This window comes from Paracholeplasma manati (genome assembly GCF_025742995.1).
In the GTDB taxonomy this organism is placed as follows: Bacteria; Bacillota_I; Bacilli_A; order Acholeplasmatales; family UBA5453; genus Paracholeplasma; species Paracholeplasma manati.
Genome location: NZ_JAOVQM010000001.1, coordinates 346,030 through 403,700, shown reverse-complemented (window position 1 = coordinate 403,700; position 57,671 = coordinate 346,030). Strand labels below are relative to the sequence as shown.

The following is a 57,671-nucleotide window of genomic DNA, read 5'->3' as shown; positions in this document are numbered from 1 at the left end:
GTTCTTCGTATTCTAATACGATAGGATGATCTGCATTGACTGGTTTATTCAACCAAGCTGTCAATGAGCCAACCAACACAAACCCTAGTAATAACATGGCTATAATTTTCTTTTTCACGTGTCTTTCTCCCTCGACACGTGAATCATATCGTTTACCTCAGGGGGTGCGTGAGTGCACATGTGACACTTTCGGAGGTGTTACCCATGATTTCAAGAGAAATGTGCGTTTTACTCGACGACTTTAGAGCGAAAAAAAACCTCTCGATGTTAAACTTCATCGATGGGGTTGTTTCTTTGCGTCAATATAAAAGATATTTGTATGGCACCTCAGAGATGCCATTTAAGATGTTTGTTGAACTGTGTGACCGTGTCAGTGTTGAACCACTTTATATGGTTTATGAACTCGAACATAAAAGAATCGATCAAGCGAACCGTTTGGATGTATTCAGTAACGCAATCATTGCGAGAGACTTTGATCAAGCAGAAACCTTGATGCGAGACTTGAGTAAAGAAGTCATGATCGATCAAAATAACGAAATCTATTTCAAATTAAACATACTACAACTGGATTATTACTTAAAGAAATATCCCAATGCGCATTTGGCCAAAGTTTGTGCAGAGCTCATTCACTACCCAGATATCTTAAAACACGATGTGATGAATGGGGTTGAATTGGTCGGTTTATCCTTATTGTTAAACTTCATCCCTAATGAGGAACGATTCCCGATCATGGATAAGTTATATCAAATCATCAAAACGGGTGCTTATACCTTCATCAGTAAAGACTTCTTTCAAATGAACAGTGTCAGCTTAGGGGTTGCGAAAATGTATGGGATGAATAAGGATGATGTCAAGGTGATTGAACTTTGTAATGAAGTATTAAAAGCCTGTGACTTCAATGAATCTTACTTCAATTTGGACTTAACCTACTACTTCTTAAGTCTAGCGCACCGAAATCTTGGTAAAACAGAGGAAGCACACCAATATATTGAAAAGCTATATCACGCGACCAAAGTCAAAATTGAAAATGGCTCTTATGACCGTTTTAATGCTTTAATTAAAAAAGATTTTAGATTTGATTTTGAAACCTTATTAGCCAATAAGTTAAAGAAATATTAAATCTATAAAGACTTCTGCGGAAGTCTTTTTTTGTACATAAAGGGGTTCTTATTTCAAAAAATCAGTACTTGTTGAAATTAGAACTGCTGAATCGTACTCTAATTTCAACATCTAGAAAAAACCACCTATATTTTGTAGGTGGTTGAGGTTAAAAACTATTCTAATTCTTCAAATTTTTTCTTCATCGTAAAGTTGTTCTTGGTGAGTTTTTTCACTGTTAAACTATCCGCTTTGTCATTCGCAAGTCTCAAGTTATTTTCACTAGATAATAGATATTCTTTAGTTTTTTGAAGTGATTTGATGGTTTTATCAATCTCATCAATGGCGTCTCCAAACTTACGGCTTGCGAGTTCATAGTTCTTAGAGAAGGCTTGTTTAAAGGCGTTTAAATCGTCTTCGAATGTGGTGATATCAATATTCTGTCTACGCATCAAAGCGGCTTCTTGTTTGAACTTAAGGGCGTTTAGTGACGCATTTCTTAATAGGGTAATCATTGGGATAAAGAATTGTGGTCTAATGACATACATCTTCGGATAGATGTGTGAGACGTCAACGATACCGTTATTATAAAGTTCATTGTCACTTTCTAATAACGAGACGAGGATGGCGTATTCACACTTCTTCTCATTTCTGTCTTTGTCTAATTCTTTTAAGAAGTGTTCATTTTTCTTTTTAGTCGCGGTTTCATCTTGTTCGTTTTTCATTTCAAACATGATGGACAATATTTCAACGCCATTTTCATCGACTTCTCTAAAGATATAATCCCCTTTAGATCCGCTTTGTGCGTCGTTGTCTTTACCAAAGCTCGCTCTTGGGAAAGCGAGTGCACGAAGGTTGTTGAACTCATATTCACAGTGTTGTTCTAGGGTTTCACCAACCATTTTGGTCGATAATTTGGTTTTAAGGTCTTTATAATAAGCAATCGCTTCGTCTTTTTGTTTGAGTTGTTCATCGTAGCGTTGTTTGATCGATGATTTTTCGAGTTCTGCTTGTTTCTTTTCTAATTCAATGCGAGCGGTGAGTTCTTGAAGTTGTTGTTCCTTCTTAGATAACGCTGCTTGGGTTTCGAGTTGTTTATCTTTTAATGCGGAATCGATGTTGGATTTGAGTTGTTGGATGATGAGTTCTTGTTGTTTGAGTTGTTCTTTTAGTTTGCCTTCCGCACTTAGAACAGCCAAGGATTTCGCTTGTTCACTGTTGTTGATTTTATCTTTAAGTGACTGAAGTTCTTGTTCCTTTTGGGAGAGTTTTTGTAAGAAACTCGACTCGACTCTGGTTTTCTCAATCTCAATATCCTTTTGATTTTGAATCTTGAGTTGTTCCAAACGTTGATGGATTTCTTGGTTGAATTCTTGAGTTTTCACTTGATTGATGATGTTTAAGTAACCTTCATCGTTGAGTGTGAATTCTTGACCACAGTGTGGGCATTTGATTTGATTCATAAGATAGACCTCCCTTAATATTTATACTAACTTTATTATACACCATTTTTACGTCATCATCTCATCTAGTTATGTATAAAACATAAGGGGTTACGCTTTCGCATAACCCCTTAACAGTGAGTAAGCAGTTTCCCCGATACTGCTCAACCTTTTACATTATACTACACTTTGAAGCGAGTTCAAGCAGTCAAATTGGTGACTTTTTTCCATTATAAGAAAAAAATCACAATTCTAAGTTAGCTTAAGCTATTTAACGGGTACTTTGTCCAAATAAATGGCTTTGAGTGGTTCAACTTGGTGATAAATCATCCCCAATAACATCGCACGGTCTGCGATGGCACCACCAATTGATATGTTGGCTTGAATGGCCTCATCGAAGTTTTCATAGTGAGACAACAAATGAATGACTACTGGAATACTCATTCGGATGGCACAAGCTCTACCTGCATAGGTTTCAATAAAACGTTCCGTATCCGTCATCAAGAAGGCTTGTTCTAAGGCTTCTTGATACAAAGCAGGTGACAATGTTAGCGATGATTCTACGGCTTGTTTTAGCCCTAAATGACGGTTATCTAGTATGTGGTCAAAGAGTTTAAAGAAATCATAGTAAGCACGGTCATTTGAATAAAGCTGCGTCAGTTCAAACGCCTTTTCATTGGATAATCCCAGTTCTTTACAAACGATATAAGGTACAAAACCAACCAAATGATCATCATTGAGTGAGTAGGGTTGTACTGTCAAGTTAAGTTCTTTCGATAACATCGAAACCACGTGTTTTTTCGCATAGGATTCCACATAGCCACGATAGTCGCCACCTGGTTTAAAGTGATTAAAAACCAATTGACTATAATCATTCACCGTAAATGATGGGTTTTGTTTCATGGCTTGATATAACCATAAAATCATTTCACCTTGAACGGTAACATCACCTAAATGACTATTAGGGTAGGCAAAATAGGATGGGTTTGCTTGTTCGTAATCGGATTTGGATTGTACTTTAAATAATAAAGATTGGGTTTTGGCTTGTTCTTTTAACCACTGATGGTCATAAATCCAGTGCACACCTAAGGTCGCAGCGTTAGCGGCGAGTGCTGGTTGAATGTACTTTTTCATAGACAACAACTCCTTTGTATCTAAAGTATACCATTGAAAATCAATTGTAAAAACGAATGCGCTTATGTGCATTATAATTAGGATTATAAACAATGTGTGATAAAATGAGTAAAAACAAGAGAGGACTATATTCACATGAAAAAATTGAGCTTGTTCGTATTTTTATTAACTTCATTATTTATTTTGAGTGCCTGCGGTTTATCATCCGATCGACCACTACGCGTCGGCATGGACTTAAGATATCCACCCTTTGAAACTGTAACAACAATGAATGACCCTGAGGGGATCAGCGTCGATGTTGCGAAAGCATTTGGTGATTTCATTGGTCGTGACGTTGAAATCGTCAACACCAACTTCGCTTCTTTAATCCCTGCACTTAATGCGGGTGATATCGACATCATCATCGCTTCGATGAGCATCACTGAAGAACGTAAACAATCGGTCGATTTCACGAACCCTTACTTCTACTTTAAAATCATATCTCTATTGAATAAATCTTTCGCAACCACCAATGGTTTAACGGAAGATTCCACCGTGGAACAATTGCTTGCAGTTACAGGGGCGAAATACATTGGTATTGCTTCTCAAGTATCCGCGACCATCCCTGCTTCTTATGGTAAAGACGTCATTGAAGCCACCGATTTGAGTACTGCTGTTGCGTCAGTTGCACAAGGCACTGCTGACATCTTATTGATGAGTGCGAACCCTGTCTTGGATGGTTATAAAGCCAACCAATCGACCACCATAGTCGTTTGGGATGCATTTGTATCCTCACCGATTGGTATGGCCGTTAAAAAAGGTAATACTGAATTGTTAGCAGATGCGAACCGTTTCATCGAAACCTTCAATGATGAAGGTGGTTTATATGCGATATTGAGCGAAAAATGGGATGCAATATTGTTAGAAAAGCTAGGACGTTACGGCCTTGAATTCTACATCAATGAATAAGTTTAAATCCTTCATTGCTTATGGATTCGCCATCTTAACCATTCTCGCCTTTGTCTTATTTGTTATATTCCGTCAAACCAGTCAGTTTGCTTTTGACGCGTTTGTGCCTTATCGATCTTTGATTATTGAAGGGATATTCAATACCATCTGGGTATCGATCATCGCCTTGATTGGTTCAATGATTTTAGGGTTTGTTTTGTACATCTTACAGGTGTCTAAGATTAAGTATTTCAATGCTTTGGTGGATGTATTCACTGAAATCATCTATGGAACACCTTTATTGGTATTGATCATCATTATGGCGTTCTTAATTGGTCCAGCATTCAACTCTTATCGAAGAGATTTGTTTGGGATCATCGCGTTGGTGGTATACATGTCACCCTACATGAAGAATGTCTATAAGTCCGCTTTCGCATCCATATCGAAAGAACAATTTTTAGCGATGGATCTATTTTTATTCACACCCTATCAACGGTATCGTTATATCATCATCCCACAAGTGACTAGACTATTAATGCCGACATTGATGAACAACTTCTCGATGATCATCAAAGGGAGCGCACTGCTCAACTTACTCAGCTTCGCAGAGCTTTATTATGTCATTAATGTGGCTCAATCTCGAACGTTCGCGTTCGTAGAGGGGTATTTGTTGATGTGGGGGTTGTACCTATTATTAACCATCCCGCTATCACAGTTGACCAAATATGTGGAAAGGCGGTTCACACTATGAAAATAGCACTCGAACACATCACCCATGCGTATGATATCGATATCTTACATGACATCGATTTTCAACTCGATGGGTACCATTCAGTCGCCATCATCGGGGTATCTGGTTCAGGAAAATCTACCCTCATACGACTGATGTCTGGTTTGGAAAAGCCCACCACAGGTCGAATCCGTATTGACGATTTATCTGTCGATAGTGAAGACTATAAACGACATGTGGGATTTGTCTTTCAAAACCACAACCTATTCCCACATTTAACACTGAAAAGAAACATCACGTTGATTCTCGAAAAAACCAGAGGTAAATCACCCGAGGAGGCGGAAAAGATTGCGAGAGGGTATTTAACCTTACTCCACTTAGAAACCCAAATGGATAAACTCCCAAAGAACGTATCGGGTGGTCAAGCCCAGCGCGCATCGATTGCGAGAGCGTTGTCGATTGACCCAAATATCATCTTCTTAGATGAGCCTACAGCGTCTTTAGACCCGATTTTAACCTATGAAGTCTTAGAGGCCATTAAGAACCTGAAGTCTTTGGGTAAATCCTTCGTGTTTGTTACCCATGTCTTGAGTTTTGTACGCGAATTCGCAGATTATGTCATCTTTATGCACGATGGTCAGATTCATGAACATGGACTGCCTTCGATATTGGATGAACCAAAAACCATTGAACTCAAAACCTTTATGGACAAAGTCAAATAACAATAATCCCGTGAAGTCAGCCTTCACGGGATTTTTTAATATCGATTGAGGGCTCGAGCTTTTCGAATCTTTCGATCATTCTTATTAATGAATGACTTCGCTTTCGCCTTTAGCAGATGCTTTCTACCTTCCACACTTCTGGTGTATATCAGTACATACTTATCTAAGACTTTCGATAAATGATTTTCCAAAATTCTCGCAACCTCCGTATTCGATATCGACGCTGGTGCGTTAAAGCTCACCCGGTGGTTTAATCCAAATAATCCTTTTTGAACGATGATGTACCTTGGGTTATCCATTGGTGATAAGACTTCTTTCATCGCGTTCGTGAATACATGTTGATCATGCACATTCGCGTTGGATAACTCAATGAGAGTATTGATTTTAAAATCATCGTATTGTACCCGTACTTTGGATAAACGGGACTCAATCATTTGATGGTCTTTAAAGGTATTTAGAATCGCAACCCCAATCCACTTGATGTAGTTCATCGGAGAGATGTATTTTAGTAGAATAATAGTACTATAAGATAATCCAGATAACACGATTAGATAGATCGAGATGATGATTGCAGCCCTTAAGTCGGGTGCTTGAACATTCACTCTAAACAAGACATTCGCGAATATGAATAATATACCTAACAAGACTTCTCTTGCATAATGGTAAAAGGATGCACTGCGTGGTAGGGTTGTTTTTTCAACTTCAACCCGTTCGAAAATGCCATAATCATCGTATTGCTCAATCGTACTTTGCCACGCAGTTCTCACCGATGCACGGTCTTTAGATAACTGAATCATCTCTTGATTGATGTGGTCAAACTTCTTAGGGTGAAATGGGGGTTTGATGATGTCGATACGTTCTATACCACTTTCAATGGTTGCGTTATGATAGGCTGGACCCATGAAACAATCAAACCGTTTTTTGAGTGTTTCATAGTCAGCTGAATGGATGATGTCTTTGTGTATACCAATATCATAAGATGCAAGATATTCTTGTTCGATGTCGCTTTCTTTGGCACTGGGTTCAATCGAGACCAAATGCCAAATATTCGATACTTTATTGGGTTGTTTTGGGTCAATACGGATGGCTCTACCCCTCATTTGATTGGATAGCATGAACGAGCCTACATAAGAAGCGAGAATGAGGCTATTGACGGCGGGTGAATCCCAGCCTTCACCGAGTAAGGAAGCCGTACCGATGATGATTTCAATTTCACCTAATTCAAACAAAGCAGTGATGAGTTTGACTTTGTGTTTATTAGACCCTGTGAATGTTACTGTCATAAATTCCGTTGAAATCGGTGATGTTGAATATGTCGAGGAATCCCAATCAAGATGATTGGCAATCACCGATAAAATAGACATTGGTAAGATGACCAGACTACCTGATAATAAAGCGATTTTAGGGTGCTTTGGTAGAACCCTTCTTACCGCTTCAAATAAGGTGGTAGTACCAATCGTTGATAAGGGTTCATCTGTATGGATTAAATTGAGTTGATCCTTCTTGATGAAGTCAGTGAGAATGACCATGCGTAAGGCGTTGCCTAACGATTGGTATTCTTCTTTAACAATCGTTTGAATCGAGTTTAACTTCGCTGATGATCCAATAATGGTCTTAATGATTTTCGCATTATAATATAAACTCAATTGATTTCTTTCAATCAGATTATGTTTCGAAAAGTATTGTTTAATATATTGAACACTTGGCATAGTATCTTGGTGTGTTAAAACAAATGATAACCCTTGTTCCAATCGTTCGACGGTCATTTTAGGTAAGTGTTTTTGATTGGTGATGTCTTTGATCAATTTGATGGGCACTTGAAATGAAATATCTTCTAATAACAATAAGAATGAGATAAATGTATCTGGGTTTTCTAAGATGCGTTCTATATCACTTGAATAGGTTTGATAGATTTCTTTGAGCGCTTCGATATATTGAGGGTCTTGTTTTAATGCTTGATAGACAACCATCGCCTGTCTTCTATAGTCTAAGATCAGTTCTGTTTCAGTTTCGCTCGGATAGTTGAAATAAATATAGTCTTGATGTGGAGCGAGGGTATTTTGATGAACGAGTTCAGGGATGAAGATTTCTTCATCGATGTCTCCACAGAGTTCGATGTATTTATCCCATTCATTTGGACTAGAATCATAGGGTGGTGTCGCCGTCAAGGCGATGATTTTAATATCGCTTCCTAAGGCTTTGATGAACTGGGTGAGGGATTTGTGCCACTCACTTCTTAAGTGGTGTGCTTCATCCAAACAAATCGTTTGGATGCCATAGGCTTGGCACTGTTTGATTAAGTCAAACTGCGAAAAGTCGATTTGTTCGGTTTCAGATTCAACTTCATCGCTTTCTTCAAGGACCATCCGATGCATCGCTGCGTGTAATGCCTGATATGTAATCGATGTGATGGGTTTTAAATCAAACACATTCGCGGATACATAAGCAGATTCTAGCGATGAATCGTTTAAGAAGTTCTTAACAAAACGTTCCATCCACTGATGTTTGATGGTAATCGATGGTGAAAGAATCAACGTGGGTTGATTGAGTCTGGTGATCAGTTCTAATCCTAAAATGGTTTTACCTGACCCCGGTGCTGCAACAATATGGATTTTACCATCATCTAAATAGTTGGATGCTTGGTCTAATACCCGTTGTTGATAGGTTCTAAATGTCCCTTGAAATGGAAAATGGTTTAAGTTCATACAAAAACTCCAATCGATTTGTTTACTTCAATTATAACGTATTATCACTAGATTGGATGATTTATATTTTTGATAAGAAAACAGCATTTATCTCATTTTATAGTTGGTATTTTGACCTTTTTTATCAAATCTGGTTTTTAATCATTAAATATCCACGTTTTAAAGATTTATTTTCCAAGTTTTCGTGCCATTTATCCATTTAAAACTGTGTTTTACGTTTTTTTTATAAAATAACATTTAAATGAAAAAACTCATCCGTTGTGGATGAGTTTGGTGCTGGCTTATGCTTCTATAGGATATGTAAGATTTACACTTGAATATAGAAGGAGTCGTTATTTCAACCCTTTTTTGATTTGGTTTTGTTGTTCATCGTAGTGATAGTGGTGTTTAAGGAGGATGGCTTCAAGATCATTCAAGTGCACATCTAAATCTTCACATAAATCATAGAGTGTTGCGTAATCATTACGAAGTTTGGTATTGAGGATACTGATTAATAGTTCTGGTGCCATGGATAAATTCATAGGTCCCCTCCTGATGCATCAATTCAATGATATTATACCTAAAGCATCCTGGCTTCTCATGATTTATACATCAAATTTAAATAAAACTATGCGCGGCCTTTGGGCTAGTGTATTTGTAACATTTGCAATAACTAAATAGTAATTTCTCCAATACGTTTGGATTGTAATTATCGATGATTTTTTAAGTCATATTAGCTGTCAAGAAAGAAAACATCACCATATGATTTTGTATTTAATTCTGGCATGTCTAAATCTTCAGTGTTATTAAACTAGATGACATAACTCATGTTATGTTTAAAATTGTTTTTACCTTAAAAGGATTTTACGCTTGTTAATCTTACATCCTTAAAAGATTGTTTATTCATTAGATACTCTTATATATAATTAGACATTTCGGTTTGAATAATTCCTGAAAAGAAATACAAAAACGAGATGGCTTGATTTCCATCTCGTTTTATTCACCTATATGTCACCTTTTAAGAAACAAATAGGGAGGAAGCTATTCTTGTATATTTGGATAATTCTTATAGAGTTCAACTTTTGTAGTCACCATTTCATTGGCTTTGTTTTGCCAAACAGCCGCTACATCCGCAAACTGAATTAACCCATTCGCCACATCGGTTCTTCGGGATTCGGTTTGAACATAGGTATACCAGTTTTTAAATTCACTAAACCCAGCTAACCATTTTCCATAGTCCATCACAGCTTCACGATTTTCCAACAATGGATACATAATCATGTCAAAACCTTCCACATAAAATGTACTACTGGAATCGATGTACATCATTTCGATTTCATTCCAGACGGAATCAAAATCAGACACAGGGAATTTTCCGATGTGTTCATTTAATTCTTGATGAATTTTAATTCTTGCAAGATTACCTTCTTCTCCCCATGACATGAACTTCGCAAGCTCATAGGCTTCTTGTGGGTATTTGGTATCAGATGCAATCCCTAAAATACCAATCGCTGATGGTAGACGTTGTTCAGCACCTTCAGTGACGCCTTTCGGGAATGGTAGAAACATCAAATTTTGGTTGACTTGATTGATCATGTCGAAATTCCAAGAATAACTGGAGTATAACAATACCCTACCCTCTGAGAAGAACAAATCAGGTGAAGTTGAACCAAATTCCAATTGTGCACCACTTGGATTTTTCTTGATGTCGACTTTGATGCCTTCTTGGAATAATGAAATCTCTCTTTGGTAGTGATCAATGTAAATTTGATCTGTAAAGTGGAATCGTGTACCATCGAATGAGTTTAACCCCCAAGCCATGTTGTCCATGGCTGGCAATGTCCAAGAAAAGTTAAGGTTGTTCCAGTCACCGTCAATACCCCAATAGTAATTGTTGTTATAACGGGTTCTCGCTCTCGCGGTGAAATCTCTAGCCAATTGAATCATTTGTTCATAGTTCCAAATCTCGCCATTAGCGAAATCAAATCCATAGTCTTCCAGATCAAAGTTATTATCATCTAGTAAGTCTTTATTCACGAAAATACCTTGCATGACTTGTCCATTGCTCATGCCCAAACGAACATCGCCATACACACCAGCGCTCGCCGCGCCAGGGAGTACGCGTGCTGTGTCGGGGTCTGCATTCCATAGGTCTGCGAAATCATACATGAGTAGATTTTGGATGAGTGGATCAATTTTGATGACTTGAAAAACATCCGGTGTATCGCCGATCGCGGCTAACGAGACGAGTGATGCTGTAAAATTATCAGCAACACCGCTCATCTCTAAGACGTCTGATCTCAAGCGGACTTTAATGTTTGGGTTTAATTTTTCGAATTCGGCAATCAATAGGGCTTCTACTTCTTGATTTTCAAAGCTCGCATAATCAATCATGATGGTGTCTTTTGGCAAGTCATCATCTTCCTCTGTTGGTGTGTTATTACACGCTACCAAAAGGATGGAAAAACTGAATATTAAAATCCATAGTCCTAACTTTTTTATCATATGTTTTCTCACTATCTTACAACAACTCTTCTGGTTACTTGAACCGTATATCCATTGGAACCTGTCACACTATAAACCACAGAATACCAACCTTGCGCATAGTTGTCGCGACCAATTTGTGTATTGATAACTCGGCTTGGTTGTGGGGTAATGACGCCATTGGCTGTGTTGACGCTGTTGAATACCACTGTAACGGTTAATGGGGTGTTATCATTATCAAAACCAGTAACACCAGAAAGTGGATCAAAGGTGTCTCCAACCATGATTTCAATGTCGTTCGCACCAACGATTCTCGCATCGGTATCATTGAGTGATGCATCAAAATTAGGAACAACTAAGTTGTATAATTCAACGACTGCTCCAAATTTTCTAGCATTGTTTAAGCCCAGTGGACGAGAGGTTGTACCATTTTGGAAGTAAATCGCGAATCCGCCTGTAGGGATGCCGCCTGGTGTACCTTGAGGACCTAATAAACCTTCAAATGTATCAGCACCACCCTTAGTCCAGGTTGTCCATAAACCACCTGTATAAAGATCATAAGTTTTAAAGTTTGGCAATCCGGATAGATTGGTTGGGAATGCAGGATTACCTTGTTTGAGTGGGTTATTCACGTCAACTTGTTCACCAAATGCATCTCTAGTCAATACCACACGACCGTGTGCATCGACAATCACAAGTACACCAAATTCACCCATACCAAACAATTCAGTATAGATGGTTATAGAGTTACTTGGTTTACCATCAATGGCCGGACGATTGACATCAGCTTGGGTAATTGGGATAGCTACACCATCGATGGTGAAACCTGCGGATGCGACGGTAAGCACAACGGTTTTTTCAACCAACACGCCGTTGACACCTGTGGTTTGATAAACAAAGGTGTATGCGCCATCAGTGGTTGGTGCAAAGATACCATTCGAGATAACTGCGTCATACGATGAATCGTATTGCATTTCAATCGCCGTAATCGGTTGTCCGTTATAATCGACTGCCGTTGCGTTGGCATTCAAGTCAAATGTTTGTGATACGAATAAGTTTCTAGCTGCCCCTGACGTCAATGTTAGGGTTGCGTTTGGTACTTCTTTTACTTCAAAGGTCAATTCTAATGTGACTGTGTTGCCACTTTCACCAACAACTGTATAAACCAATGTATAGATACCGACCACAGAGGTATCGATCACATTATCGTGATAGATTTCGCTGGTAAGTACAATCAGATTGGTTAAATTGGTATTATCGTGATCGATGGCTTGAATGTGTTGCCAAGGATCAAATGCTTCGCCTTTGTACACAAATGCAACACGTGCATTGTCCACTTCAAAACGGGCATCGGCAGCCACTGTAATGGTTCTTGTGATCACCACTTCAGTGTTGTTACCACCGGTGACTGTATAAGTCAATTCATATTCGCCAGCCACTGCGGTATCCACAGTGCCAGTCAATGTGATTTGTGCGGTTAAATCGGTACCATCATAATCTGTTGCGGTAACGCCAGCCATTGGATCAAAGGTTTGTCCAACTGCTAAACTGACCGGCCCAATACCTTCAATCACTGCATCAACCATCGCTGGTAATACGGTGACACGACGGGTCACGCGAACGGTATAACCGTTTGCACCAGTCACTTCATAAACAACTGCATAATAGCCGTCAGCAAACCCTTCTGCTGTTTGGCTAAGTATGCCTTTGGCTGGTTTGGATAAATCGACGTTGTTGAATGCAACCGTCACAGTTAATGCAGCATCATTCGCATCTTTACCGGTAACACCAGCGAGCGGGTCAAAGGTTTCGTTGCTATAAATGGTGATATCATCTGCGCCTAAAATTTGCGCATCATTGGTTGGTGGATTAAAATTGGGAATGTCTAAGTTGATGACCTTGACCAATGCCCCATATTCTCTGGCATGTAACAAGCCTAACAATCGAATTGGGTGTGTGGTGCCTGTAAGGTTATCTCTTGAGAAGAATATTGCAAAACCACCGGTTGGAATACCCCCTGGTGTCCCTTGTGGACCCAAAAGTCCTTGGAAATTATCCGCAGCGACCCAACCATCGTTATTCGGTATACCTCTAATTTGGTCTGGTGTGCCTTGTTTAATTGGATTATTGAGATCATACTGTGTGCCATAGGCATCGCGAACTAAAATGATACGACCGTGATCATCGACGATAGCAATCACACCATATTCGCCTTTACCTTTGAGTTCAGTATAGATGAGGGTTGAATTCCAAGGTTTGCCATCGTTGTTGATGTTGGTTAATAATACAGGAATAAATTCGCCATCGATTTCAATCCCTTGTTTACGGACGATGATGGTTAGAATGGCTTCACTTTGGGCTTCATTTTTACCTGTTGCTTTAAAGGTAATTTGGTATGTACCCGCTTCAGTCGGTTTGAAGACGTTGTTCGTCACCATACCGGTTAAAGCTTCAGGAATAACGATTTCATCGATGGTTAAGGTTTCATTATCGTAGTCTTTCGCTGTCGCAACGATCGATAAATCCAATTCAAAACCAGCCGATAAATAGAACACTGTCGGTTCATCTTTGGCTGTTCCTGTGAATGTGATCACCGCATCCGTTAATCCATAAACGATTAACTGAATCACTACGGTAATCGTTTTACCAGATTGCCCGGTAACGCTATAGGTGATGTCGTATACGCCTTCAACTGTGGTATCTGCTTCCCCATCGGTGATGATGCTTGAAGAGACCACTAAAGCGGCTGTTAAGTCTGTGCCATCCACATCACTGGCCGAAACGCCTTCGAGCGGATCGAATGGTGTCCCCACCATGATGGATGTTGGTAATAGTTCAGGTCCGCTGATTGAAGCATTACCCACAACGGTAATGATTCGAGAAGCAGACACTTCTATCCCACTTTCACCTGTAACTTTATATGTGATATTGTAGGTGCCAGCGCGATTCACGTTTACAACACCTTCAACTGTGATAAGACTTGTCAGATCACTGCCATCGTGATCAGCTGCACTAACCCCTTGCAGACGATTAAATTCGTCGCCAAGTGCCATTGTGACATCCGAAACACCTGAAATGGTTGCGTCTGCAATCACGGTGTTCGGTGGTTGACAAGCTGCTAATGATATTGCAAATACCATTAGAAATAAAACCAATACTGTCTTTTTCATGCTTTTCTCCTTTTACTATATTTAAAGGCTGTTAACCTTTACTCCCCAGAAATACCTGTTCTATCGATGCTTTCAACGAAGAACTTTTGAAACACAAAATAAATCACTAACAATGGTAATACGGTCAAGAGTGTCCCAGCCAAAATGAGTGGCTCATTTAGGTTGGTGGTTTGAATTTGTTGTTGATCAATCAAGGTTGCAAATGTGTTTTCGAACCTAGATAATTTTAAAGGTAACGTGGTCCATTTAGACCCTGTTAAGAAATACGATGCCCGATAATAATCGTTCCAATACCAAACAAAATTGAATAGAAATACGATGATGATGGGTTGTTTGGATAGTTTTACCCCAATGTGCCAAAAGACACTGAGCTCATTGGCACCATCCATATAAGCGGATTCATCCAATGATTTGGGAATCATCGAGAAGAAACTATAAAATATGAGGATGAATACGGCCGCATTTAAACCTTGGCCGGTGGCTGCTGGGAGGATATAACTCCAAAGCGTACCTAAAATTTTCAGTTGGTTATTAAAATAGACAAACTGTGGTAACAATATGACCTGTTGAGGAATAATGAAACCCACAATGACACAAACCAGCCACACTTTTTTCAATGGGAAATTGAATCTCGCAAACCCATAGCCAATCAATCCAGTAGCGATGGTGGCTGTAATGCTCGGTACCCCGACAACGAGGATGGTTTGATACAGCGCATTCATTTCAAACAATTCCATGAATGCGGTGGGTAGCCCCAAAACAACCAGGGCTGTTTGATAATTCTCAAGTGATAATTTGTTGGGTATCCAAATGACTGACGCATCCAATAAATCGTTAATATCCTTGAATGACGTCGATACCATGTATAAGATTGGGTACAAGAATATGAATCCAATGATGGTGAGCAAGGTATAAATCGTGGATTTCGCAAGTATCGATGTCATCAATCGTTTATTCTTTAGGATGCTTGACAGTCGTTGAATGCTTTTAGAAAAATCGATCCGTTGATGGGTCATGTTCTCACCTGCCTTGAAACACGTTTTTTCCTGAAAATACTTAGATTTAAATTCAAAATGCCCAGGAAGCCCATCAGTAATACCATGGTCACGGTGAAATATATCCAAGAAAATGCGTTGGCTAAACCATACTGTGTGAGTTTTCGCTGATCAATGATCAGCATGATCTCGTTGCTTGAAAACACACTGATATTAACAATTGAAAAGACAATGATAATGTTGATGAGGGGTTTGATGGAAGGTAAGGTGATTTTCCAAAAAGATTCCCATATCGATGCCCCATCAATCGAAGCGGCTTCATAAATGGCTTTATCGATTTTTTGTAAGCCTGCAATCACAATGATGACTGGTACCCCAGTAAACCACATGATGAGGACAATTTTGGAAAATAGGGCTGCGATGCCATCGGCTAGTAGTACGGGTAAATTATTTTGTAATAGCCCGATAAAACCATTGGTATCCAAACTTGGAATGGTCATCGCGCCTTCCCCGGATATTTTTGTCAGTACCGGTCCCGATGAAATGATGACTGGTAAGAAATAGATTGTACGGAAAATCCCTCTCAATTTGATTTTTTGATTGAGCAATAGCCCAATGACAATCGAAAATACAACAATGGCTGGAATGGTAATCAAGGTATTTGATATGTATTTCCAGAGGGCTTCAATAAAGTAGATATAAGTGAATGCGTTTTGAAAGTTTGTAAATCCTAAATCTTTGATGATTTCTAACCCCGATGACGATATGCGGACATCTTTGGTTGAAAAGACCATGGATTGGACAATCGGGTAGAGGGTAAATACAAAGAAGCCTAAAACCCAAATGCCGATAAATACATATCCGAACAGCCACTCTCTGTGGCGTCTATTGAGTGTTAACTTTCTCATCATACACCACCTACGACATAGCTTTTCGCTTGGATGACTTGGCTTTGATATACAAAATCATCATCGGTATAATTAACAATGAAATAGATGCCATTGTCATACGTGGTTTTCGTAATGCCAACCTCGAGTACTTCTTTCGCAACCACAGTCTTACCCGCCACCAAATCGAGTGCTTGACTCACGGTGTTAAAGGTGGAAACAATGTCATTTTCCCAAGTACTAAATTGGGTTGAATAATACCGATTGGCCTGTGTAAACTTCAGTTTATGGGTGGCCTCATGTGTCACCAAATAGGATGGGTAAATGCCATAATCAATCAGCATTAGGGTTTGTTCAATCCCCATCGCGAAGAAGTTTTGTAAAGGTGCATACAAATCAACATACCCACGCAACACAATCTGTAAAAACGGAATGGTGTCATCGTAGAATGTATATTGAGCATGGTACATTGGGACATCAAAATAAGCCCCTAGTGATTGAAATAAATACGCATTGGGTTGATACAACCCGACTTTCCCATAACTCGATAAGGCTTCCTGATACAAACCCACCGACGTGCTACGATCATAGTAGCGGTTAGATTTGTAATAGGAAAAGAGGGTGTTGGTGCCATCGAGTGCGAGTTGACTGCCACTCGATTGGTAAAATGCCTGGTCTTTAGTCATGAGTTTCTTCGTTGTCGTTGGGTAAAGGTAATATTCTTTATTGTAGACAATCGAACGGATATCTTGACTCATGATTCGGCGGTAAACGCCTCTTGCGTAATCGTCGCGCTCATTGACACGACTGGAATAATCATAGGTTTTTGTATAATCGCTATATAAATAGCTATCGATGTGATTGTCTTGTAAATAATTCACTAAAGAATGATAGGATTGGTTAGACCCTAGTCGATTTTCAAAGTCCATATTGTAAGGCATTTGACCGGATAACCCTGCCGCATTCCAGCCTTTCAATATGACCATCATATCGACACCCGCTGATTGCAAGGACTTTATGATGTTTTGTGTTTGATTGAATGTCGTCATGGGTATGGTATTCATACCAAACAAACCCCGTTCGGAATCACTTTGTAGCACTTCAAGACGAATTTGCGTATGGTCGCTCGATTGTTGACTAAGCACACCACGATCGACCAGATAATTTTGATAAGCCTTGGCTAACCCCACATAATCGCTACTGTCTGGTTCAACAAATAGATAGCGTAAGGTTAAATCACTGGAAAAGCGACCTTCAATGATGGTTGGAATCCCGTCCCCTTTTAGGTTGGTCGGAAACACGAAGGTTTCTCTCAATATGAATTGCGCTCCGGTAAGGTTATAGTTGAGTCCGTTCGCGCCGGATGGAGACATCACGAAATTGGCATGAGCATCCCCTGATTCAACAATGCCCAAAAAGGCATGTTGATGAATCCCATGTGTCATCCCAAAGATGGGGAGGGTCATTTGATTGAGTGGGTTGGTATTGGTATCGATTTTGATCCCATAATCCGCCCCATAATACCTTGATAAATACGATACGGCTTGTTTACCTGTATTGTCTTTAAAACGATACAGTGCACCAGGGCCGTCTGGAATCAGCATGTAACCTGGGGTTTCGTCGTTTAAAGTAGAACCAAAATTTGGAAATATATGGATGCTATATAATAAATTTTGACCTTCAATGATGGACGTATTGGGTATGTTTGTTACCAAAGTCCCCGCCGTCAGATACACCTCCAAATCGAAACGAATGTTCAATCGGGTATAATTCACCGATAGTTTGATGCCTTTCGTGATGGGGGTAGTAACGATGGATACATTCGAGAGCACTTCTCTTCGAGTGGTTGTAGATAAACTCTCGGTTTGAACATTATAAGGGAAATACTCGATGTAAAATGGTGCGCTGAGTAACCCTCTCATGGTTGAATTGAGGTTTTCGGTTTCAACCTTAGGGGCATAGGAGTACCACAAATAACCGGTATCTTTGTTTCTAACCATAAAGCGATGGTTCTCTGCTTCATAGTAGAGTTCTAATAGTCCATCGGTTGAAATCAAATCAAAAGCAGCGTCGATGGTTGAATCAAACGTGTGCTGTACGATGGTTTCTTTTTGGGCATATCGATTCGATTCGAATAAAGTGTTTCCAAAAAAGGTGCTCGGACGTGTTTGTTGATACAGTGCTTCTCTTTTTTGGAGTTCAACCCCATAAATAATACTGGATAAAGAGATGATGAGGATCATCACTAGAATACTTGCTTTAGCGAATTTAACCACGTAAAATCACCTCTCTTGTTATTTCTATGATGAAGTTCCATAATTGATTGGCCAACCCAGTTAATAACGTAAAGCCCACCACCATCATGACGATGGTAAAGGCTGTAATAAGGATGATTTTGATGGTCTCTAATACGCCATAATTGTGGATATCTTTGATCATAAAGAACATCAAAATGCTGGACCATAAAATCAATATCGACATTGATGCTTCGTATATGAAGGCTTCATTCAGTGTGAGGTATCTGGAAATAATCACGACGATAGGCCAAAACAGCATGAGTGGTGCTAAAGCAAAGATGGTGGCTTTATAGACATCTTTGAAACGGCCTTCACCATTGGAAACCGCACAAACCAAGTAATTGGCAATAATGAATAAAACGATCGGTCCCATAAAAGCAATGAACTCATTGGCCAATGAGAAGGTTGCCAACTCATGGGTATTGAAGGCACCACCTTCATAAAAGATGGCGAACAAACGTTCTAGAAACAACACCCCATAAAGCACAGTAGCGCTGAGGATGCCAATACGATCATATCGTTTGATTTCTTGAAACCCATCGAGGGGTTTTTTTAACATGTGTTTTAAGAAAGCCAAATCATAAAACAACTTCACTTTATATATTTTTCGTTGATAAACCGCCCATTTGGTGGCTACCTGTTCTGCGAATGTAAACTTATAAACCATGAACACACTGTAGGCTACCATCGCGCCGATGAAAATCCATGAGAGATGATCCATCAGCCACGCATTTCTGATTTCCCAGTAAGCGTCACTGTAGCCTTGTTTATAACCAGCCAGTGCATAAGCATCGAGTGCTTCTTCATACATTTCAGCTTTGTAATAGGCGTGTCCGATGCCTTTGTAGGCTAAGTCAAACATCGCATTCACCGATAGCACTTCTTCCCAAGGGGCTTTGCTATCTAAGTAAAAGCCTTTTTGATACAAATCAACGGCTTCGTGAACGATGTTGGAAAAAGCGGTTGGCATGAATACTTGAAGTTCATTTTTAGCGCGGTCTAATACATATAAGTTGTATTGGTCATCGACAACAATGCCAACCGGGGTATTAAACAAGCCCCGTTGATAGGTTCTTGAATCCTTCCCACCAAACATAAACAACAAATTGCCTTCTTGGTCGTATTCTCGAATAAACCCATCGTCAGATACGGTATAAATGTTACCAATCGGACCAATCGCAATCGCATTCGAGAATGCCGAATCATTCAGGTTTCTTGGCAAACGATTGATCCCTGAAATGTTCAATCGCTTGATTGAGTTCCCGTTGGTACCTCGGGTAACGGTGTATACACGATTTTGAGGGTCGATGGCGATGTTTGACATCGTTTGTGGGGTAATTTTGATGAAATTATTGACCACATCATCGCTTAAAATCATTTTAAAGATGACTGCCCTTAAATCGACCTTGACCGGGTTCGCGCCAAAGAAGCCTAAAAAATTCCCGACATGATCCAATTGAATGATGCCTTGATAAGACCCTTCAGACACAATGTAAAGATTGCCACCCACATCGCCATCAATTTTATACGGACGGTAAGGGGTGTTTTGTCCAAACATCGGTGCCGTTGGTTTTTCTATGGTTTGAATGAGTGTCCCTAATGCATCAAACACATAGACCAGTGAGGCTTCAAAATCTGCCACATAAACCGATAAATTATCATCTACATAAACCCCTGTTGGTCGTTTTAGAATGCCTAAACCGATTTCTTCAACCGAGGTTAAGTTTTTTTCTACTTTTAAAATGCGTTTATTGCCGGTGTCGGCAATATACATATAATCGCCTTTCAACAAGATGTCTTCTGGACCGTTTAATGTATACCCTAAAAATGAAGTATAGGTATTATACGGAATGTAGGCATCTTGTGTTGGAATCATTCGACGTTTGTAATCCTCAGCAAACGTTTGATAAGGTACCCCATTGGCCGATTCATTGGCTTTTAATGGGGTGAGTAATAACGCGGTATGAGCGAGTATCAGTAACAATAACCAGATTTTTTTCATTACTTGATACCTGAGTGTGCCATCGTATCCATCACTTTATTTTGAATCAAAATGAAGAATATGATGTTTGGCAAGAACATGATTAAGGAGGCGGCAGCGCTCATGCCTGCGCCGGCGACACCAGAACCACTGGTGATGGTGCTTAAAAAGAACGAAATGGTTTTATTGGAATCGTTGGTAATATACAGCTGTGAGGTGACTTCGTTATTCCAAAAGGTTTGGAATGCTAAAATCGCCACAGTCGCTAGGGCTGGTTTGATGATGGGGATGACCACATGCCAAAAGATTTGGTATTCAGTCGCCCCATCGATTTTAGCAGCTTCTAAAAGCGCATCGGGGACTTGGTCAACAAATTGTTTGACTAAGAACAATCCAACAGGCATCGCTAATAGTGGTAATATATGTGCCCAAAACGTATCGTATAACCCGATATTGACAATGATGAGGAAACGCGGGATTGTTACTGCAACCGATACGAACATTAAGGCATATTGATTGATTACGAATAATGGTTTCTTGATTTTAAACTTCAATTTAGATAACCCATACGCCGCCATCGATGTGATGAGAATGGTGAGCGTTACCCCAACCGATGACACTACAATGCTATTAAAAATGTATCTTGAAAACGGAATACCCGATTGGGATGTTTGTCTGAATAAATTGACAAAATTATTCAGTGTTGGGTTGATGACGAAAAATCGTGGCGGATAAGCAAACAACTCATCCATGGGTTTGAATGCCGTAGAGACGATGTAAATGATTGGCAACATCATCACGATGGCGAGCGGCACCAAATAAATCAAAAATTTAATTTGACTGTAGTGGAAGCTTTGTGGATTAATTTTTGTTTGATTAAATGAAGCCATACAAAGTTACTCCTTTTCGGTCAAATATGTTTTCGCAACCTTTGAGATGAGCGCTACAAGGATGAGCAGAATCACAGACAGTGCTGCTGCATAACCCATTTCGAAGCGTATAAAGCCAAAATCTTCGATGTGATTCAATATCAACTGACCGGCATTTTGTGGGGTTGGGTTTGAACCCGATAATTGAACCCCAATCGCGCCAGCTTGAAAAGTCGACACAATCATCATGACAGCCCCAAACAGCATTTGTGGCTTCATGAGTGGAATGGTGATGAAAAATATTTCTTGGAATTTGTTGCTGATGCCATCCATATAGGCGGCTTCAAATATTTCTTTATCCACGTTTAAAATCCCGGATAACATGGCTAGGAAACCAACCCCCATGGATCCCCAAAGCGACACGATGATCATGATGTTCATCAAGTGCTGAGGTGATTGTAACCACTGGACAGGTTCTGCGATTAAATTCATTTGAAGCATAAAGTGGTTCAAATACCCGGCTTGATCCCCTGAAAATACGGCACTCCAGACCACGACCATCGCTACCCCCATGGTCATCGAAGGTGAATAAAATATGATGGCCAAGACAGTTCTTAATTTGTGTGGTAGTTGGGCTAAGCTCCAAGCGAGAATAAAGGATAATAGATAACCACCAGGGCCGACAATGAGTGCAAACTTAATGGTGTTTGGCAAGATAACCTGCATGAAGGTATTGTCGGTAGTCACGATGTCGACATAATTTTTTAACCCAGACATGGTTGGGAATTCAATCGTATTAAAATATGTGAACGATAATAAAACGGCAGCCAATACGGCGATGATAATGAATATGGAAAATAAGACATAATACGGACCGACAAAGACCAACGCTGAAAGTTTATCCGAATGCGCTATTTTATAGCCTAGACTGTATCTTGGTTTATCCATCGGAATCACGTTCCTTTAACCATGCGTCAATGGTGGATAGGGTTGGGATTGGATACGTTTTAACGATAACCCCATTTTGAACATAACCGAATTCGGCCATCTTCCTTTCAAGTTCACGATTGGCATTTTTAATCGCTTCATCGACGGTACTGCGTAAGTTTTGATCACTAATGACAATCTTGTTCCAAGCATTACTAATCTCTCTTTCGAGATAGTAACCCCCCGGCACATTGGGTGCCGATACGGCCCAATTGAGTTGTTCAAGAATCACTGATTTATGATTGATGTCAATCGGCAAGGATGCCAGTGCGTCTAGATTGGATGAAAACCACATGTATTCTTTACCAAACATTTTTTGAATGTCGTTGGAGAATTGGGTTTGAATTTCAGTCGAGTGCCACCAACTTAAAAAGTCAAATGCCATCTCTTTTTTATCAGAACTCTTGAAGATCATGGTCGCTGAGGTGGGTGCGCTAGAATAGCGTAAAACCTCATTGGTCACAGGGTCTACCACGCCTGGATACAGCGCGATGTTCCAGTTACCTTTGATTTCAGGGGCCGCAATCATGAGTTGTAAGTATGTGGATGAATTCGATATGCCAATCGGCAATAAACCATATCTAAAGTTATTATAAAAATTGGCTGTGGCGATTGGTAAATCATGAATCGTAAACAGTTCAGTCATTAAGCGCATCGCTTCTATACCAGCTGTGCTATCGATGTCGGTGTAAATGCCATTTGCTTGGTACAGATTCGCTTGATTCTGATAATAGAATGGCGCGGTAATCTGCATCGATTTATAGGCATTAGAAGAAGATAGTGGGACATAATAGTTCATGCCCATGCGTCTAAGCTGTGGCATCAACGCCGTCACTTCTTGCCACGTATCTGGAATATCACTTTCGATGATGGAGAATATATCGGTTCGATAATACGTGACGTAGAAATCTTGGGTTTCTGGTAAACCATACACCCCATCTTCATAGACATAAGGTATCATCGACCCTTTCGCAAAATGACTGACCAATGCTTCATACCCTTCAAAGATGCGCAGATCTTGGGCAGCGTTACGAATGGCGAAATTATAAGGCGTTTCACTCGATACCCCCATCGCGACATCGGGTTCGATGTTCGCTGCGTTGGATAGTATGAGTTTGGTTGGGTTTGGCATCAAGGATAAATTCACGTGTATGCCAGATTCTCTGGTATAGAGTTCGTCGATCATTTTTTGCATCAAGTCGATGTTGGCACGTGGGCGATTGACCCACACATCAATGGTTTTTTCTGGGTCAGATGACACGACATAATCTTGATTAAACGATAAAAAGAACAGTTGTGTTGCGTGGATGGTATTCTCGAAAAAATTGGCTCTAGGTCTTGGGAGACGTTGATCTCCAGATAGGTATATCTTTTCCAACCCCAAAGGTTGTTCAGATAATCTCAGTAAGATGTCGCCTAAGTACTGTGCGACCGATTTCGACCCTTCAGACAACAAAGTCATTTGATTGGGAATTTGATTCGGCTTTTGTGCCAATGTTCTGAGTTGACGATAAGCCAACTTTAAGTTGAGTAATTCTGCAGATGCTTTGCTTCGATGATTGATTGAATGGCCATAACGATAGGCAGATTCCAATTCATCGGCCCAAAGGTTTAAATCTGATGATATATCAGGAATGAATGAAACCAAATCCCAATCGCGATAGGCATCGGTGTTCCCACCGGTGAGCTGTTGTATTTCAATCGACAGTTGAGTGATTTCTTTCATGACCGTCTCAATCGTTTCTAAGATGGGTTTATAGGGTTCAATGGTGGCTGTCAATGATAAGTTATTGACGCCTTCATTGAAGTAAAACCAATAGGGTTGTTCATTGCCTAACGTCACATTTTTCCAATCTTGTGCATAAGGGAATCCAAACGCAGTCATCTCTTCAAAAGGGATTTCTCCATTGATCTTGATGGTTCTAAAACTGGATATATTGACCAAACGGTATTGAATGTATTTAAAACTGATTTGATACAACCCTGCTTTTGGTACAGTGACGTCCCAGGAGACACTTCTGCCCGCTTCATCCCACGTGTACGCATCGATGGCGTTCAAGTGGGATGTCTTTAAAGCGGTTGGTGTAGAAGCTTTCTTTTTGTCCGCGAACAGTTTGATGGAGGGATCAGACTTTTCCTTTAAAAATTCAGCTTCTAATTGAATCAGTGCCTGGTATTTTTCTACGTTTGAATAGGCTTCAATATACTCATCATAGGTACTTAAGGTTGATTTGTTTAATAGGGTCATATTACCCAATAGAACGCCATCATTTCTTGACTCAATCACAATAATGTGAGTCCCTGAGCTTAAATAGAATTCGAGTGGTGATGCAGTGTAAAATGACGCGTCGTAAAACCCATCATGAAGCCATATTTCAGCGTTTTCAGAACGCGGTTGAACGTCATTATTGTATCGGTCTTTTTGGAATAGATATTCGGCTTGGAAACCGTTATGACTCATCTCCACATCGGGTTGCCAAACAATCGGCAATGTCAATTGACGTGCTTCATAAAATGGGTATTCTCCATCGATTGTCAGTCCAAATTTAGGGCTGAATAACTCTGTACCGATATACATATAATCGACATAGATTTGATAGAGTGCGGCTGAGTTTACGGTGATTTCAATACGGATGGTATTCATGCGGTTCAATTCAATCACAGGTGAACCATACCCTCTGGCATTGGCGCTGTTTAAGAGATTCGCGCCAGTTAAATCAAATTCAGCGGGGGTAATTTCAATGGTAGGGGATGGACTGCTAAGGTCGTATGTTTGACGATAGGTACTGTATTTGTTCTCAGTCCATTGATTGGTTGTAAACCCGTCGTATTGTTCTAATGGTTGTACTTCATCTTTGACAAGCAGTGCACGCGCGATGAAAAATCCTACCAATAAGATGGAAACGATGGTAATTTTTTTGATGGTTTTCAACTCAACCCCTCCTTTGTATGTTTATTTGATATAGACGCCTTCTTCAAGTAGTCTTTTTCTTAAGTGTTGTACATCGATTTTACGAACATCGTTGCCAGTTTTGGTGGCATGAGCCGCAGCCATACCAGCCGCTTCGCCCATCGCTAAACAGACAGGCATGACACGTACCGATCCTTGAACCATTCTTTCACAAGAAATGCTTCTACCGGCTACCAAGACGTTATTCAACGTTTTCGGAATCAACGAACGGTATGGAATCCCGTGAGATTCGCCTTTACCATAGCGTTGTAGTTTGCCTTTGGCTTCTGCTGCGTGGATCGAATCATGAACATCGATGAAGTACGCATTTCGACACACTTCATCTTCAAACGTTTTACGTTCAAAATAGTCATCGACCGTTAGTTTGTAATCTCCAACGATACGTCTGGTTTCACGGATGCCTAATAGAGGCCCTGTCATCACCAAATGTGCATTGCCATAGGCTTCAGGCGCATATTCTCTAAGTGCTAATCTGAATTCTTCAGCCATCTTACGGCCTAACAATAAGCCTTTAGTGATGGTTTCTGGTTTGGTGTTGTCCATTTTAGAAATATGGCCTGCATTGAATCCCACGGTACCAGGACCCACAATGGTGCCAATCACGTGACCGTCAGGAATCAGTGGGTACTTTTTCTCTGCTAAAATTTTGTGGACAATGGATTTAGGGTTATCGGCGTGCAATCTACCAACGCTTTGATACCCCAACATATCGACATTGCTGAAAATGAAACAAAGGGTGGCTGGTTGAAGGTGTGTGTCATCTGTACCGTCACCTTTTTCAAACGGTGCCCCTGCGAATGTGGCTAAATCGGCATCGCCTGTCGTATCGACAAATACTTTGGCTTGATACGCGGTGAGTCCCGATTTATTGGAAGCAATCAACGTGGTTAAATTCCCGTTTTCAACTTCAACATCGGATACAAATGTATTGAAGATGATGTCAGCGCCACTGTTGATGACCAAATCGTCATACACGCGTTTTAAGCGTTCTTGGTCAATCGCTACCCAGTCAACGGCGTCTGGTTTGATGTGTTTCATGCCTCGTTTGGTTTCTTCAAAGACTTTTTCTGCTAAGCCTTTATAAACGATTTGTTCTTTATCCGAAAACGGGGTCCAAGCAGGTACTAGAGCAGAGGTGCCCATACCACCTAGACTGGAAGTGGCTTCAATCAATAGTGTTTTAGCCCCTTCTCTCGCGGCTGATGCGGCTGCGGTACATCCCGCTGGACCACCACCGACCACAATGACGTCATACGCTTGATTCAATGGGATTTGTTTTGTTTTTAATGTATACATGGCTATCTCCTTTAATTTTTGGGTAAAAATGCGATCGCGGTTGTTCTCACTACTTTGGTTCCATCGATCATTTTCACAACGGTCACGTATTCTAAACCATCGGCATTGAAGCTGTATTCGCCTAGGCTAACCCAACCTTCAGATGTGGTGGTCACACCCAAGATAATGGTTTCTTTAGCCCCGTTGGCGTAATAGATATTGATTTCAATTTGGTTATCATCGGTCTGACCTAAGCCTTCCGATAGGTTGTAATAAAATACTTCATACTTGCCTGGTTCGAGGTCCGGTGTAAAGGTGGCGTAATTGCCTAAGACCCTGGTGAATCGGGTAAGGAATCCATCATAAAAACGGTTAGTACTGCTTGAGAAGGTACCGGTTTCGACATAGCCAATCTCACTCTTGATGGATACGATTTGAACCCCGGGTTGTTCTTCTAAAATGAATGGGTCCCCAGATACTTGGAATGGGAAGGAATATGATGAGATGTGTGTGTCGTTTTCAACGTACACAAACAATCGATAATTCCCTGGAAATTCCGGAATGGTCATGGTCACATTGTTTTTTGCATTATCTTCTACGAAGGTGAAACTTGGTTGTGGGCTAGGGTCTGTATTGACACTGAGCCCTACATCCTTTCTGACTTCGTAAGTATACTTGATGTTGCCAGATTCATTTAAGGTAGTGACTTGAATATTAGCTGTACCGCTTTCTAAGATGACGTTTTGAAGACTGGTTTGATTGTTGATCTTCACTTCATCAATTTGTAGGGTAGGGATACGCTCTGTTTCAAAGAAACCGGCTTTAACCCCTTCAAATGCAGCGGTGCGTTTACCATTTAGAATGATGCCGTACCAGGTGTGTGTGACTCTAAAACTGCCGGTATCTTTAAATACATAGGATCCGACGACACCTTCATCGCGTTTACCATAAATGTATTGTTGATAACGTTCATAATACAGGTCTGCTTTATCGATGGATTTGGGTTCAATGATGGCGCCCCAAGATGTTTTTAGTTTGGTTTCCATCGGTTGATTCAACGCATATTCGGTAATGAGGTAAGGGCCTTTCCAACCTAAAATATTGTTGGCGACATTGCCGATGGCACTATAGGTATTAATCCCAATCATATCGATATGTGGTGCGAATCGTCTAATCGAACCAATTTTAAGCGGGGATGACCCGGCTAAAACTGCCATCGTTGGGTGATAAGGATCCGATTCATGGATGTATTTCGCTATTTGATTCATCGCGTCATAGATGGCTCTCATGTTGAGTGAAGTCGAAATGTCGACTTCATTCCCAACTGCCCATCCTAAGACTGCTGGGTGTTTTTTGTATTTTTCTACTTCTAAAATCAATTTTTGATATTGTTGTTCCACTTTATCTGGGTTGTTCGCGTAGGTGAAACTACCCGATTCATGATTCATCCATAATCCAATGACGACTTTGATGCCTAGTTCATGGGCACGATCGAGCAATGCACCATCCTGTAAAGCATCGGTGGAATAGGTTCTAACTGAGTTTCCACCGGCTTCAGCGATGAGTTCTAGTTCATCGATGCCATTGACACCTTTGACGAAGAATTCTTCGCCATTGACCGATAGTCTCAGTTTTTGATCATGGGTTTTCAAAATGTTGGTAACCGATGAGGGTTCATAAGGTTCAATCAACACTGGTTTGGTTTCGGTTTGTAGGACGTCATTCTCACTGGACAGTTCGAACATCATCGCATCCACCAAAACGTATTGATTTTCTACCGGTAGTATTTGGACTTTGTTATTTTTACCCGTAGTTAGGTAATATGTACCCACCATGACCCAATAGCCTGCATTGATGGTTTGATTGACAGCCTTGGTATCATCGACATTCGCACCACCCTCATAAGTCACCACCAGTGGGACTTGATCATAGGCTTGTTCAAATTCAGGGAAGTTGATGTAGATTTTATAATACCCAGCTGTTTCAATATTCGGTGTGAAGGTGGCTTCAAATGCCGTCCCTTTTTCAGATGAAATGAAATTCGCACCAATCGCTGTACTGCCAGCGTTGTATTTATAAGTACTGGCTTGTTTAAACATCAATTCTTGATTGGTATTATCAATGATGATACGTTCATCTTCATAGACAGATGCCATTCTGGTGTCTAAGGATGGTTCTGGAGAATCTTCGAGCGGTGTCGGTTCTGGGATGGGTTTGGTTGGATTGTTTTGGCATCCCCACAGGACTGTTGTAAAAGTGATGAGCATAATCCACAGGGTTATTTTATTAATCATATCAAATACGCTCCTTCTTCGATGAGTCGTTGTCTAATCTTTTGGACATCGACGTTACGAACTTCACCGTTGTGGTGGATGGCTAGTCCCGCAGCTACCCCTGCCGCTTCGCCCATGACTAAAGCCACCGGCATGACACGTACTGAGCCTTGAACTATGCGTTCGACTGAAATGGAACGACCAGCGACCAATACGTTTTTAAAATCTTTAGGGATTAAACAGCGGTATGGAATCCCATGAGATTCGCCTTTACCATAGTGTTTGACGAGTCTCATACGATCGTAATAGGCTTTTCTTTCTGGGTCTTCATCTTCTTTGGGGTGATGGATGTCTAAGAAATAACTGTTTCGACAAATCTCATCTTCAAAACTTTTTCTTTCGGCGTAATCTTCAACCGTCAGTACGTAGTCTCCAACAATACGACGAGATTCTCGAATGCCCATCAGTGTGGCTGTTGAAGCTAGGAAAGCATTTGAGAACGCGGATGGGTAGTACTTCTTTAAGCCATCGCGTAATTGGGCTGCGATTTTTCGACCTGTCATATACGCTTTTGAATTGCTTTCAGGTAGGGTATTATCGACACCTTTGATGTGTCCGGCATTAAATCCCACAGTATCCGGACCCAACAATTTCGCACAGATGTGTGCATCTTCAATTAAATCAAAGGCTTCATCGTCTTTGATTTTATAAGCGGGGCTATTCTTATTGGCTTTATTTAACCAAGGTCCATTTTCAAAGCCGTATGTATCGACATTGCTTAAGATGAAACAATGGGTAGCCGATTGTAATTCACCGTCCCAATCGTCACCTTTCATAAACGCACCCCCAGCGAACGCGACTAAGTCAGCATCCCCCGTGGTATCAATGTATGTTTTTGCTTGATAGGCGGTTAGTCCCGCTTTATTGCTTAGAATGATTGACTCAACAACATCTTCATGGGTATCCACAGCTGCCAACTGTGTGTTGAATAATACGGAGACCCCATATTGAATCATCAAATCATCATAAACAACCTTGAGATGTTCTGGATTGATGGCAACCCAATCCAACACATCTTTTTTAAGGTGTGGTAACCCTTGATTCGATAGGTGGAAGATTTTTTCTGCCAACCCACGATAAATCATTTTTTCTCGGTCCGAGAATGGACACCATGAGGTGACTAAACCAGTGGTGCTCATCCCACCGAGGGCTGAGGTCGCTTCTACCAATAAAGTTTTAGCACCTTCACGGCTTGATGCGAGTGCTGCAGTAATACCGGCAGGACCGCCACCAACCACAATCACATCAAAATTGGTGTTGAGGGTTAATCGTCTACTAAAGTTTTTTTCCATGAATTTATGCCTCGTTTCTCGATTAGAAAATCGATTTTCTTATAAATGCATAATAATACTTACGGGCATTTAGGTCGTACCTAAACGGAGGTAAGTATCGTTATGTTGTCTGTCTTTTGATTAGCTCAACCGGGATCCGTGTGATGGCGGTGTGGTTGGGTTTGTTGTTTTCAATCATGTCGAGTAACACTTCAGCGGCGACTTTTCCGATTTCTTTTGTATTTTGTCTAATGGTTGTTAAACTTGGTCTGGCCATGCTCGCAAAAATTATGTCATCATACCCGATGACTGCAATATCTTCAGGCACACGTAACCCTTTCGCAACTATCGCCTGAATCGCACCGAAGGCGAGGATGTCTGACCCAACCAATAATAAATCGGGTTTTTCTTCGTTTCGATCGAGCAGGATGGTGGCGGCTTCATAGCCACTATTGAAACCGAAGCCTTTGGATGAAATAACTATTTTTTCATCAAACGGGATGTTTTTTTCTTTGAGTACTTCTTTGTATACATTGAATCGATATAATAAGTGGGTTGCTGTTAACGGACCCGTAATCATACCAATGCGTTTTTTGCCCAATTCTAAGGCGTGATTAATCGACAACTCAATGCCTTGTCGATTATCACTGATGATGGTGTGTAGATGTTCTTTAACAATATCGGTGGAAACGCATGGGATATCGCTATTAACCAGTTCAATGACTTCAGGGTTATATGGGGAACCCACGACAATCAATACGCCATCGACTTTTTTATTTTTACACCAGTTTAAATAGGACATATGGTTATCCCCAATTTGTCTAACGATAAAACTGATATCATAGCCTTCTCTTTCGACACTGTCTTTAAAGGTTTGTAAAATGTTTGAAAACAATGGGTGTTCTAGTCCAATTTTGGATTCTTCGGTATATATCACACCGATGGTCCAGCTTTTGCGCGATTTTAAGACGCGTGCAGACGCGTTGGGCACATACCCAATGTCTTTGATATAAGCCAATACCTTTAATCTTAAGTCATCGGAAAAATTACCTGTATGTCTCAATATTTTAGATACAGTGCTGGGTGCCACCCCTAAGTTTTTTGCAATAGTATATACGGTTACTTTTTCCACAAGACGACCTCAATAAAAGATTAGAAAATCGATTTTCTCATTTCTATTATAACCGATGTGTAACCGGTTGTAAAGAAGAAATTTAAGCGCTTACAAAGTTGAATTGTCATAGATAAATCTATGATTATAGGTGTGTCTGGTTTTTATCACAGTCAATAACTATGTCAATCCCTGCCAATTAGATGTTTTTAACTATTTTATTAGAGGTGTATCATTGGCTAGACTGATTTCTTTGTGGCTGTTATAAAAGTTGGGTGTTAGTGATTGTTTTCATAACATCTTTTTTCGCATTTATATTTTAATTTTTAACTCTATTTTTTGTAAATATATATAATAAAACAATGGATTAACACACCGAATTTTGTAACGCATAATGAATAAAAAAACACCTGGTCTGATATGCTTCCTTCTCTGTAAACTTCTACAACTTTAATTATTTGTAGTGTCTACTTTTAGGGAATCATATCAGCTTAGGTGTATCATCTATTCAATCCTTTATATTCTTTTTTGTCTTGATACATCGCATGATCTGCTTTTTGAATGGTTTGGTCAATGGTTTGAGTTGGATTATAGTTGGATAAACCCATAGCGATTGAAATAGATAGATTTGGGTATTCCGTATATCGAATTTGTTCAATCGATTGTTTGACTTCATGGATGTAGGTTTGAATGGTTTCTTGGTTTTGATTTAAGCATACAACGATGAATTCTTCACCACCCCATCTTAAAGCATAAGCTTCTTTTGGTAAGTGTTTTTGTATTCTGTTAGTGACATCGAACAATACTTGATCACCCACGCTATGACCATAGGTATCGTTGATCTTTTTGAAGTCGTTTAGATCCGCTAGAATGATGTAAACCTCACCAACGGCTCTTTGAATAGGTTCAATCAGTGTGTCAATAAATTTTCGATTGTATAACCTGGTGAGTTTATCGTGACTCGCTTCATAAGATAACTGGTCCCGCATGAGTTTTTCACGTTCTTTTGAACATTCTAATCTAAAGGAAAACATTAGGCTGAATACGAACAATAATACCATGATCATAAAGATATTGATGTATAACACCGCTTCTTGAAATAGTGGACTACCCCCAGATACGGGTTGATACTCATTAATCAATAGATGATAAAGGACATAGGTGATGAGTGCGATGAGTGATCCAGCCATCGTACTCATAACCATCTTCTTGAATGAGACAATATCATAAAGAATGACGAATCCAAATGGAATGATGACGATGAGGTAATAGACAAAGCCGTACCCTTTTTCTAAGAATCGAGTCGTAAAAAGAATAGACCCTGATGCATATAAGGTAAATGCTGCATATAAAATGTAGGCTCGTTTTTGTTTAATGACATAAAAACTCATCAATAAAGATACTAATCCAAATACATTCACCCATAGGATGGGTTGAATGTTGAGGATGATCATGACAATGATTGAAAAGACGACTTGAATCGCCGATATTGAAATCATAAACCGTTGTCTTAGACCATCATTTTTGCACATATCTCTAAATAATCGATTCATTTAAATACCTCGTTATATATTCTTCTTGAGTCCGTTATATCATAATATAAAAATGCTTGTTTATCCCTGTACTTTTGGTCTATGTAATAAAAGAAAAAAGGATGGAAGTGAGTTAAGGGATTCCATCCTTTTCTGCTTAAATCTGGGGGTAAAAATTCAAATATAGATTATACGTTTTTTAAGATAATAGCTGTACCCATCCCGCCGCCGATGCATAGAGATGCTAAACCTTGTTGGCTTTGTCTTTTCTTCATTTCATGAATCAAAGTAACCACGATTCTCGCACCACTCGCACCAACAGGGTGTCCTAAAGCGATGGCACCACCATTGACGTTTGTTCTTTCTAAAAACCATTGTTTATCGACATGTAAATCTTCGGATAATTCTTTAATGACGCCTAGACTTTGTGCAGCGAAGGCTTCATTGAGTTCCAATAAATCCAATGATTTAATATCGGTATTTGTTCTTTTTAAAACATTTTTAATCGCGTGTACTGGACCTAAGCCCATGACTTTGGGATCAATCGCTGCTTGGTCAACACCCACAACTTCAACGAGTGGGGTGAGGTTGTATTGTTTTACCGCCGCTTCGGATGCAAGCATGACATACGCTGCACCATCATTGATACCAGAGGCGTTTCCGGCAGTGACACTGCCATCTTTTTTAAATGCTGGTTTTAAGGACGCTAACTTTTCAAGAGAAGTCTTACGATTTGGATATTCATCTTTATCAAATAAAACAGTCTCTTTACCCATTTTGACTTCAAGTGGAACGACTTCATCGTTAAAACGGCCGGAATCCACTGCTTGAATGGCTTTTTGTTGAGAAGCGAACGCGAAAGCGTCTTGTTCTTCTCTGGATAGTTGATGTTTATCCACAATGTTCTCAGCGGTAATGCCCATATGAATGCCATCATAGGCATCGATGAGTGCGTCATAAATCATGTGGTCAACCACTTCAAAGTTGGACATCTTCGCGCCTATTCTGGTTTTATAAGGAATCAGATACGGCGCTTGGCTCATCGATTCTGTACCACCAGCAATCACGAGATTCGCCCAGCCTGCAGAAATCTTTAGATAACCATCCATGATGGCTTTCATCCCAGAACCACAGACCATGGATACGCCATAGCCTACGACAGAATCAGGAAAACCAGCCCTAATAACAACTTGTCTACCCACACCTTGTCCTTGACCCGCAGGTAAAATGTTACCAGAAATAACTTCATCGATGTGTACAGGGTTTACCTGTACATCTTCGACGATTTGTTTGACAACAGCCGCGCCTAAGTATGCTGGTGATACATTGGATAGAGATCCTAAAAATGTACCAATAGCGGTTCTTTTAGCCGCGACAATATATACTTTCGACATAGACGTTACCCTATAATAAGAGTAAGCCTAAACCGATGATTAAACCTGTATATAACAAGACGATTAAGCAATAACCCATGATGTTTTTCGCACCAAGTTTAGCAATACCTAAGACTGGTAATGCCCAGAACGGTTGAATCATGTTGGTCCAAGCGTCACCCCACGCGATAGACATCGCTGTTTTAGCTGCGTCTACGCCTAAAGCTGCGCCGGCTGGCATCATGATTGGACCTTGAACTGCCCATTGACCGCCACCAGAAGGTACGAATACGTTAACGATACCTGCGGATAGGAATGAGAATAATGGGAATGTGGTTTCATTAGACACATTGACGAAGAAATCAGAGATAGCGCCAGCAAGTGAAACACCTGTAGGCCCTTGAGTGGTCATTAGCCCCATAATACCTGCATAGAATGGGAATTGTAAGATGATACCACCGGTCGATTTAGCTGCACTGTTGACGGCTCTAACGACGGCGATTGGTGTACCATGTAACGCGATTGCTGCAAATAAGAAAATAAAGATTACGATATTTAAGTTTAGATTGAAACCATAGTCCATAAAGAACTTAATGATGACTGCGAAACCCATCGCTGCTAACAAGTAGTTAACGACATAGCTGTTTTCTAGTTTTTCAGCTGGTGTCATTTCACTTCTAGGTTTTTTAGCAGGTTCTGGTTCATCTTCTAACAATCTTGGATCAACAGTCTTAATCTTATCGCCTTTTGGATGCATCGCTGCAAGCAAGAACGGTAATGTAACGACGATGACGCCAACGATGACTAAGTTGAACATTGAGAAAATGGTTTGTGAGGTTGCGATAGGGTCAACAACAGCACCACCGGTAGCTGTGCCAAGGGCTGCACCAGCGGTTGCAAGTGCTAGTGGGATTGACCCGGACATACCGGCATGCCAAATAACGAAACCGGCATATGCGGTAGCAACCAATAGAGGGTAGTCAATGTTTTTAACTCTCTTAGCCACTTCTTTAGCGAAAATCGCACCAATGACTAAACCGAATCCCCAGTTAATGAAGGATGCGAGTAATGAAACAACGGATACCATAATAATGGCTGTAAATCTGTTTTTAGGAATGCTTGCTAACCAGCCTAAGCCTTTTTTAAATAATGGCGCTGTAGCAAGTATGGTTCCTGTAACTAAGATTAAAGCCATTTGCATAGCGAATGCTAATAAGCTCCAGAATCCACCATACCATGCTTGAACCAAGCCTAGAGGTTGAGTCTTAGTAACGAAGAAACTGATGATAACAACAACGAATGTTAATGCGATAGCGAAAATGAATGGATCTGGTAAAAACTTTTCAACGAGTTTAACGGAACCCGAAGTCGTTTTTTCAAAAGCTAGTTTGAAGCCATTTACTACTTTCATGAATAACTTTTTCATTTTTTTCTCCTATATCTCCATAATTTTTAAATCTTCACTGATGATCAAAGTCGGCTCAGTGATTTTTTGAATGTCTTCTACGGTAACACCTTCGGCTATTTCTTTTAATAAAAGGCCTTGTGGGGTGACTTCCATTACACCGTATTCAGTGACAATCAGGTTTACTTCTTTAAATGCCGTGAGTGGGAGTGTGCATTTCTTCAATATTTTGAGTGCATCCCCGGATGTGTGTTGCATCGCAACAATGACTTTTTTAGCCCCTACCAGTAGATCCATCGCGCCGCCCATGCCTGGCACCATTTTGCCAGGAATGATCCAGTTTGCGATGCTGCCTTCTTCATCTACTTGAAGTGAGCCTAAGACTGTGGCGTCCACATGTCCACCTCGAATGATCCCAAACGATGTTGCACTGTCAAAGAAGACCCCCCCATTGGTCATCGTGACAGGTGAACCACCTGCATTGGTCAAATCAAAGTCTTCTTGGCCTTGTACAGGCGCAGGACCTAAGCCTAACATTCCATTTTCAGATTGGAATGTAATGTCTTTATCTTTGGGTACGTAATTCGCTACCATGGTCGGTAATCCAATACCTAGATTGACGACGTCGCCATCGTTAAGTTCTTTAGCGACACGACGTGCGATGAGTTCTTTTGGATTCATCATTTGTCATTACCTCCCATAATATAATCCACAAAAATGTGTGGGGTATGAATCGAATCTGGATTCAATGCGCCTATTTCAACGACTGTTCTGGCTTCGACACCGACCAAAGTGGCGGCGGTAGCCATGATTGGGTTGAAATTACGAATCGTTTTGTTGTAAATGGTGTTCCCTTTTTGATCCACTTGATGTCCTAATAAAATAGCGACATCAGCCTTGAGTGGTCTTTCTAATAAATAATCTTGACCTTCGTACTGAATGATTTGTTTCCCTTCAGCAACAATGGTACCTCTACCGGTTGGGGTTAAGAAACCACCTAAGCCTGCACCTGCAGCACGAATGCGTTCTGCCAGGGTGCCTTGAGGAACGAGTTCGACCTCCATTTCACCGGCTTGCATCTTCTTACCTGCGGTTGGATTCAACCCGATGTGTGATGCAATCAATTTTTTGACTTTACCTGCATCGATGAGTTTACCTACACCAACCCCCGGTAAGCCTGCATCATTACAAATGATGGTGAGGTCTTTTAAATCGGATTTGAGGATTTCTTCAATGATTCCAACAGGTGTTCCGATGTTCATGAACCCACCAACCATGATGCTTGCGCCATCGTGGATTTTCGCAACAAAATCCTTTGTTGAGATTAATTTTTGCTTCATTACATACCTTCCTTTCTTCATAATACATGTAAGCACTTACTTACATTATACGTACGCCATTTTAAAAATACAAGCGTTTTCATGAAAAAAATGTGATAAAAAAATAAGTCACTTTCGCAACTTATTTATTTCGTGTAAAGCTTAATCAAATTTTCTATGAAGATATTCATTAAATCATGATAATCTGTATCGTGATAGATTTCAGGTGCGTATACTTTGAGCGTAAATATGCCCATAACCATTGAAACAATCGATGTAGAGATCAAATTGGGATCACCAACAAATGTGCCTTCTTCTTTCTTTTGTTGAAAGTATTTCTTCATAAAAGCCGTGTAATCGATGGTATTTGTGAAGCGTTTTGACGTGTCATCCGTTTCTCTAACCTGAATTAAATACATCTTAATATTGTTCTTTAAAAATAGATAATACGTATGTGTAAAAATTTCAATGTCCTTCTTCACATCGTTGGTAATGAGATGTGCAATCTTATCTACAATATATCCTTCAAAGGCATGGTGATGAATCACGGCTTGTAAAAGGTTACTCTTACTTTTAAATTGTCTAAAGATGGTCAATTCATTGACCCCAGCAGCATCCGCTATTTTCTTCGTGGACGTATTTGCATACCCATTTTCGGAAAATAGTTTGGTTGCTGCTAATAATATTTGCTTTTCTGTTTCTTTCATGATGGACCTCAGTTTAAATGACATAATAATTATAACATATAGATGTCTTTAATTTAGTATAGAAACCCCCTGTTTTTACGATTTAATTCAATCAATATCGACTCTAATTGTGTTGTTATTCATTTATTTAATGCTCTTAATGATATTAGTCATCCTAATGACGATGAAACTGTATCGTATAAAAAAATTGAAATCCTTAACTGCTTCACAAGTTCGTCATTTTAAGATATTTCTTTTAATTACTTGTTTGTACTAATACCTCAAGAAGTAATGTATAATTATTATATCATACTCAGTTGAGCTACTAATGTGGCAGAATTACCAACTGACTTTGATGTTTATGTGCAATTTGATTTTTATGCACAAATTTGATTAGTTATTTCGGGGGTAAAGAATGAGTTTAGTTATTGCAATTAAACATGGTGAAATAGTGTATTTCGGAGCTGATACACAAACAACTATTGGCGATGGAAAAATCTTTAGTAGCTTTGAAGAAGAATATAAAATCATTTCTTTAGGACACGGTATTGTAGTTGGGCTTAGTGGTTATGTGAGTTCAATTCAGCAAATAACTTTTCATCCTGAGTGGTTTGACGGTTTAGAAAACCAACCGTTGAGCAAGAAATATTTAGTCACAGAAGTGTTGCCAAAACTTTTTAAAGAGTTGAAATCCTATGATCAATTAACGACTACTTCTAATGGTGCTAAAACTCTATCGATGTCAATAATTATTGCAAAACGAGATAAGTTGTTTAGGATATATGATTCAGGTGCAGTCGTTGAGATACCTGAATTTGTGGCCATTGGCAGTGGTCAATCTTATGCACTCGCATTTTACAGAATCCATAAACCCATTAAAGATGTGAATCAATTTATTGTAAATGCAATCGCCTTTACAGATGAATATGTTAACTCCGTCGGTGGGCAAGTCACACTCATGGATACAGATACTTTAAAAATAGAGAAAAGGAATTCTCAACTATGTTTATAATGTTACGTGAAAAAGGAACAACCTACTTTGCAACATCCGTAAGTTCTATATCGTTGTATTGTTACGATATAGATGCCTTTTTGATTGAAGAAAACATTCCTTTTTGGAAGGTCAAAGGGTCAAAAAATACCATTATGGCCGTTTTTCCTAGTTTGAGAGACGCAGACATACTTAGATATGAACCCATTCATATAACACTCACCTATTCTAATTTAGTAGAAACTATTATCCCAAAATACAACTTTCTTTTAAAATCGATGGGGCGATTAAACGAAGAGGGTAACATGAACTGTGGCATATATATTGCTAAAAATGATGATGCCTATTTCGTCGATACAGATGAGACTATTAAAATACTCAGTTATGATAACCAGTTTGGAAGTTCTTTGTTAACTGCTACACTGCTAGCACATAAAGATAACGACCCAATTACACGATTGGTATTAAGTATAAAAGCAGACTGTGAGGATAATTTCAAAAATCCGTTTCCAATTGCGATTCTTGATACTAAAACAGAACGTATAAGATACATCCATTCAATGGAGGACCTATGAGTATAAATTTTGCTATTAAACATTGTGGGATTGTTTATTTGGTTGGTAACTTAAACCCTGAATTGAAACAAGCGCACTTGACACCAAAAGATTTCGGAGTCGTTTTTAAAAACGATAATTTTGTCGTGGGATCGTACGAACCCAATCCCGTAGACTACATATTAAGTGATAACCCACAGTGGTTCAAATTACCTCAAAATGATTTATCCAACAAAGGTATCATTGTGAATCAAATTGTAAACCCTTGGTTCAAACGCGCTTGTGATTTGGGTTTAATTAAAGAAGAAAATTCACAAAAAGCGTTTCGACATATTATTGTATATAAAAACAAGATTTATCAGCTTTTGCGATCTCTTTTCGTTGTTGAAGTAGATCATTACGCTGCATTTGGTCAAGAGGAACAAGTTTTGTTTAGTAATTTAATGACCTTCACTGATGACCTCAATATTCATGACTTTATTCATGATTTGATGAAAAAAGTATCCCACTCATATAGTAACTATTCAACTCGATATGTGGTTTACAACACATCAGATCATACCTATCATTTTAATGAGGTAAATCCATTATGATTACAGTAATTAAAAAAGATACTCAAATCCATTTATTTTATGACAGTGAAAATATCGGGTTAATCGGTTATCACGATGATGACATGCAAAATGTTGAAAATCATCCGTTTTGGCAAATTCCATCAATGAATAACACCTATGTAATAACCACTGATTCTGGTAGAAATTCTGAAGTTATAAAATACATTCAATTCGACCCACAATCATTTTCTTCTAAATGGATAAAAGATATATTTACACCACAGATTCGTCAGCATTTAACCAACTTCTCGGAATACACTCAAAAACCACCAAAACGATTATATGGGTCTTATTTATTCATTCATGAACAAGATATATATATCATGGATTCATTTTACGTCATCAACAAAATTGATTCATTTTTTACTATTGGAGAGTATAAGGATCTATTCACTGCTCAAATTAACCAAAAGTTTTCTTCCACCTCGAATCCACTAGATATGATGCTTGAGGTTTATAGAACCCTCACCAGATATATCCAAAGAAAACCTAATAAATTATTCTACCAAATTATTGACTATACTGGTTGTAAAAGACAGGTTATTGAACTGTAACAAAAAAACAATAATGCCCACCACGTTGAACGTTCTAATTGTGGTGCACTATTATTGTTTTTATTTGTTTATGTTATCCTTAATAAATCATTATAAACACTATCAACTAATAGACATCTTATATTAGTTATTGTTAGTCTTAGGAATCCAGTTAAAATCCGCTCTAAAAAGTGCGCCATAAAATCCAGTTCCATCAGGATACTGTATTTTTATTCCTTGTGCAGTTTGATAGGTTGTGATTAGACGAGATTCACCATCATAAACAACTTCATTTTCTTTAAGATAGGTTGATGAGAAACCAGATGCATATCCGATACTATTTGGTAGTTCTGTAAAATCGTGAACTTGTAAAACAAATGACTTCCCATCAAATGTTTGGTGGTAGGTGTAAATATTCGAAAATGGAAAAACATTGTAATTAGGTAATGTCTTAAATAGTGTGTTTTGTTCTTGATAATATTCTAATACTTCTAGATTAATAACAATATCAGTAATAAGTATCCCATAGAATAATGGTATGCTTCCGTTCGTAACATGGTTAGCTAAGTCAGATCCTTCTAATTTAAAACTACCACTCTTTTCATCTCCGCTCAAATCATAATACATATAATCGATTTCAAGTCCCCCGAATGTACTAAGAATACGATTAATTTCATCAGTCGATAATGTCGTATCTCTACTTGCTGATAATAATTTTTGTTCATTGTCAGCAGAACTAATTCTAGTGACAAAGGCCTTTGCACTTTCATAAGACAATTCATTTTCGGCTAGGGAGATTAATGTTTTCCCATTTACAGAAAAATAACCAAATTGATTTTTCGATGGTTTACTTTTCTCACAAGCAACCAATGATAAAACCATAATGACGCTTAATACCAATGTTAATACTTTTCTCATTTTTTCTCCTCCTATAGGAATTTAATATGCCCTTATCGTATTTATTATACTTTCAAATTCATTAATTTGTGACTTCTTCATGGGTTTTAACGTAGTAAAAGATATCGCGATGTAGTGATTATTTGTTTCAAAGAATGCAAACCTCTTTTGTTCTTCTGGTGTATTGGTATCACAATCTGCTTCAAATCCTTCGAATTCTCCTATTTTTGCTTTGAAAAGCATCCCCTTAGCGCTTAAAAAATCTAGAATAAAATAGGCGAAATGCTCCAAATTTGTTATTTTGAATTTTTCTTTATAGGGTGATTTTTCTCCGATAGCTATATATATTCTGTGACTTCCTCTATTCGCACCAAAACTACTTGAATAATGTTCTGTAATTTGATAGCTATTAGGCAAATCAAACCTCAACATGACTTGTGGTAATCTTACTAATTGTGATAATTCATTTGTGTTGTTAGTAGTTGATTTCACGTTTAATTCATTTGGTTTCGTTATTCTTTTATTAGAATTTGGTTTATTCATTTTATCTGTATTGGTTGATCCTATTTGCTGTTTCATATCCAACAGTGGTATGGATGTCTTATAGGATTTATTGTAAGCCATCAAACATTGGTTTATAACCCAACTAGCATCAGAGGCAGAGATACCATAACTATTAAATTCATACAATGCTTTAGATAATGGATCACTTGAAGACTTATCTAGCAAGAATTTAAATACATTGATATCGTTCATATAAATTGAAAACTTTCTGACCATTTTTAGCGATTCAGGTGAATCAGAACATAAATCGATCAGATGTGCTTGAACAATCTTATAATTCATTAATTGTTCACTAGACAAGTATTTGGATAAGATGAGAAAAAGCGCTTCATTGAATAGCATAATCTACCCCGCATGTTTTCTTTTAGATAATGTTTGGAAAAATAAATAATACAATACTGCCTACTATCAGCAAAATAGATGTGAGAAAATGGAATGTCGCCGTCCCATCATTCATTTCATCGTTATGAATCGCTGCATGGAATATGAAGTGTAGTCCCCCATATAGCCCGACAATCGCGACATGTCTAGGTTCGAATACTTCAAGTAGATATAAATAACCCACCGCATATGAGGTGAAAACAATCATTGAAATGGTTAAAATATTTTGACGAACAGGACCATCCTTACTAAAAAAACTTATCAGTGTATGGAATACTGAATAGACAACGAAATAGAGTATGTAAAGGAAAATAAGTTCTCCAAACAAGCCATTGATATGGTTATCAATTAAATAGAAGAAAGCCAATGAACTGATTATTGGTAATGTTAATGTGTAGATAATGTCTGTAAAGCCTTTCGAACTATAGTAATTTTTTCTTAAAAAGTACAAGTTAATAGCTAGTAATAATGTACCAAATACGAGTGAAAGTCCAAAAAGATCATGCCATTCTAACCATATATTGAAAATAAAATAAGTGAGTGGCATATAAATTAAAATGATAATTAGAAATGTACTAATATACGCACTATCAAATTCATCACTCATCCAATAAAACAATACTAATAATGCACCTGAAAGAAGGATAAGAATATATAGACCGCCAAGAATATAATAATATGAGTGTGGTAAAAAGAATAATACGACTGCATTAACTGCTATGAATAGTGGTAATATGAGTACAAGAATAAACATATCATCATCATCGATATGTTTGTATAATGAAAAACTCATGTCCACGATACCGATGATACCAACTATCAATGAAAGTATTGAAATAAGTTTACTATGCCCCGGGAAAAAATAGAGGCTAATGCCTAATAAAACTAACCAAAAGAGTAGTGAAATTGCCCAGTGACGTGTGAAGAATAAGTCTAGACGACTTGAAGAATAGTAATTTCTTGTCGAATACGAGCTAGAGGAATACGAGGAATTTGAATAACTTGATGTAGGTGTTGTTGGTGTGTTCGTAACAGGTGTGTGTGATGCTGGCGTTGATGTTGTTGACGACTGTGATACCGATTTACTAACTACTGGTTTCAGCGGTGCAGATTGTTGTGATGTGCTTGGTTTTGATACTGTTGGTTGTGTGAATGTTTTGGGTGTAGCGGAAGTCGATGTTTTGCTTGCTGTAGATGTCTTACCGATCGAACTCACACTATTGGTTGTTTTAGGCTGCGTTGACCCGTTTGTACTTGATTTTCGTAATGGTATTTTGTATTTACCTAAATCTAAACTGACCGTCACTTTAAATGCATATACACATTGCGCAATTACCCATTTGTAATTATCTGCATCTATACCGTGATTTTCAAAAGCAAAAACCGCCTTTGAAATTGCATCATCGGCGTTATCACTATTGACTAAATAAGAGAATACATTGATATCATTCATAAATAGTTTGAATTTTCTCACCGAGCGTTTTTCATCTTCAGTCGATGAGCACAAATCTAAAAGATAAGAATGAACCAACTCAAAATTGGTAATTTTTGAATCCTTTAAATAGTCAGTTTTAATTTTTCTTAATGCTTCGTGTAATATCATACAGCACCTTTATTCTTTGATAACTTGATCCGTGAATTTTACTAAGGCTTCTAAAGGTTGATGTGAGGTTACTAATGTTTGATATAAACGTAGTTGTCGTTCTGTTGGATTCAGCAGTTCTTGATTATGAATAAAAGCAGTAAATGTTAACAAAGCATCATTATCGATGGTCTTGTATAATTTCAGCTGATTATCGATATCAACTTGATCTAGATTGTCCAATTCTAATAAAGTTCTCATTTTTTCGCAATCATAAAAATCTAAGCTGGGTGATGTGGTTGGTACCACATAACTTATGGCAAGACTAGAGTCATCGCTGGATGAGAATGCCCCCGCTATTTGTGTGACTGCTTGGTTTAATATATTAGCCATACTGGCTTGGTCATATCTAAATCTTTCAATCAATAACGGTTTAAAAAGGTATGTGTTGAACTTGTATAAATTGCCAAATCCATTGATCACTCCATCACTGCATATTGCGAGCGCTGTCGTATTTGGATTGTCGACAATTTCAACTTGCATTCTTGTGTAAGCATCTTCTTGACACATAGAATCCGTTAAACTGCCCCCTTGTTCCTCTTGATCAACTAAAAGTTGTTTCACCTCAAGTGATGGATCCATTTTGGCAATTATCCCATCGCCAATTCTAAAGACCAATAAATATTGTTTACACCATAAAGATGCTAACAATGTGGTGCCATATGCGGTAAAGTAATTATCATTGATTCTTTGTTGTTGTTTTTCACTCAAATGGTGTAATTCCTCGCATTTAATGGGGTTTTGTTTGTAATCCATTTCTACTCGGTTGTTCCATTCTACTAGGATTTGCAACTTAAGATTTTCTAAATGCTTTTGAGCATCTAAATAATTTGGATGTACCTGATAAAAAGTTTTTAATAATTCAATAGTACCCTCGACTGCAAATTGACTACCTAGATGACTTCTAAAATATTGGCTACTGCCATGGCCATCCGCTACTGCCGTAATGGCGATATGTTCATCTTGGTAGGAGTCAACCGCGTCTTGACAAACACTTCCTTCAAGCGCGTGTTTTTTTCCAATTGATTTGTAGTGATGAACTTCAAAGCTCATTGTTAATTCCAACCGTCTACGTCATCAATGTCTGCTAAAGAATCATTGATTTGTTTCGTTGCTGCTTGGTTTTGAGCACCAGCTTGGTTATTTAAAGTGGTTGATGATTGACTCTTAACTTTAGATGCAGTGACTGCAATGAGCTTGATAACTTTTCTTAGCGATTCTGCTGAATGTACTTTTAATAGGGTTTCTGAATTACCTGTAAATGCAATAAGCACGTCTCTTGCTTCATCAGAATCGATATCAATAGCTAACGCATATCTTAAAGCAACTCTAAACCATCCACGTTTTTTTAAACTTTCTAGCGCAGTTGGCCAATCTGGAGATGTTGGTAATCCATCAGTCATTAAAATCATGATCGGTGCATAACCACCAAAATCGGGCATCATACCACCGTTGGATTCCTTGGTTAGTTGTTTCTCAAGTTCCTGATATGCATCAGTTAAATTGGTAACACCATCTGCATTGATGTCTTTCCATTTAAATTCTTCCACAGATTTGGCTTCAGGATAAATCCATGAGGCTTTATCTGAAAACTTTAATGCAGATATCTTAATTTCAACATCTGCTGTTTCTTCTTGAATTTCAGGCATGATATCCATCACATCACGGATGGCATTATTAACTGCCCCAATTCGCTCTCCGCTCATCGATCCAGATGAATCGATGATGAAAAATAAATTTAATACTTGTTTAGCAATACCTTCTACAAAATCGTAATTACTGCTGTTCCCGTTCATGTGTTACCCTCCCTATATACTTTGAAATTCTCCTGTAATGCCTTCGCCAAAATCTATTGTAAGTTGTTTGATATCGAGTCTGAAAACACCTTCTGGCGGTATTATTTTACTCATACCATTAATATCTGTAATTTTCCATTCTCGATCAGATTGATTTTTAAAGCCTTTGAGGTTTGGATTATTCTTGTTTTCAACTACTCGACCTACAACTTTTCCATATTCGCTGGATGTTTTGTCTATATGTGTTTGGTAGATTTCTTTGTTTGAATCTAAGTAAATTAAGTGGTTATTAATTGTTAATTTGCCCAATATTTCATGATTTAGTTTGCATTTTGGACAAGTTGATTTTGGATAAGTTTGAGCAGGATATTCAAAATTACATTTTGGACATTTGACGATTTCATCTCTATATTTTTGAAATGTCTTAACCCATTTGAGTTCGGTTGTTCTTCCGTTTTCTCTATCCAACAAACCTTCAGTAAACGTCTTAATGAATTCTTGTTTGACATAGTTTGGCAATTCTGGCCATAGTTTCAATACAGCATTATGATAGCCACGAATTGGCCTGTTACTGGTGTTGTTAGGATCAAAAACGAATATCGGTGAAGCGCCATATAGTTCATATTCTGCTGCTTCATCAATCATTGGATAATTTCTTAACAGTTCTCCTTGGAATGGATGTCCATAGGTCAAAGTCATGAATAAGATAACTGCCAAACTGAATCGGTCAGTATGTGTATCTGGCAAGTTCTTTTTTACCACAACTTCAGGAGCCATGTATTTCATCTTTCCCATGATACCAAGGTTCGTTCCATACTTCGCGACATTGTCATTATCACATATTAGTGCATCACCATTGTCGGGATTGAAAAAGAATGAGCCGTCATTTAAATCTTGATAGCTATACCCACGTTGATGTAGTTGTTTAAAAGCATTGGTTAGATTCAAACAGTAGGTTACTAATGCACTGTGTGATGAGAACTTCACTTTGGCATTTAAAAATGCGATAAAGTCTTTAAAAATCGATGGCCTTAAATCCATCAAATATCCAACACCTTGATTGCTCTTTTCTGTTAATCTAAGTGGCCATAAAAAATCATTACTCGGTTGACCTAAATGAATGTTGTTTCTAAGGTTGTTAATAAAGCTTTCACTTGGCAACATTTTGTACCATTTTAAAGCATAATCTCTACTACCCTGTGAAACCAAATACACTTCGCCTTGTCCACCTTCACCTAAAAACTTTTTGATGATCGCAAATTCGCCGTTCTCTAGTTTAACTTTTTGTGCAATATTGAATAACATGTCTTATCTCCAAACCCCTTCATTATAAATTTAACTGATTTAGAACCACACCTCATTGACTTACAAAACATCAACTGTTAGGTGTTTCGGTCAACAACATTAACTGAAATGTATGAGAACTAAACGTTATTAAAAACGAATTCATTATTTGAATTATAGCATAATTTATTTGATTTGTACTACGTGGTTTTTAATCAAATTATTACAAAATTAGATTTATTATGAAGCATTTTATTCAATTCTTTCTAAACTACTTCAAATCATCCATTTATAACATTCGTACTATTAAGCTACGATATGTGCAGATTGCGAATAAAACCACTCTCGTAACTATGAAGTGATTACTCAAATGTGTTATTATATTTATACTATGCCAGTAACTCTAAGGAGGATGAACAAATGATTATTAATAAAAAATGGATGTGGCGTTATCAAATATATTTTAATGACATCGTACTTAATGAGGTTATTGAATTCATCCATCACTATAATCCATTAGAAAAGAACATCATGACAGAAGTATTAAAGTATTATCAAGGTTTTTACACATTCCAGTTGTTAATAGATGCTTTGTCAGAACAGTCAGAATCTTCGCACTCATCAATTATCCAAAAAGCAATGGACCACATCGATGAAGTGATATCCGTTCCAATAGCGCTATATGATTATTACTTGAAATCAATTTCAGGTTGGAAAATGTACGAAAAAGAACTAACATTTATACTTGATTTCGCTGTCAATAAATCCAAGAATATCAATCACATGTATCGATTATATGACATTATATTTGGCCAGTATCTTTCACCTTTGTCTGATTATATTCACGTTGTCTCAAATACAACGCCACCAAATCATACCAAAGAAACCTTGGTCACTCACGATGTTAAAGAAACTTTCAGGCAGTTAATTCAAGAAATATCGACAAACCAAAAACTCATCGAAAAATTTGGTCCGATGAGTAATCGTAACTTTAACATCATCGTAAATGAGGACCATGGATTTGGAGAATGGTGGGATAAAGACTTATATGATGATTATAATGAAAATACATTAATCCTATATAAAAATGATGACGCCATGAACTATGATGACTTTTTATATACCATTCTTCACGAAGTATATCCAGGTCACGGTTACTTTTTTGATCGAATTAAGAAAAACGATCATAATGTCATTGATTCAGGCTCGATGTTCTTAATCGAAGGCTACGCAACCTTTGTTGAGATGGCAACCAGTATTAGCGACTATGCTAACTTTTTAAGGGTAAAATATGCCAACATCTCAAAGCAAATGTTGGATGGTACCTATGAGGAAACCGCCAAAGGAGAATCTTTGATTTATTATACTCAATACATCGGTTATATGGAGTCTTACTATTTAGGGGCATTTATGATTGAATATTTGCTAGACAAAAATAAGTATAAGAACATCGTTGATTTTCTTGATCATATTTCACAAGGTCACATAGGTGACTTTTATCGATTATGGTAAATACCTATATTGTTAATGCTTTCCATAGTGGTTCATATGGAACAACACCAGTTAAAGGCATTATTAAGAGAGACAATTTGACACTGGTTCCGGAATTGATTAAATATGATAGAGAAGATATTGGTGATATCATCGTACTATCAAATACCTTGGGTGTTATCATTACTATTCAACCTTATGGATCCTTTACCTCATCTGATAAAGCTTTAAGGGATTATTTGGGTGATCCTTCCAGTCCAAAGTATGAAAAAACATATAATGAACTCAAGACACAAGTTTTAAATCGATACGGAAAGTCTGATACCGATTGGAATATGATCATTTATGTTTCAAAGAAAGAAATTCAAGATGCTACTAATGATTTGAATCGACTCTATGTGACCGATAATATTGACATCAATCATTATAAAACATATGGTTTTATCGATTGTTGTTTCATATATGAATCCATCTATTACATTAAAGAGTTCCTCAACAATAACGTGAATAAAAATAATCTAACCAAAATTGATTCATACTTAATTGGTTTTTACCTTGGCACTATGAATAAAGTGGTGAAACCTTCTTCTTTCTTAGTGAACAAAGATGAACTTGCACTTTATAACCTGATTTATGAAAAATGGGATATTAGTATGAATTTAACACTCAATATAAACAGTACCGTCTCTATCATTGATATGTTAACTTTCACTTGGAAACATGACAAAGAAAAACGACAAAAAATAACATCGTATTTGGTTACAATGTTATCCTTAACACTCAGCTTTACGTCTTTATATGAGTTCTTTGAAGGGCAATTATTAAAACGTAATGTTACGATTTTTTACATTGTTTTAATGTCTATCGTGATTGTGATGTTTTCATTCCATTTTGTTCAATACATTCTACAATTTATTAGATTCAAGAGACATATTCATAAATAGAAACAACCCAGAACAAGTGCTGTTATGGGTTGTTTTCATCTTAAGTATCGAATTTAGTCTGTTACATAGTTTAATCGTTCTTTGTACATCGTTGGACAATAAATCTTGATTATTGACAAACCCCTAATGGTATTGATCTTAATAACATCCAATGTGTCTAGTTTAAAATGGGTTTTCCCAGAAGATGTTTTTCCTCTTGGTAATAATCCATTCTTAAAAGATTGTTTAATGATGTTTAAGGCTTGTTCCATCCTTGGGTCATATGGATATTGAATGGATGCTAGATATTCTAATGCACGATAGATATCGTATTGCCAATGGACTGGAAAATGAATATCCGTGATGTATTTAAATATCGGTGTTTGAGTGGTTTCTCTCAAATATAGTTTTTTTCTAAGAAGATAATCAATACCTGGTTTAATGAGTGGTTTAATCTCATTTAATTTATTGGTATAGCCATAAACTTCATAATCTCTGAAAGCTTCTAATACGGATAGGGTAGTATTGATGGAACTTTTGTGTGTGTCATGTCTTGTACATGCGCAGTTCCATCCACCATCCTCTTTTTGATGGGTTTGGATGAGATAATCCATCATGGAATCGATGATGGTGGTGTCTCTTCTGGCGTAAGTACATAGACTGACAAGCATCGCAACCACACAGATATCATCTTCCATGAATTGATCTTTATTCCACATGTAATGAATTAACGTATCTATACCTTTTTGATAGATAGGGTTCTTATAATCAATATTGAATTGCGTGAGGTCTCTTAATGTATAAAAGGTAGATATCCATTTAGGTGAATAGATACCATCACCAAATTTATTTGTTTTTGGATTAAAATGAGATAAGTATGAATCTATGATTTGACTGTTTTTGACTTTAGTGTTCTTTTTATCAAACACTTTGGATAATATGGATTGAATTGAGTTGTCGCTATCTTTCAAATAATCCATCAGTTTCATCGTTATCACCACCTAGAGTTATTATATACCTATAAAGAAAAAAGGGTAACACGTCGTCGGTTATTTGACGATTTGTACCCATTCTCTATGTGGTGCATCTGATTTTGTTTTAATATCATTAAATGTCTCGTACAATCTTTTCGCAACTGGTCCAATATCATCTGAGATATGATAATTGGTACCTTTGTATTCAATTAAACCTACAGGTGAGATGGTTGCAGCCGTACCCGTACCAAAGGCTTCTGATACTTCATTATTATTAATGTGTTCTAGTAACTCATCTACTGTCATATCTCTTTCAGATACTATATATCCCCATTCTTTTAATAAAGTAATCGAAGAATCTCTTGTAACACCTGCTAAAATGGTACCATCTAGTTTTGGTGTAATGACCTCATTATTAATAACAAACATAATATTCATCGCACCAACTTCAGCGATGATATTATGTTCTTTACCACCTAACCATAAGACTTGATCAAAGCCTTTTTCTTTCGCTTCTTTTTGAGCTAATAATGATATGGAGTAGTTAGCTGCACATTTAACATCACCTGTACCACCAAAGAATGATCTTGAATAGATGGGGTTAATACTAATCGAAATGGGTTTTAATCCATTTGGGTAGTAATGACCTACTGGAGATAATATGATGATGAATTTATAGGTGTTACTTGGATGCACACCTAATACTTCATCAGTAGCAAACATAAATGGTCTTATATATAATGATGTGCCTTCTTCAGACGGAATCCAATCTTTATCGAGTTTGACTAGTTCAGAAATGGCTTGAACAAAGTCATCTTCTTCAATATAAGGCATTGCCATACGAAGACATGATTTCTTAAACCTTTTAGCATTCTCGTAAGGTCTAAATAGAACAACTTCACCCTTATCATTGAGATAAGCTTTCATACCTTCAAAAACGCTTTGAGCATAATGAAAAACACTCGTAGAAGGGCTGATTGCTAAATAATCGAATGTGATAATTTGAGGGTTAGTCCATGCGACGGTTTTAATGTAATCCATAGTAAACATGTGATCCGTAAAATATTTCCCAAATCCAGTAACTACAGGTGTGGATAGTTTCTTATTCGTTGTAGTTTTTATGATTGTTATTTCCATTATTCGATTCCTTTTGTGTACTTGGTTTGTTATATCAATACTGATCTTGCACTTTAAATCTATTACAGTTTTTTAAATTTTTGTAAGGGTATTAAATCTCCGAATGTCTTTTCGTATTTTGGTGGTGAAAATTCTTCGATTCCATTACCATGTGTGAATGTCATTTCGCCAAAATAAATTTTATTATTAACAAAGTAAAAATCAACTCTTACAAATGGTAAATTCTTCGATAATTTTCGGCTCAAGTCGATCATTTCTTCAAGTTTTGCAGGTTTAATTATTGCTCTATCTTTTTCATTAGGATGTTCTATTGTAAATGGTTGAAGTATCCAATCTAAATTGTAAATATTTCTCTTATGTCCGGTAAATCTACTGAAATCTACTTGAATAAATCTAGGCTCGCCATCGAAACAAAAAAACTTATAGTCTTTAAGTTCGCCATCTTCATCCTCTAAATATTCTTCTATTAAGATTAGTGGATGAATGTTCTTATATTGCCATTCACGGCCATAGTAATAATAATTTGTTTTCCTCCATTCTTTTAACTTTGCAGAAATTTCTCTAAAGTCAATATTTGATTTGTCTTTAACAATTATATTGAAACCTGAACCGTGATTAAGCTTAATAACAAACTTGTTAGGCAAACTAGATAGTTGAATCTGTTTTTCGTGCGCATGAGTTCCGTATATATTGTTTAAATATTTTTCACCAATAGTTCTAGTTACATACTCTCTAACCTTGATTTTATCACTCAAATCAGTAATATTAGAATTTCTATTATTAAGTTTAAGCCATTGAATTTTATCATTGAATAGAATTGGATTATCTAAATCCAATTCTCTTTTAAGTTTTTTCTTAAATATTTTTCTAATATATTTTTCATCGTTTTTAATTACATATTTCCTGTATAAATATCTTAACCTGCGATATGCTCTCTTTATAATGACGCTAAATCTCATCGTTTCCACTTCCTTTGGCTATCATACTGAATATTTTTAAATCTTCTTTCGCAAAAATGAATATCATAATAAAATATGCTAATGCAGCTACTAAAATTATAGCAAATTGGTAAAAAAATCCAAAAACTAAGTTCTTTAATATTACCACTATAATACTCATTGATAGTGTAAAAATGGTTGGCTTTACAATATTGCGCAATGTATCAGAGATGCTGATGTTGCTTATTAGACCAGTAGCAACAACACTTCCTAAAATGTATTCAAGCCTTATTATTGAACGAAAAATAACTACTGTAGTAAAATCATGATGTGAAGCTAGTATTAAAGTGGGAATTACTACCATTATATGAGTAACTTGCACTATTAATGAGATGCCAGGTCTACCTTTTGCTCTCAGAACTTCACCATTTAGATGAGAAAATACAATTACCATTGATGAAGACAATGCCCAAGTACCTACAACTAAACTAGCCTCAATCCACTTATCTCCAAATAGAATCAGAGTTGCGAGATCTCTAAATAAAAATAACCCTATTCCTATTGGGAAAACAAAATAAGCCGTTATCTTTTGTATTGTTAGAAAAATATTCTTAAAGTTGATAGGATCATTTTGTGTTCGAGACAATGCTGAAAAAAGTACAGGTGCTATAGAGGAAGTAATTATAGCCATTAAATTGTTAACCATACTTAGTGAATTTTTATATAATCCTAGATAATACGCATTAAATGATGCTGTTATAATAATAATGTCTATCCATACAGTTAGCCAAATAGAGATTGATTCAGCTAATGAGAATATCGAGAACGACATCATTTTGATTAGAGATTGAAAGCTATATTTCACACTTGGTTTCCATTTTGCCGTTAAATAAGTTAGTACACAAACTGATATGGATGCGCTAATTGGTCCGAGTATCAATGCCCATATTCCCATCCCAATTATGGCAGTAAAAACCGTTATACTAACGTTAACGAATGTGGAAGCAAAATTTATCCTAAATAACTTTTTAAAATTCAATTCTCTTTTTAATATAGCGATATGTGTGCTAGAAAGTGTAGATAGAGGTATTTGAATTGCAGAAATTATCAGCATATAAAATGGCAGAGAACTATTTGTAGAATCAATAATTACTTTTGAAAATATTGCTATTGCAATATAAAGTATACCGCCTAAAAATAAACTAGTATAAAATGCAACATTAAATGTTATATCAACTTCAACAATATCATTGAATTCGTGTTGTACTATATACTTATGAAAACCTGCGTCTGCAATCATATCAGCAAAACTTATTACCATTGTAATTAATGCAACTGTGCCAAACACAGAAGGGTCTAATATTCTAGCGAGTATCATGTTGGATATTGGTAGCATCAATTTGGTGGTTATTTGTGAAAGAGTTGACCATTTTGTAGCAGTCATTATCTTGTGGTTAATATTATTTGATTTCATTTTTCACTCTTTTTCTATAATAGTTCAATACATATTTGATAAAATAGGTTGAAATAAATGAGCCAAATAATATAACCAGGTATTTTATCAACCAAAAATTGATAAATGAAAAGCTGACATAATCCTGTAACAAATTTAAACCTAAAACAAAATAAATATGCATAAGATATATGATGAACGAATTCATGCTAATCCATTTTACAATTCTAATTTCTTTATTCGGAATAAGTATATACAATAATAGTGAAATAAAAATGCCATATGTAACATAAATAAACCCCGGTGGATATTTATCGTTCATAGGTAAAAGAATTGAATTATTAATACTATAGATAACGACACTAAACACAACTACTGTCGATAATAACGTCATAATTTTTAATGTGGTACCTGACTCTCTAATCCGAATCCCGATCCAATAAATTAATACGTAAGGAATAGAGATTATGATATACTCGTTCAATATTAGAGAGTTCAATCCAACTAGACTTTTAGATAGAGAAAAAAATATAAAAAATATTGTCACTATGTATGACACGAATAAATAATCATTTCTGATTTTTTTATTGATACTAGTTATAGTTGTGCTTACAAGAGCTAAAATTAGATAAATTTTTACAATCCAAATGTATCCAATACCTTCTATAAAAAAATATGACTTTATAATGTCCTCAGTTGTAAACGGATTATTAATTGAAAAAATTAATGAGGCTATAAATGTAAATAAAAAAATTGAGGTAATAACTAGATAAGTCGGGATTACCAATTTTTTAATTCTATGCGATATATACTTAAAGTATTTTATTTGCTCGTTACTCTTAAACGATAATCCAGAAATAAATACTAAAGCAATCACATCAAAAGATCTTATATTTTGAATCAAGTCAGGAGGGAAAACATGTGCCAAAATGACCAAAATTGTTCCACCGGCACGTATTATATCTATCTTATTGTTTCGCATGATTTATATCACAGCCTTACCCTACTAAGAATTTTTACAACCAAATGACCTATTATGAAAAAAAAGATATTTAGAAGTATGTTGTTGAAATCTGAGTGACTTACAAATTTTAACATGTAGAACCCAATTAAAATATATAGCATATTGTAATAACTTGATTTTCTTGTATTATAAAAAGAAGATTCGATAAGCTTTATTAACATTCCAAAAAGAAATGGATAAACAATTGGACCTATATAGCCTAAGCTATAAAGACTCATCGAAACTATATCAGTTGGCACTTGTCCACTTACTCCAGTGATTAATCTTGTATTTATTTCGAATGTTGTAGTAAACATATTCGTCGTAAATCTCGACGGTACCCATGCAAGGATTCCACTCAACAAGTCTTCAAAAAATCTTGGTTGAACAATACCGTATTCTCTAACTCTAAGTGACGTCTGAAGACTTATCAATAAAAAGTTAAACTCATCACGTATTATTACTATTGGATTGATGGTTTGATCAAATCTCCATACTTGATATTTTGCATAATATAGCACTGGCTCTATAAGGGACACTCCAATTAAAGATATAATTCCAATCAGAAAATAATTTCTTAATATTTCATCATACCTTTTCACCTTATTAGATATATCAATTTTAAATTTAATTAATACAAAAACTGCTAAATATATAACTGCTAACATCCTTCCATCATTGGCTAAGATATAAAATATTGAGCCTGCAAAAGATAACAAAAATAGGATAATATAAAAAACTGGAGTTTTTGCTACTTTTTTTGAATATATCAAAATAAAATACAAATACGAAGAAAACATAAAAAGGCTGACAAAATATTTTAAAAAAGCAAAAGAATTATTCACAGGCGTATAACCGGCACGAATAAAGTCTGCGTATCGAATTATATCAAAAATAGAGTCATAAGCTAATGTCCAAAAGTATAACGATAAAATTGATACAACGAGTAACGCATGTGCAGAAAGTGCAATAATACGGTTGTCTATAATTTTAACCTTCGTTTTATTTCTAAACTTTATTTGATATCCTATCTGAAGTGCAATATATGATAAAACCGAAAATATATAAAATATGAAAAAATACTTCATTCCATTCGTATTATATGAGATAAATTGATTTATGTAGGTGCCATTAATAAAACCAATGTGAATTAACATAGGTACAATTCCGTAAACGAATCCAAACATTAAATTTACATAGGAAATTAAAGCAATATCTCTATTTTTGACTATTCGAAAAATTTCTCTAGTAACAACAATTATTGAATACATGGAATGCATAAATATAAGAAGTATAACTTGACTAATAATTGACAATTCCATCACCTCACTTATTAATTATTTTGATCCATTCGTTTGCTATTTTTTCTGGTGAAAAGTCACTAATACGAATTTCTGAATTTTTCTTGTAATAATCTTGTATTTCTTTTTCACTTAGTACTTTAAGAATAGCCTCTAGATAGATTTTTTGTGACTTTGATAGTTCTTGATTTAAAAAATCAAAACTACTTTCCATGATTGGTGTTAATATACCGTATTTTGCAATTTTATAATCAAGTAGAATCTCATTATTGCCTGGATCAAGGATTTCTCTTGGTCCAGATTTGCAATCTGTTGATATAACAGTCGTAGAAAGGGCTAATGACTCTAATATTGAGTTACCTAAACCTTCAAAATTTGATGAGAATGTAAAGATATCTGATTTTCTAATGAACGGATAGGGGTTTGATACATAGCCTAAGAAAATCACTTTATCTTGAATACCAAGATACTCACAATAATTTACTAGTTTCTCTTTTAACTCTCCTGTACCCGCAATTAACAAATAAACATTGGATTTTATTTTAATTAATTCACTAAAAACCTGTATGAGATTCCATTGTCCCTTTTGAAAAGTTAACCTACCCACATTGATTAAATAATGTGCATTAGGTTCAAAATTAAAGTTGATTTCAGTGTCAGCAAGTTTTCTTATTAGATTTGAGTTTACAGAATTATAGATTACATCAATTTTATCTGATTTTGACAGTTTCAAGTTGATGATGTCGTTTTTTACATCACTCGAAATGGCAACAATTTTATTAGCAACTTTGAAGATATATTTTAATATTAATAGCCTAAGAAAAGATTTATTTTCCATAGAAATGTTGTTACGTATTGAAACTATTATTTTTTCTCTCCTTCTAGTCATTGCATTTATTAAGTGGGGGCCATCCAAAAAACTAATTGATGCTACAAAATCATGATTTTTCTTAATTGTCTTAATTTTTTTATATCTTTTATATATGTTCAGGATTTTGTTAAAATACTTTTTTTGCGCTGGGATTTTTAAATCATGTATAGTTCCAGTGCAATCATATGTTTGATCTGAATTATCAAAAACTGCAATATGAACATCATAATGCATAGACAAATCATGAGATAAGTTTGACACTACTTTTTCTGCCCCGCCACCATTCAATTTTGGTATAATAAATAAGATTTTAGTCATTTAATTGCCTCTAAGTATTCTTTCACAATTAAATTAGCATAATTTTGAACGTTGTTAATCTGATCAAACTTGGATATTGAGTTTTGGGAAAGCTCATTATATAAACTATTATTAGTTAAAATTTTTATTATCTTGTCGGAAATATCCCGATTGTCTGACTGTAAATAACCGTTAAACCCTTCTTCAACTAAATTCATTAAACCATCTGTTGGAGTTGCTATTATAGGTGTACCGAGTGCTAGTGCTTCCAAAGCTACCATTGGTGTACCTTCAAATCTAGAAGTCATTACTAATATTTTTGACTCACTAATAATTTTCAAAGG

General features: G+C 37.3%; 48 protein-coding genes (2 of these 48 only partly in view). 10 read left to right on the top strand and 38 right to left on the bottom strand.

Annotated elements, in window-relative coordinates:
- On the bottom strand, positions 1 to 118 hold the 5' portion of the coding sequence (locus N7548_RS01685; RefSeq protein WP_263607662.1) for a hypothetical protein. Its footprint begins 29 nt before the window's first position; only the first 118 of its 147 coding nucleotides appear in the window; its start codon is at positions 116 to 118; its stop codon lies off the left edge, out of view.
- 86 nt (positions 119 to 204) lie between these two features.
- Between N7548_RS01685 and N7548_RS01680 the strand changes: the two genes are divergently transcribed.
- Positions 205 to 1,119, top strand: coding sequence for a hypothetical protein (locus N7548_RS01680; protein WP_263607661.1), 915 nt, complete (start codon positions 205 to 207; stop codon positions 1,117 to 1,119).
- Between the two features lie 155 nt (positions 1,120 to 1,274).
- Here the strand turns inward: N7548_RS01680 and N7548_RS01675 are convergent, their stop codons facing one another.
- Positions 1,275 to 2,561 (bottom strand): DUF2130 domain-containing protein, encoded by a 1,287-nt coding sequence (locus N7548_RS01675; RefSeq protein ID WP_263607660.1) that lies wholly within the window; start codon positions 2,559 to 2,561, stop codon positions 1,275 to 1,277.
- A 246-nt stretch (positions 2,562 to 2,807) separates the two neighbouring features.
- On the bottom strand, positions 2,808 to 3,674 hold the full coding sequence (locus N7548_RS01670) for a hypothetical protein (protein ID WP_263607659.1): 867 nt from the start codon (positions 3,672 to 3,674) through the stop codon (positions 2,808 to 2,810).
- 135 nt (positions 3,675 to 3,809) lie between these two features.
- Between N7548_RS01670 and N7548_RS01665 the strand changes: the two genes are divergently transcribed.
- The 3 genes from N7548_RS01665 to N7548_RS01655 are packed head-to-tail and all read left to right on the top strand — an operon-like array spanning position 3,810 to position 6,053.
- Entirely contained in the window at positions 3,810 to 4,622 is an 813-nt protein-coding gene (locus N7548_RS01665) for a transporter substrate-binding domain-containing protein (RefSeq protein ID WP_303645779.1), read from the top strand.
- Complete coding sequence (locus N7548_RS01660; RefSeq protein WP_263607658.1) at positions 4,600 to 5,352, top strand: ABC transporter permease subunit; 753 nt, start codon at positions 4,600 to 4,602, stop codon at positions 5,350 to 5,352. Before N7548_RS01665 ends, N7548_RS01660 begins: the two co-directional genes overlap by 23 nt.
- Positions 5,349 to 6,053: an amino acid ABC transporter ATP-binding protein gene (locus N7548_RS01655; RefSeq protein WP_263607657.1), complete on the top strand. Its 705-nt coding sequence runs from the start codon at positions 5,349 to 5,351 to the stop codon at positions 6,051 to 6,053. Before N7548_RS01660 ends, N7548_RS01655 begins: the two co-directional genes overlap by 4 nt.
- 35 nt (positions 6,054 to 6,088) lie before the next feature.
- On the opposite strand, the gene N7548_RS01650 is transcribed toward N7548_RS01655, so the two are convergent.
- The 21 genes from N7548_RS01650 to N7548_RS01550 form a co-directional block, all read right to left on the bottom strand.
- Positions 6,089 to 8,758, bottom strand: coding sequence for a DEAD/DEAH box helicase family protein (locus N7548_RS01650; RefSeq protein ID WP_263607656.1), 2,670 nt, complete (start codon positions 8,756 to 8,758; stop codon positions 6,089 to 6,091).
- A gap of 332 nt (positions 8,759 to 9,090) precedes the next feature.
- Positions 9,091 to 9,279 (bottom strand): DUF4250 domain-containing protein, encoded by a 189-nt coding sequence (locus tag N7548_RS01645; protein WP_263607655.1) that lies wholly within the window; start codon positions 9,277 to 9,279, stop codon positions 9,091 to 9,093.
- Between the two features lie 499 nt (positions 9,280 to 9,778).
- Entirely contained in the window at positions 9,779 to 11,242 is a 1,464-nt protein-coding gene (locus N7548_RS01640; protein ID WP_263607654.1) for an ABC transporter substrate-binding protein, read from the bottom strand.
- Between the two features lie 11 nt (positions 11,243 to 11,253).
- Positions 11,254 to 14,391, bottom strand: a complete 3,138-nt coding sequence (locus tag N7548_RS01635) for an immunoglobulin-like domain-containing protein (protein WP_263607653.1) — start codon at positions 14,389 to 14,391, stop codon at positions 11,254 to 11,256.
- 38 nt (positions 14,392 to 14,429) lie between these two features.
- Entirely contained in the window at positions 14,430 to 15,407 is a 978-nt protein-coding gene (locus tag N7548_RS01630; RefSeq protein ID WP_263607652.1) for a carbohydrate ABC transporter permease, read from the bottom strand.
- Positions 15,404 to 16,294, bottom strand: coding sequence for a carbohydrate ABC transporter permease (locus tag N7548_RS01625; protein ID WP_263607651.1), 891 nt, complete (start codon positions 16,292 to 16,294; stop codon positions 15,404 to 15,406). Before N7548_RS01625 ends, N7548_RS01630 begins: the two co-directional genes overlap by 4 nt.
- Complete coding sequence (locus N7548_RS01620) at positions 16,294 to 18,549, bottom strand: DUF5696 domain-containing protein (RefSeq protein ID WP_263607650.1); 2,256 nt, start codon at positions 18,547 to 18,549, stop codon at positions 16,294 to 16,296. The genes N7548_RS01625 and N7548_RS01620 overlap by 1 nt, the downstream gene beginning before the upstream one ends.
- Complete coding sequence (locus tag N7548_RS01615) at positions 18,542 to 20,572, bottom strand: YIP1 family protein (protein WP_263607649.1); 2,031 nt, start codon at positions 20,570 to 20,572, stop codon at positions 18,542 to 18,544. Before N7548_RS01615 ends, N7548_RS01620 begins: the two co-directional genes overlap by 8 nt.
- Positions 20,572 to 21,441, bottom strand: a complete 870-nt coding sequence (locus N7548_RS01610) for a carbohydrate ABC transporter permease (protein ID WP_263607648.1) — start codon at positions 21,439 to 21,441, stop codon at positions 20,572 to 20,574. The genes N7548_RS01615 and N7548_RS01610 overlap by 1 nt, the downstream gene beginning before the upstream one ends.
- Before the next feature lie 6 nt (positions 21,442 to 21,447).
- Positions 21,448 to 22,368 (bottom strand): carbohydrate ABC transporter permease, encoded by a 921-nt coding sequence (locus tag N7548_RS01605; protein WP_263607647.1) that lies wholly within the window; start codon positions 22,366 to 22,368, stop codon positions 21,448 to 21,450.
- Positions 22,361 to 25,339, bottom strand: coding sequence for an extracellular solute-binding protein (locus N7548_RS01600; RefSeq protein WP_263607646.1), 2,979 nt, complete (start codon positions 25,337 to 25,339; stop codon positions 22,361 to 22,363). The genes N7548_RS01605 and N7548_RS01600 overlap by 8 nt, the downstream gene beginning before the upstream one ends.
- A gap of 21 nt (positions 25,340 to 25,360) precedes the next feature.
- On the bottom strand, positions 25,361 to 26,674 hold the full coding sequence (locus N7548_RS01595) for an FAD-dependent oxidoreductase (protein WP_263607645.1): 1,314 nt from the start codon (positions 26,672 to 26,674) through the stop codon (positions 25,361 to 25,363).
- A gap of 11 nt (positions 26,675 to 26,685) precedes the next feature.
- The gene (locus N7548_RS01590) at positions 26,686 to 28,947 is read right to left on the bottom strand and encodes a golvesin C-terminal-like domain-containing protein (protein ID WP_263607644.1); all 2,262 of its coding nucleotides are present in this window, start codon (positions 28,945 to 28,947) and stop codon (positions 26,686 to 26,688) included.
- Positions 28,944 to 30,278, bottom strand: coding sequence for an FAD-dependent oxidoreductase (locus tag N7548_RS01585; protein ID WP_263607643.1), 1,335 nt, complete (start codon positions 30,276 to 30,278; stop codon positions 28,944 to 28,946). The genes N7548_RS01590 and N7548_RS01585 overlap by 4 nt, the downstream gene beginning before the upstream one ends.
- A gap of 100 nt (positions 30,279 to 30,378) precedes the next feature.
- Positions 30,379 to 31,389 (bottom strand): LacI family DNA-binding transcriptional regulator, encoded by a 1,011-nt coding sequence (locus tag N7548_RS01580; protein WP_263607642.1) that lies wholly within the window; start codon positions 31,387 to 31,389, stop codon positions 30,379 to 30,381.
- Positions 31,390 to 31,868: 479 nt separating this feature from the next.
- Positions 31,869 to 32,921 (bottom strand): GGDEF domain-containing protein, encoded by a 1,053-nt coding sequence (locus N7548_RS01575; protein WP_263607641.1) that lies wholly within the window; start codon positions 32,919 to 32,921, stop codon positions 31,869 to 31,871.
- Positions 32,922 to 33,088: 167 nt separating this feature from the next.
- Positions 33,089 to 34,294 carry an acetyl-CoA C-acetyltransferase gene (locus N7548_RS01570; protein WP_263607640.1) on the bottom strand — a complete coding sequence of 402 codons (1,206 nt, stop codon included), beginning with the start codon at positions 34,292 to 34,294 and terminating at the stop codon, positions 33,089 to 33,091.
- A gap of 10 nt (positions 34,295 to 34,304) precedes the next feature.
- Positions 34,305 to 35,699, bottom strand: coding sequence for a short-chain fatty acid transporter (locus N7548_RS01565; RefSeq protein ID WP_263607639.1), 1,395 nt, complete (start codon positions 35,697 to 35,699; stop codon positions 34,305 to 34,307).
- Between the two features lie 9 nt (positions 35,700 to 35,708).
- Positions 35,709 to 36,362, bottom strand: a complete 654-nt coding sequence (locus N7548_RS01560) for a 3-oxoacid CoA-transferase subunit B (protein ID WP_303645778.1) — start codon at positions 36,360 to 36,362, stop codon at positions 35,709 to 35,711.
- Complete coding sequence (locus N7548_RS01555; RefSeq protein ID WP_263607638.1) at positions 36,359 to 37,018, bottom strand: CoA transferase subunit A; 660 nt, start codon at positions 37,016 to 37,018, stop codon at positions 36,359 to 36,361. The genes N7548_RS01560 and N7548_RS01555 overlap by 4 nt, the downstream gene beginning before the upstream one ends.
- 125 nt (positions 37,019 to 37,143) lie before the next feature.
- Complete coding sequence (locus N7548_RS01550; RefSeq protein WP_263607637.1) at positions 37,144 to 37,704, bottom strand: TetR/AcrR family transcriptional regulator; 561 nt, start codon at positions 37,702 to 37,704, stop codon at positions 37,144 to 37,146.
- A gap of 394 nt (positions 37,705 to 38,098) precedes the next feature.
- Here N7548_RS01550 and N7548_RS01545 point away from each other — a divergent pair, with 394 nt between their 5' ends.
- Genes N7548_RS01545 through N7548_RS01530 form a run of 4 tightly spaced genes read left to right on the top strand, consistent with a single transcriptional unit; the run spans position 38,099 to position 40,396 of the window.
- Positions 38,099 to 38,695, top strand: a complete 597-nt coding sequence (locus tag N7548_RS01545) for an Ntn hydrolase family protein (RefSeq protein ID WP_263607636.1) — start codon at positions 38,099 to 38,101, stop codon at positions 38,693 to 38,695.
- On the top strand, positions 38,686 to 39,249 hold the full coding sequence (locus tag N7548_RS01540; RefSeq protein ID WP_263607635.1) for a hypothetical protein: 564 nt from the start codon (positions 38,686 to 38,688) through the stop codon (positions 39,247 to 39,249). Before N7548_RS01545 ends, N7548_RS01540 begins: the two co-directional genes overlap by 10 nt.
- Positions 39,246 to 39,821, top strand: a complete 576-nt coding sequence (locus N7548_RS01535) for a hypothetical protein (RefSeq protein ID WP_263607634.1) — start codon at positions 39,246 to 39,248, stop codon at positions 39,819 to 39,821. The genes N7548_RS01540 and N7548_RS01535 overlap by 4 nt, the downstream gene beginning before the upstream one ends.
- A complete protein-coding gene (locus tag N7548_RS01530; protein ID WP_263607633.1) occupies positions 39,818 to 40,396 on the top strand; it encodes a hypothetical protein in 579 nt (192 codons plus the stop codon). Before N7548_RS01535 ends, N7548_RS01530 begins: the two co-directional genes overlap by 4 nt.
- A gap of 123 nt (positions 40,397 to 40,519) precedes the next feature.
- Here N7548_RS01530 and N7548_RS01525 read toward each other — a convergent pair whose 3' ends face one another.
- Genes N7548_RS01525 through N7548_RS01500 form a run of 6 tightly spaced genes read right to left on the bottom strand, consistent with a single transcriptional unit; the run spans position 40,520 to position 46,960 of the window.
- Positions 40,520 to 41,293 carry a hypothetical protein gene (locus N7548_RS01525; protein WP_263607632.1) on the bottom strand — a complete coding sequence of 258 codons (774 nt, stop codon included), beginning with the start codon at positions 41,291 to 41,293 and terminating at the stop codon, positions 40,520 to 40,522.
- 21 nt (positions 41,294 to 41,314) lie between these two features.
- A complete protein-coding gene (locus N7548_RS01520; protein WP_263607631.1) occupies positions 41,315 to 42,178 on the bottom strand; it encodes a hypothetical protein in 864 nt (287 codons plus the stop codon).
- Positions 42,179 to 42,200: 22 nt separating this feature from the next.
- On the bottom strand, positions 42,201 to 43,820 hold the full coding sequence (locus tag N7548_RS01515) for a hypothetical protein (RefSeq protein ID WP_263607630.1): 1,620 nt from the start codon (positions 43,818 to 43,820) through the stop codon (positions 42,201 to 42,203).
- A 9-nt stretch (positions 43,821 to 43,829) separates the two neighbouring features.
- Entirely contained in the window at positions 43,830 to 44,912 is a 1,083-nt protein-coding gene (locus N7548_RS01510) for a PP2C family serine/threonine-protein phosphatase (RefSeq protein WP_263607629.1), read from the bottom strand.
- Positions 44,913 to 44,914: 2 nt separating this feature from the next.
- Positions 44,915 to 45,655, bottom strand: a complete 741-nt coding sequence (locus tag N7548_RS01505) for a vWA domain-containing protein (RefSeq protein WP_263607628.1) — start codon at positions 45,653 to 45,655, stop codon at positions 44,915 to 44,917.
- Positions 45,656 to 45,667: 12 nt separating this feature from the next.
- Positions 45,668 to 46,960, bottom strand: a complete 1,293-nt coding sequence (locus N7548_RS01500; RefSeq protein WP_263607627.1) for a protein kinase domain-containing protein — start codon at positions 46,958 to 46,960, stop codon at positions 45,668 to 45,670.
- Between the two features lie 399 nt (positions 46,961 to 47,359).
- On the opposite strand from N7548_RS01500, the gene N7548_RS01495 reads away from it, so the two are divergent.
- Together N7548_RS01495 and N7548_RS01490 are read left to right on the top strand one after the other, a co-directional pair.
- Positions 47,360 to 48,451: a hypothetical protein gene (locus N7548_RS01495; RefSeq protein ID WP_263607626.1), complete on the top strand. Its 1,092-nt coding sequence runs from the start codon at positions 47,360 to 47,362 to the stop codon at positions 48,449 to 48,451.
- Positions 48,445 to 49,374: a hypothetical protein gene (locus tag N7548_RS01490; RefSeq protein WP_263607625.1), complete on the top strand. Its 930-nt coding sequence runs from the start codon at positions 48,445 to 48,447 to the stop codon at positions 49,372 to 49,374. Before N7548_RS01495 ends, N7548_RS01490 begins: the two co-directional genes overlap by 7 nt.
- Positions 49,375 to 49,427: 53 nt before the next feature.
- Here the strand turns inward: N7548_RS01490 and N7548_RS01485 are convergent, their stop codons facing one another.
- The 8 genes from N7548_RS01485 to N7548_RS01455 form a co-directional block, all read right to left on the bottom strand.
- Positions 49,428 to 50,342, bottom strand: a complete 915-nt coding sequence (locus tag N7548_RS01485) for a hypothetical protein (RefSeq protein ID WP_263607624.1) — start codon at positions 50,340 to 50,342, stop codon at positions 49,428 to 49,430.
- Positions 50,343 to 50,402: 60 nt separating this feature from the next.
- A complete protein-coding gene (locus tag N7548_RS01480) occupies positions 50,403 to 51,464 on the bottom strand; it encodes a branched-chain amino acid aminotransferase (RefSeq protein WP_263607623.1) in 1,062 nt (353 codons plus the stop codon).
- A 62-nt stretch (positions 51,465 to 51,526) separates the two neighbouring features.
- Positions 51,527 to 52,423, bottom strand: a complete 897-nt coding sequence (locus tag N7548_RS01475) for an ATP-grasp fold amidoligase family protein (protein WP_263607622.1) — start codon at positions 52,421 to 52,423, stop codon at positions 51,527 to 51,529.
- A complete protein-coding gene (locus N7548_RS01470) occupies positions 52,413 to 53,876 on the bottom strand; it encodes a lipopolysaccharide biosynthesis protein (protein WP_263607621.1) in 1,464 nt (487 codons plus the stop codon). The genes N7548_RS01475 and N7548_RS01470 overlap by 11 nt, the downstream gene beginning before the upstream one ends.
- Complete coding sequence (locus N7548_RS08940; RefSeq protein ID WP_373425164.1) at positions 53,863 to 54,837, bottom strand: acyltransferase family protein; 975 nt, start codon at positions 54,835 to 54,837, stop codon at positions 53,863 to 53,865. Before N7548_RS08940 ends, N7548_RS01470 begins: the two co-directional genes overlap by 14 nt.
- An 8-nt stretch (positions 54,838 to 54,845) precedes the next feature.
- Positions 54,846 to 56,180, bottom strand: coding sequence for an O-antigen polymerase (locus N7548_RS01465; RefSeq protein WP_263607620.1), 1,335 nt, complete (start codon positions 56,178 to 56,180; stop codon positions 54,846 to 54,848).
- Between the two features lie 4 nt (positions 56,181 to 56,184).
- Positions 56,185 to 57,348: a glycosyltransferase gene (locus N7548_RS01460; protein WP_263607619.1), complete on the bottom strand. Its 1,164-nt coding sequence runs from the start codon at positions 57,346 to 57,348 to the stop codon at positions 56,185 to 56,187.
- A protein-coding gene (locus N7548_RS01455) for a glycosyltransferase (RefSeq protein WP_263607618.1) crosses the window boundary here: on the bottom strand, positions 57,345 to 57,671 show its end. Its footprint extends 711 nt past the window's final position; the window shows 327 of its 1,038 coding nt (coding positions 712-1,038); the start codon falls outside the window, past its right edge; it ends in the stop codon at positions 57,345 to 57,347. Before N7548_RS01455 ends, N7548_RS01460 begins: the two co-directional genes overlap by 4 nt.

Excerpts from the sequence above, each read along its gene's own strand:
- N7548_RS01680 (WP_263607661.1), top strand. The coding sequence starts at position 205 with ATGATTTCAAGAGAAATGTGCGTTTTACTCGACGACTTTAGAGCGAAA.
- N7548_RS01675 (WP_263607660.1), bottom strand. The coding sequence starts at position 2,561 with ATGAATCAAATCAAATGCCCACACTGTGGTCAAGAATTCACACTCAAC.
- N7548_RS01670 (WP_263607659.1), bottom strand. The coding sequence starts at position 3,674 with ATGAAAAAGTACATTCAACCAGCACTCGCCGCTAACGCTGCGACCTTA.
- N7548_RS01665 (WP_303645779.1), top strand. The coding sequence starts at position 3,810 with ATGAAAAAATTGAGCTTGTTCGTATTTTTATTAACTTCATTATTTATT.
- N7548_RS01655 (WP_263607657.1), top strand. The coding sequence starts at position 5,349 with ATGAAAATAGCACTCGAACACATCACCCATGCGTATGATATCGATATC.
- N7548_RS01650 (WP_263607656.1), bottom strand. The coding sequence starts at position 8,758 with ATGAACTTAAACCATTTTCCATTTCAAGGGACATTTAGAACCTATCAA.
- N7548_RS01645 (WP_263607655.1), bottom strand. The coding sequence starts at position 9,279 with ATGAATTTATCCATGGCACCAGAACTATTAATCAGTATCCTCAATACC.
- N7548_RS01640 (WP_263607654.1), bottom strand. The coding sequence starts at position 11,242 with ATGATAAAAAAGTTAGGACTATGGATTTTAATATTCAGTTTTTCCATC.
- N7548_RS01635 (WP_263607653.1), bottom strand. The coding sequence starts at position 14,391 with ATGAAAAAGACAGTATTGGTTTTATTTCTAATGGTATTTGCAATATCA.
- N7548_RS01630 (WP_263607652.1), bottom strand. The coding sequence starts at position 15,407 with ATGACCCATCAACGGATCGATTTTTCTAAAAGCATTCAACGACTGTCA.
- N7548_RS01625 (WP_263607651.1), bottom strand. The coding sequence starts at position 16,294 with ATGAGAAAGTTAACACTCAATAGACGCCACAGAGAGTGGCTGTTCGGA.
- N7548_RS01615 (WP_263607649.1), bottom strand. The coding sequence starts at position 20,572 with ATGAAAAAAATCTGGTTATTGTTACTGATACTCGCTCATACCGCGTTA.
- N7548_RS01610 (WP_263607648.1), bottom strand. The coding sequence starts at position 21,441 with ATGGCTTCATTTAATCAAACAAAAATTAATCCACAAAGCTTCCACTAC.
- N7548_RS01605 (WP_263607647.1), bottom strand. The coding sequence starts at position 22,368 with ATGGATAAACCAAGATACAGTCTAGGCTATAAAATAGCGCATTCGGAT.
- N7548_RS01595 (WP_263607645.1), bottom strand. The coding sequence starts at position 26,674 with ATGTATACATTAAAAACAAAACAAATCCCATTGAATCAAGCGTATGAC.
- N7548_RS01590 (WP_263607644.1), bottom strand. The coding sequence starts at position 28,947 with ATGATTAATAAAATAACCCTGTGGATTATGCTCATCACTTTTACAACA.
- N7548_RS01585 (WP_263607643.1), bottom strand. The coding sequence starts at position 30,278 with ATGGAAAAAAACTTTAGTAGACGATTAACCCTCAACACCAATTTTGAT.
- N7548_RS01575 (WP_263607641.1), bottom strand. The coding sequence starts at position 32,921 with ATGAATCGATTATTTAGAGATATGTGCAAAAATGATGGTCTAAGACAA.
- N7548_RS01570 (WP_263607640.1), bottom strand. The coding sequence starts at position 34,294 with ATGTCGAAAGTATATATTGTCGCGGCTAAAAGAACCGCTATTGGTACA.
- N7548_RS01565 (WP_263607639.1), bottom strand. The coding sequence starts at position 35,699 with ATGAAAAAGTTATTCATGAAAGTAGTAAATGGCTTCAAACTAGCTTTT.
- N7548_RS01560 (WP_303645778.1), bottom strand. The coding sequence starts at position 36,362 with ATGATGAATCCAAAAGAACTCATCGCACGTCGTGTCGCTAAAGAACTT.
- N7548_RS01555 (WP_263607638.1), bottom strand. The coding sequence starts at position 37,018 with ATGAAGCAAAAATTAATCTCAACAAAGGATTTTGTTGCGAAAATCCAC.
- N7548_RS01550 (WP_263607637.1), bottom strand. The coding sequence starts at position 37,704 with ATGAAAGAAACAGAAAAGCAAATATTATTAGCAGCAACCAAACTATTT.
- N7548_RS01545 (WP_263607636.1), top strand. The coding sequence starts at position 38,099 with ATGAGTTTAGTTATTGCAATTAAACATGGTGAAATAGTGTATTTCGGA.
- N7548_RS01540 (WP_263607635.1), top strand. The coding sequence starts at position 38,686 with ATGTTTATAATGTTACGTGAAAAAGGAACAACCTACTTTGCAACATCC.
- N7548_RS01535 (WP_263607634.1), top strand. The coding sequence starts at position 39,246 with ATGAGTATAAATTTTGCTATTAAACATTGTGGGATTGTTTATTTGGTT.
- N7548_RS01530 (WP_263607633.1), top strand. The coding sequence starts at position 39,818 with ATGATTACAGTAATTAAAAAAGATACTCAAATCCATTTATTTTATGAC.
- N7548_RS01525 (WP_263607632.1), bottom strand. The coding sequence starts at position 41,293 with ATGAGAAAAGTATTAACATTGGTATTAAGCGTCATTATGGTTTTATCA.
- N7548_RS01520 (WP_263607631.1), bottom strand. The coding sequence starts at position 42,178 with ATGCTATTCAATGAAGCGCTTTTTCTCATCTTATCCAAATACTTGTCT.
- N7548_RS01515 (WP_263607630.1), bottom strand. The coding sequence starts at position 43,820 with ATGATATTACACGAAGCATTAAGAAAAATTAAAACTGACTATTTAAAG.
- N7548_RS01510 (WP_263607629.1), bottom strand. The coding sequence starts at position 44,912 with ATGAGCTTTGAAGTTCATCACTACAAATCAATTGGAAAAAAACACGCG.
- N7548_RS01505 (WP_263607628.1), bottom strand. The coding sequence starts at position 45,655 with ATGAACGGGAACAGCAGTAATTACGATTTTGTAGAAGGTATTGCTAAA.
- N7548_RS01500 (WP_263607627.1), bottom strand. The coding sequence starts at position 46,960 with ATGTTATTCAATATTGCACAAAAAGTTAAACTAGAGAACGGCGAATTT.
- N7548_RS01495 (WP_263607626.1), top strand. The coding sequence starts at position 47,360 with ATGATTATTAATAAAAAATGGATGTGGCGTTATCAAATATATTTTAAT.
- N7548_RS01490 (WP_263607625.1), top strand. The coding sequence starts at position 48,445 with ATGGTAAATACCTATATTGTTAATGCTTTCCATAGTGGTTCATATGGA.
- N7548_RS01485 (WP_263607624.1), bottom strand. The coding sequence starts at position 50,342 with ATGAAACTGATGGATTATTTGAAAGATAGCGACAACTCAATTCAATCC.
- N7548_RS01480 (WP_263607623.1), bottom strand. The coding sequence starts at position 51,464 with ATGGAAATAACAATCATAAAAACTACAACGAATAAGAAACTATCCACA.
- N7548_RS01475 (WP_263607622.1), bottom strand. The coding sequence starts at position 52,423 with ATGAGATTTAGCGTCATTATAAAGAGAGCATATCGCAGGTTAAGATAT.
- N7548_RS01470 (WP_263607621.1), bottom strand. The coding sequence starts at position 53,876 with ATGAAATCAAATAATATTAACCACAAGATAATGACTGCTACAAAATGG.
- N7548_RS08940 (WP_373425164.1), bottom strand. The coding sequence starts at position 54,837 with ATGCGAAACAATAAGATAGATATAATACGTGCCGGTGGAACAATTTTG.
- N7548_RS01465 (WP_263607620.1), bottom strand. The coding sequence starts at position 56,180 with ATGGAATTGTCAATTATTAGTCAAGTTATACTTCTTATATTTATGCAT.
- N7548_RS01460 (WP_263607619.1), bottom strand. The coding sequence starts at position 57,348 with ATGACTAAAATCTTATTTATTATACCAAAATTGAATGGTGGCGGGGCA.